The sequence below is a fragment of the Stenotrophomonas sp. NPDC077421 genome (assembly GCF_049545505.1).
Lineage (GTDB): Bacteria > Pseudomonadota > Gammaproteobacteria > Xanthomonadales > Xanthomonadaceae > Stenotrophomonas > Stenotrophomonas nematodicola.
In genome coordinates, this window is sequence record NZ_JBMWDP010000020.1 from 1 (window position 1) to 56,036 (window position 56,036).

At 66.7% G+C, this 56,036-nt stretch carries 49 protein-coding genes and 2 pseudogenes (1 of these 51 running past the window's edge); 31 read left to right on the plus strand and 20 right to left on the minus strand.

Features of this window, described 5'->3' with window-relative positions:
* The first annotated feature begins 281 nt into the window (after positions 1 to 281).
* From ACPEH1_RS12195 to ACPEH1_RS12210, 4 genes and pseudogenes are all read left to right on the plus strand, one after another.
* The gene (locus tag ACPEH1_RS12195; RefSeq protein WP_153165499.1) at positions 282 to 605 is read left to right on the plus strand and encodes a DUF4279 domain-containing protein; all 324 of its coding nucleotides are present in this window, start codon (positions 282 to 284) and stop codon (positions 603 to 605) included.
* An 80-nt stretch (positions 606 to 685) separates the two neighbouring features.
* Positions 686 to 856, plus strand: a pseudogene (locus tag ACPEH1_RS12200) (PA0069 family radical SAM protein); the annotation flags it as partial.
* 77 nt (positions 857 to 933) lie between these two features.
* Positions 934 to 1,821: an RHS repeat-associated core domain-containing protein gene (locus tag ACPEH1_RS12205; protein WP_423715842.1), complete on the plus strand. Its 888-nt coding sequence runs from the start codon at positions 934 to 936 to the stop codon at positions 1,819 to 1,821.
* Positions 1,818 to 2,252 carry a hypothetical protein gene (locus ACPEH1_RS12210; RefSeq protein WP_153165498.1) on the plus strand — a complete coding sequence of 145 codons (435 nt, stop codon included), beginning with the start codon at positions 1,818 to 1,820 and terminating at the stop codon, positions 2,250 to 2,252. Before ACPEH1_RS12205 ends, ACPEH1_RS12210 begins: the two co-directional genes overlap by 4 nt.
* Before the next feature lie 33 nt (positions 2,253 to 2,285).
* On the opposite strand, the gene ACPEH1_RS12215 is transcribed toward ACPEH1_RS12210, so the two are convergent.
* Entirely contained in the window at positions 2,286 to 2,549 is a 264-nt protein-coding gene (locus ACPEH1_RS12215; protein WP_423715843.1) for a hypothetical protein, read from the minus strand.
* A 179-nt stretch (positions 2,550 to 2,728) separates the two neighbouring features.
* Between ACPEH1_RS12215 and ACPEH1_RS12220 the strand changes: the two genes are divergently transcribed.
* Positions 2,729 to 3,091 carry a hypothetical protein gene (locus ACPEH1_RS12220; RefSeq protein WP_423715844.1) on the plus strand — a complete coding sequence of 121 codons (363 nt, stop codon included), beginning with the start codon at positions 2,729 to 2,731 and terminating at the stop codon, positions 3,089 to 3,091.
* A 760-nt stretch (positions 3,092 to 3,851) separates the two neighbouring features.
* Here the strand turns inward: ACPEH1_RS12220 and ACPEH1_RS12225 are convergent.
* Both ACPEH1_RS12225 and ACPEH1_RS12230 read right to left on the minus strand, forming a co-directional pair.
* Positions 3,852 to 4,172 (minus strand): SymE family type I addiction module toxin, encoded by a 321-nt coding sequence (locus ACPEH1_RS12225; protein WP_136005779.1) that lies wholly within the window; start codon positions 4,170 to 4,172, stop codon positions 3,852 to 3,854.
* Between the two features lie 315 nt (positions 4,173 to 4,487).
* Positions 4,488 to 4,672 (minus strand): annotated as a pseudogene (locus tag ACPEH1_RS12230) (2OG-Fe(II) oxygenase); the annotation flags it as partial.
* 46 nt (positions 4,673 to 4,718) lie between these two features.
* Between ACPEH1_RS12230 and ACPEH1_RS12235 the strand changes: the two are divergent.
* The 7 genes from ACPEH1_RS12235 (at position 4,719) to ACPEH1_RS12265 (ending at position 9,737) form a co-directional block, all read left to right on the plus strand.
* Positions 4,719 to 4,937 carry an RHS domain-containing protein gene (locus ACPEH1_RS12235; protein ID WP_312709424.1) on the plus strand — a complete coding sequence of 73 codons (219 nt, stop codon included), beginning with the start codon at positions 4,719 to 4,721 and terminating at the stop codon, positions 4,935 to 4,937.
* Between the two features lie 257 nt (positions 4,938 to 5,194).
* Positions 5,195 to 5,413 carry a hypothetical protein gene (locus tag ACPEH1_RS12240; protein WP_312709422.1) on the plus strand — a complete coding sequence of 73 codons (219 nt, stop codon included), beginning with the start codon at positions 5,195 to 5,197 and terminating at the stop codon, positions 5,411 to 5,413.
* Between the two features lie 5 nt (positions 5,414 to 5,418).
* Positions 5,419 to 5,838, plus strand: a complete 420-nt coding sequence (locus ACPEH1_RS12245) for a DUF4279 domain-containing protein (protein ID WP_166472395.1) — start codon at positions 5,419 to 5,421, stop codon at positions 5,836 to 5,838.
* Between the two features lie 1,343 nt (positions 5,839 to 7,181).
* A complete protein-coding gene (locus ACPEH1_RS12250; protein ID WP_423715845.1) occupies positions 7,182 to 7,418 on the plus strand; it encodes a hypothetical protein in 237 nt (78 codons plus the stop codon).
* Positions 7,419 to 7,424: 6 nt separating this feature from the next.
* Positions 7,425 to 8,162 (plus strand): hypothetical protein, encoded by a 738-nt coding sequence (locus tag ACPEH1_RS12255; RefSeq protein WP_423715846.1) that lies wholly within the window; start codon positions 7,425 to 7,427, stop codon positions 8,160 to 8,162.
* Positions 8,162 to 8,569: an FtsX-like permease family protein gene (locus ACPEH1_RS12260; protein WP_312709416.1), complete on the plus strand. Its 408-nt coding sequence runs from the start codon at positions 8,162 to 8,164 to the stop codon at positions 8,567 to 8,569. The genes ACPEH1_RS12255 and ACPEH1_RS12260 overlap by 1 nt, the downstream gene beginning before the upstream one ends.
* A gap of 10 nt (positions 8,570 to 8,579) precedes the next feature.
* A complete protein-coding gene (locus ACPEH1_RS12265) occupies positions 8,580 to 9,737 on the plus strand; it encodes an FtsX-like permease family protein (protein WP_312709414.1) in 1,158 nt (385 codons plus the stop codon).
* Between the two features lie 22 nt (positions 9,738 to 9,759).
* On the opposite strand, the gene ACPEH1_RS12270 is transcribed toward ACPEH1_RS12265, so the two are convergent.
* From ACPEH1_RS12270 to ACPEH1_RS12280, 3 genes are all read right to left on the minus strand, one after another.
* Positions 9,760 to 10,470, minus strand: a complete 711-nt coding sequence (locus tag ACPEH1_RS12270; protein ID WP_423715847.1) for a 2OG-Fe(II) oxygenase — start codon at positions 10,468 to 10,470, stop codon at positions 9,760 to 9,762.
* 121 nt (positions 10,471 to 10,591) lie between these two features.
* Positions 10,592 to 11,608, minus strand: coding sequence for a class 1 fructose-bisphosphatase (locus ACPEH1_RS12275; RefSeq protein ID WP_423715848.1), 1,017 nt, complete (start codon positions 11,606 to 11,608; stop codon positions 10,592 to 10,594).
* Positions 11,609 to 11,767: 159 nt separating this feature from the next.
* Positions 11,768 to 12,970 carry an aromatic amino acid transaminase gene (locus tag ACPEH1_RS12280; protein WP_136005770.1) on the minus strand — a complete coding sequence of 401 codons (1,203 nt, stop codon included), beginning with the start codon at positions 12,968 to 12,970 and terminating at the stop codon, positions 11,768 to 11,770.
* A 175-nt stretch (positions 12,971 to 13,145) separates the two neighbouring features.
* Between ACPEH1_RS12280 and ACPEH1_RS12285 the strand changes: the two genes are divergently transcribed.
* On the plus strand, positions 13,146 to 15,260 hold the full coding sequence (locus ACPEH1_RS12285; RefSeq protein ID WP_423715849.1) for a TonB-dependent receptor family protein: 2,115 nt from the start codon (positions 13,146 to 13,148) through the stop codon (positions 15,258 to 15,260).
* 7 nt (positions 15,261 to 15,267) lie between these two features.
* Here the strand turns inward: ACPEH1_RS12285 and ACPEH1_RS12290 are convergent, their stop codons facing one another.
* Positions 15,268 to 15,471, minus strand: coding sequence for a hypothetical protein (locus ACPEH1_RS12290; protein ID WP_312709682.1), 204 nt, complete (start codon positions 15,469 to 15,471; stop codon positions 15,268 to 15,270).
* Between the two features lie 284 nt (positions 15,472 to 15,755).
* Between ACPEH1_RS12290 and ACPEH1_RS12295 the strand changes: the two genes are divergently transcribed.
* The 3 genes from ACPEH1_RS12295 to ligD all read left to right on the plus strand — a co-directional run bounded on the left by ACPEH1_RS12295 (position 15,756) and on the right by ligD (position 19,662).
* Positions 15,756 to 16,154: a hypothetical protein gene (locus ACPEH1_RS12295; RefSeq protein ID WP_136005764.1), complete on the plus strand. Its 399-nt coding sequence runs from the start codon at positions 15,756 to 15,758 to the stop codon at positions 16,152 to 16,154.
* A gap of 97 nt (positions 16,155 to 16,251) precedes the next feature.
* Positions 16,252 to 17,205 (plus strand): Ku protein, encoded by a 954-nt coding sequence (locus ACPEH1_RS12300; protein WP_017356801.1) that lies wholly within the window; start codon positions 16,252 to 16,254, stop codon positions 17,203 to 17,205.
* A 6-nt stretch (positions 17,206 to 17,211) separates the two neighbouring features.
* On the plus strand, positions 17,212 to 19,662 hold the full coding sequence (ligD, locus tag ACPEH1_RS12305; RefSeq protein ID WP_423715850.1) for a DNA ligase D: 2,451 nt from the start codon (positions 17,212 to 17,214) through the stop codon (positions 19,660 to 19,662).
* A 16-nt stretch (positions 19,663 to 19,678) separates the two neighbouring features.
* Here the strand turns inward: ligD and ACPEH1_RS12310 are convergent, their stop codons facing one another.
* The 4 genes from ACPEH1_RS12310 to adh form a co-directional block, all read right to left on the minus strand.
* Positions 19,679 to 20,065: a hypothetical protein gene (locus ACPEH1_RS12310; RefSeq protein ID WP_017356803.1), complete on the minus strand. Its 387-nt coding sequence runs from the start codon at positions 20,063 to 20,065 to the stop codon at positions 19,679 to 19,681.
* 50 nt (positions 20,066 to 20,115) lie between these two features.
* Complete coding sequence (locus ACPEH1_RS12315; RefSeq protein WP_017356804.1) at positions 20,116 to 20,493, minus strand: DUF779 domain-containing protein; 378 nt, start codon at positions 20,491 to 20,493, stop codon at positions 20,116 to 20,118.
* A 111-nt stretch (positions 20,494 to 20,604) separates the two neighbouring features.
* On the minus strand, positions 20,605 to 21,633 hold the full coding sequence (gene adhP / locus ACPEH1_RS12320) for an alcohol dehydrogenase AdhP (RefSeq protein ID WP_017356805.1): 1,029 nt from the start codon (positions 21,631 to 21,633) through the stop codon (positions 20,605 to 20,607).
* An 85-nt stretch (positions 21,634 to 21,718) separates the two neighbouring features.
* Positions 21,719 to 23,248, minus strand: a complete 1,530-nt coding sequence (gene adh, locus ACPEH1_RS12325) for an aldehyde dehydrogenase (RefSeq protein WP_026070887.1) — start codon at positions 23,246 to 23,248, stop codon at positions 21,719 to 21,721.
* A gap of 240 nt (positions 23,249 to 23,488) precedes the next feature.
* Between adh and ACPEH1_RS12330 the strand changes: the two genes are divergently transcribed.
* Positions 23,489 to 25,384 carry a sigma-54-dependent Fis family transcriptional regulator gene (locus ACPEH1_RS12330; RefSeq protein WP_423715851.1) on the plus strand — a complete coding sequence of 632 codons (1,896 nt, stop codon included), beginning with the start codon at positions 23,489 to 23,491 and terminating at the stop codon, positions 25,382 to 25,384.
* Positions 25,385 to 25,399: 15 nt separating this feature from the next.
* Here ACPEH1_RS12330 and eda read toward each other — a convergent pair whose 3' ends face one another.
* Both eda and ACPEH1_RS12340 read right to left on the minus strand, forming a co-directional pair.
* Positions 25,400 to 26,038 carry a bifunctional 4-hydroxy-2-oxoglutarate aldolase/2-dehydro-3-deoxy-phosphogluconate aldolase gene (gene eda, locus ACPEH1_RS12335; RefSeq protein WP_017355564.1) on the minus strand — a complete coding sequence of 213 codons (639 nt, stop codon included), beginning with the start codon at positions 26,036 to 26,038 and terminating at the stop codon, positions 25,400 to 25,402.
* Positions 26,025 to 27,041 (minus strand): sugar kinase, encoded by a 1,017-nt coding sequence (locus ACPEH1_RS12340; RefSeq protein WP_262071543.1) that lies wholly within the window; start codon positions 27,039 to 27,041, stop codon positions 26,025 to 26,027. The genes eda and ACPEH1_RS12340 overlap by 14 nt, the downstream gene beginning before the upstream one ends.
* Before the next feature lie 272 nt (positions 27,042 to 27,313).
* Here ACPEH1_RS12340 and ACPEH1_RS12345 point away from each other — a divergent pair, with 272 nt between their 5' ends.
* The 3 genes from ACPEH1_RS12345 (at position 27,314) to ACPEH1_RS12355 (ending at position 37,410) form a co-directional block, all read left to right on the plus strand.
* Positions 27,314 to 30,046, plus strand: coding sequence for a TonB-dependent receptor (locus tag ACPEH1_RS12345; RefSeq protein ID WP_026070694.1), 2,733 nt, complete (start codon positions 27,314 to 27,316; stop codon positions 30,044 to 30,046).
* A gap of 228 nt (positions 30,047 to 30,274) precedes the next feature.
* Positions 30,275 to 33,445, plus strand: coding sequence for a TonB-dependent receptor (locus ACPEH1_RS12350; protein ID WP_423715852.1), 3,171 nt, complete (start codon positions 30,275 to 30,277; stop codon positions 33,443 to 33,445).
* Between the two features lie 152 nt (positions 33,446 to 33,597).
* Positions 33,598 to 37,410, plus strand: a complete 3,813-nt coding sequence (locus tag ACPEH1_RS12355) for a LamG-like jellyroll fold domain-containing protein (protein WP_423715853.1) — start codon at positions 33,598 to 33,600, stop codon at positions 37,408 to 37,410.
* 32 nt (positions 37,411 to 37,442) lie between these two features.
* Here ACPEH1_RS12355 and ACPEH1_RS12360 read toward each other — a convergent pair whose 3' ends face one another.
* The 5 genes from ACPEH1_RS12360 to ACPEH1_RS12380 form a co-directional block, all read right to left on the minus strand.
* Positions 37,443 to 38,282 carry a PhzF family phenazine biosynthesis protein gene (locus ACPEH1_RS12360; RefSeq protein ID WP_153165486.1) on the minus strand — a complete coding sequence of 280 codons (840 nt, stop codon included), beginning with the start codon at positions 38,280 to 38,282 and terminating at the stop codon, positions 37,443 to 37,445.
* Positions 38,283 to 38,499: 217 nt separating this feature from the next.
* Entirely contained in the window at positions 38,500 to 39,093 is a 594-nt protein-coding gene (locus ACPEH1_RS12365) for a cysteine dioxygenase family protein (protein ID WP_136005747.1), read from the minus strand.
* A 115-nt stretch (positions 39,094 to 39,208) separates the two neighbouring features.
* Positions 39,209 to 40,072, minus strand: a complete 864-nt coding sequence (locus tag ACPEH1_RS12370; RefSeq protein ID WP_423715854.1) for a rhamnogalacturonan acetylesterase — start codon at positions 40,070 to 40,072, stop codon at positions 39,209 to 39,211.
* Positions 40,072 to 41,694, minus strand: a complete 1,623-nt coding sequence (locus tag ACPEH1_RS12375; protein WP_423715855.1) for a carboxylesterase/lipase family protein — start codon at positions 41,692 to 41,694, stop codon at positions 40,072 to 40,074. The genes ACPEH1_RS12370 and ACPEH1_RS12375 overlap by 1 nt, the downstream gene beginning before the upstream one ends.
* A complete protein-coding gene (locus tag ACPEH1_RS12380) occupies positions 41,687 to 42,640 on the minus strand; it encodes an alpha/beta hydrolase (protein WP_423715868.1) in 954 nt (317 codons plus the stop codon). Before ACPEH1_RS12380 ends, ACPEH1_RS12375 begins: the two co-directional genes overlap by 8 nt.
* Before the next feature lie 198 nt (positions 42,641 to 42,838).
* Between ACPEH1_RS12380 and ACPEH1_RS12385 the strand changes: the two genes are divergently transcribed.
* The 10 genes from ACPEH1_RS12385 to ACPEH1_RS12430 all read left to right on the plus strand — a co-directional run bounded on the left by ACPEH1_RS12385 (position 42,839) and on the right by ACPEH1_RS12430 (position 53,517).
* Positions 42,839 to 43,660: a 2-keto-4-pentenoate hydratase gene (locus ACPEH1_RS12385; RefSeq protein ID WP_206147398.1), complete on the plus strand. Its 822-nt coding sequence runs from the start codon at positions 42,839 to 42,841 to the stop codon at positions 43,658 to 43,660.
* A 37-nt stretch (positions 43,661 to 43,697) separates the two neighbouring features.
* The gene (locus ACPEH1_RS12390) at positions 43,698 to 44,702 is read left to right on the plus strand and encodes a TRAP transporter substrate-binding protein (RefSeq protein WP_026070685.1); all 1,005 of its coding nucleotides are present in this window, start codon (positions 43,698 to 43,700) and stop codon (positions 44,700 to 44,702) included.
* A gap of 12 nt (positions 44,703 to 44,714) precedes the next feature.
* Positions 44,715 to 45,248: a TRAP transporter small permease gene (locus tag ACPEH1_RS12395; RefSeq protein ID WP_423715856.1), complete on the plus strand. Its 534-nt coding sequence runs from the start codon at positions 44,715 to 44,717 to the stop codon at positions 45,246 to 45,248.
* A gap of 3 nt (positions 45,249 to 45,251) precedes the next feature.
* Positions 45,252 to 46,535, plus strand: a complete 1,284-nt coding sequence (locus ACPEH1_RS12400; protein ID WP_017355513.1) for a TRAP transporter large permease — start codon at positions 45,252 to 45,254, stop codon at positions 46,533 to 46,535.
* A complete protein-coding gene (gene pelA / locus ACPEH1_RS12405; protein WP_312711327.1) occupies positions 46,508 to 47,668 on the plus strand; it encodes a pectate lyase in 1,161 nt (386 codons plus the stop codon). The genes ACPEH1_RS12400 and pelA overlap by 28 nt, the downstream gene beginning before the upstream one ends.
* Before the next feature lie 38 nt (positions 47,669 to 47,706).
* Positions 47,707 to 49,287, plus strand: coding sequence for a family 43 glycosylhydrolase (locus ACPEH1_RS12410; protein WP_423715857.1), 1,581 nt, complete (start codon positions 47,707 to 47,709; stop codon positions 49,285 to 49,287).
* Between the two features lie 43 nt (positions 49,288 to 49,330).
* Positions 49,331 to 50,389 (plus strand): LacI family DNA-binding transcriptional regulator, encoded by a 1,059-nt coding sequence (locus ACPEH1_RS12415; protein ID WP_017355510.1) that lies wholly within the window; start codon positions 49,331 to 49,333, stop codon positions 50,387 to 50,389.
* A gap of 216 nt (positions 50,390 to 50,605) precedes the next feature.
* A complete protein-coding gene (gene kduI / locus ACPEH1_RS12420) occupies positions 50,606 to 51,454 on the plus strand; it encodes a 5-dehydro-4-deoxy-D-glucuronate isomerase (RefSeq protein ID WP_423715858.1) in 849 nt (282 codons plus the stop codon).
* A gap of 67 nt (positions 51,455 to 51,521) precedes the next feature.
* Positions 51,522 to 52,277, plus strand: coding sequence for a 2-dehydro-3-deoxy-D-gluconate 5-dehydrogenase KduD (kduD, locus tag ACPEH1_RS12425; RefSeq protein WP_423715859.1), 756 nt, complete (start codon positions 51,522 to 51,524; stop codon positions 52,275 to 52,277).
* 133 nt (positions 52,278 to 52,410) lie between these two features.
* Complete coding sequence (locus tag ACPEH1_RS12430) at positions 52,411 to 53,517, plus strand: GDSL-type esterase/lipase family protein (RefSeq protein WP_312709702.1); 1,107 nt, start codon at positions 52,411 to 52,413, stop codon at positions 53,515 to 53,517.
* Between the two features lie 104 nt (positions 53,518 to 53,621).
* On the opposite strand, the gene phhA is transcribed toward ACPEH1_RS12430, so the two are convergent.
* Positions 53,622 to 54,518: a phenylalanine 4-monooxygenase gene (gene phhA, locus ACPEH1_RS12435; protein ID WP_026070682.1), complete on the minus strand. Its 897-nt coding sequence runs from the start codon at positions 54,516 to 54,518 to the stop codon at positions 53,622 to 53,624.
* 127 nt (positions 54,519 to 54,645) lie between these two features.
* Here phhA and ACPEH1_RS12440 point away from each other — a divergent pair, with 127 nt between their 5' ends.
* A complete protein-coding gene (locus ACPEH1_RS12440) occupies positions 54,646 to 55,128 on the plus strand; it encodes an Lrp/AsnC family transcriptional regulator (RefSeq protein ID WP_017355505.1) in 483 nt (160 codons plus the stop codon).
* A 47-nt stretch (positions 55,129 to 55,175) separates the two neighbouring features.
* Here the strand turns inward: ACPEH1_RS12440 and ACPEH1_RS12445 are convergent, their stop codons facing one another.
* Positions 55,176 to 56,036: the 3' portion of a patatin-like phospholipase family protein gene (locus ACPEH1_RS12445; protein ID WP_423715860.1), read on the minus strand. 135 nt of this gene lie beyond the right edge of the window; the window shows 861 of its 996 coding nt (coding positions 136–996); the start codon falls outside the window, past its right edge; the stop codon is at positions 55,176 to 55,178.

A 56,036-nucleotide genomic window follows, 5' to 3' on the forward strand; every position in this document is an offset into this window, starting at 1 on the left:
GATCCTTGATCGGCATGCCGGCCTCCGCCTCGCGCAGGAAGCCGATGATCTGTTCTTCGGAAAAGCGCTTCTTCACGTCCAATCTCCTTGTCGTTTAGGATTGGACTCCAAACCATCGTGCTACTCAATCCCGGGGGGACGTCGGGCGGTTCGGGTGAAAATCATGGCCATTACGGCCCCTTTCTACCAGGTGGTGTACCGTGACTGAAGAGTGCTTTTCTGTGTCTCTCCGCATATGGCATCCGACGCTATCGACTGATGATGTGGTCAAGCAAATCTGCATGAAACCTGAGGTCGCTCATAGTGTGGGAGAGCAGAGGACCAGTCCTTCTGGGGAGATCCTTGAGGGGCTATATCGACGTACCTACTGCTGCTTTGAATTAACTCGCAAAGCTGCCGGTGTATTTACGGATGCTCTTCCTTCGCTCCTGCAGACCATCAAAAAGCATAAGAACTTCTTGGAAACTCTAGTGCTTGATGGAGGTCGTTCAGAGCTCTTCGTTGGCGTCTTCGCCGAGGGTGCTACCGGTTTCACGCTGGAGCCGCCCGTCATGATGGAACTCTCTGAACTTTCGTTGGAGCTGTCAGTAGATATATACAACTAACCCCAGCAATGGAATTCCGTCCAGCTGATTGATCCGCTCGCATTGCAGCTGACAGAAGTTGCGCGCGAGCGCGCGTCAAGCGCATACGCGGCGAAGGTGTGTACGTCAACCTGCTCTCCAACCGCTTCAAGCTCGCGCGCCGACGCCTGGGCTTCGACGCCCAGAACAGCCACTGGCCACGCCTGGACTGCAGCCGCTTCCAGCGCCCCTTGCCCCCGCGCGAGGATTCGCCGCAGGGATCGCTGTTCTAGCTCGGCGGCTGGACACCCGGCCGGACCTGCGCCAACAATCCGCTGTCGCCCATGAGGGGCGTTCCAGGGGAAAGGACATGAACATCGGTGCCACTACGGCGGTTACCACCGCCGTCAACGCCACCAGCCGCTACTACTATGCCGGCCAGAACCAGTTGATGTCCGAGCTGACCGACAGCACCTGGACCAACTACCTTTGGTTCGATGGCGAGCTGGTGGGCCTGGCGCGAAACGGGCAGTTGAACTTCGTCCATACCGACCACCTTGGCCGGCCGGACTTCGTGACCAACGCAGGGCGGCAGACGGTCTGGAAGGCATACAACTACGCATATGGGCGAAGTGTTCAGCAGGATGACATCGGCGGACTGAATATCGGCTTCCCCGGGCAGTACTACGATACAGAGTCGGGGCATTGGTATAACGGCTTCCGCGATTATGATGCGAGCATTGCGCGGTATGTGCAGAGTGATCCGATTGGGTTGGCTGGTGGATTGAACACCTATGCCTATGTCGGGGGGAATCCGGTTAATGCGATCGATCCGTTGGGGTTGTTTGACGTTCGCGCTTATGGATTGCCCAATGGCCGCGGCTATCAGTACACGGTGACTTTTTATTCCGCCAGGTTTGGCGAGATACAACGGACATGGGGGCCTGCTGCAGCTGGTGGTGTTAGCAGTATCGGCAAATGGATCGGCAGAGCATCCAAGTTGTTCCCTGATCCTGCAGGTGTGTCGCGCATACCAGACAAGGACAAGAGGAAGCAATGCGACAACATGGATGCGGAGGCAGAACGTATCTTCAATGAGCAGGTCAACGAGACCTACTCCTATCAAAATCAGGCAGCAATGGAGAGTTTCCTAAATGCGTTCTTCGCTGCTCATCCAGAAATGGCATCGGTTTATCGCGGCGGAACACAAGGCATCTTGGAGGATGCGCAAAGTAGAGCGCTAGGATGGGGGCAATGAACTTTCGTGCTGCGGCTCTGTGCTTAGTACCGGCGGCCGTCATTAGCGGCTTGTTCTCGATTTCGTTGCACGGGTGCGGGTGGTCGTCAAATGAGATGTTTGCGGCAGCAGTTTTTTTTGCTGTTGCAATAGGCGTCTCTATTCTGACCTTTGCACTAGCGAAAAAATGGTGGGTTGTGTTGTTTGGAGTTCTTATAGCGCCCCTTTTAGCCGCTTGGCTGTACTCACTCTTGATGCTGTTTTCTCCGGGGAACCTAAGTGCAGGCCCTTGTGTTGAGCGATCAACTTGGACTGCATTTTCAGCACTCTACTTGGCAGCAAGTAGCTCTGCGCTTTTGAATCGAAGCCTTTGGCAAAAGCGCGCTGTTGCCGCAGTAGTAGCGGTTATTGCAATTGCAGCGGCGGTGCTACTACTACGAAACGTCTTTTAAGAAGAAGCCCCGCCAAGCGCGGGGCTTCGTCGTTTAGCGGCCCGTGGTCTGCTGTTGCAGGACGGTATCGATCATCTGCATGACGAAGCGCTGCTGTGCCTTGGGCAGTCGGGTGATGCGTTCGAGCTGCTGTTGCAGCTTCGGTGCCGGCCCGCGCTTGGCGGGCGTGGCGGGTTCGCCGATCAGTTCTTCGACCGACACGCCCAGCGCCCGCGCGATGGTCGGCAGCGCCGAGACCTGGATGCGCAGTCGGCCGACCTCGTAGGCGGTGATGGAGGCTTGCCTTGTTGGTTTCACGCCCTCGAACTATCCGGGAGGCACGGTGAAGGGCGGCGGCGCCGAGTACATTGTCAAGAAGTGTTCGCACAAATTTGAGCGCATGCGTCCTTACATGTAGGGTCTGACCTATGCCTATGCCAGGGGGAAGCGGAAAACTGGCTCCCTGGGAATCTGCTACGCCAGCCAAGGACGCAACCGTGAGCGCATCGTTTTTCACTTCTCTGATTTACTTGTTTGGCTTCGTTGGCCTTGCTTCGATCGGCTTACTTCCGTTCCGGGCTTGGAAAACGTTGAGGAGCCTATCCAAAAGCAAGTCGTCTCCCATCTCAAGAGCGGCATCGTTGGTCTTCATCGCATTGATAGCAGCAGTAGCACTCTGGGCTGACGTGCAAGTCACTGCACGAATTTTCAAGTGCCTAACTGGACGTTACTGTGGTCCAACCATTGCAGGCGGCTGGATTTATCTGGCAATGCTTGGCGTGGTTTACTTTGCTTTTGAGACCGCAGTTCTTGTGGTGCAGAAGATCAGTCGAGACAAAGCAATCAATCCCGCCGCATAGATGAGGCGCACGACCACAATGGCTACTTGGTAGCAGGGCGAGCTGCCGTGGGGGGGCGCGGTGGCTAAGGGCGTTGGCCCAGCGGTGGGTTTGAGAACCGAAGTATCTGCAAAGCATGGATCAGCATTCAAGGCAACTTGCAATAATTGCGGGGCACTGGCCGTGTGGCTACCATAACCGGGGAAGCGATATGCAACTGACGTCGCCCTTTAGGTTCTCTTGTCCATACTGTCATGCGGAGGGACAAGGATTCTCGATTTTTCGATCACTCGAAAAGACACCGCGAACGTCGTGTTCGATCTGTGGCGTAGCGCTTGAGTCTAGCTTTGGCGGACTCAAGTATGTGCTTTTTCTGTTTTATACCCAGATTGTGGCCGCACCGGTAGGAATATTCCTGATAGCGGGAGCACTGACCGGGCGTTGGCTATGGGTGGGCGGGGCGTTGCTTGCCAGCATCCTGTTGGTGTGGGTTCCCCCAATGTTTCTGCACTCACGAAACGTGGCCGTGAAAACGGCTGCGGAGAGACCCCTACGATACGGGCGCAAACCACGACCGGAACAGTGAGGAAGAAGCCGCTCACTCCCTTCTGCGCGCAAAGCTACTGAAAGCGCTTCAGGCAGTTGCTGTTCTGAGTCCCAAATGCGTACATCATTGATGCAGAGCCAATGGCGTTCAAGGGCGATGGTGCCACATGCTCAACACCGGGGTTGCGTTGAGGCAACCCTCCGCGTTGAGTGCTTTCAGCGCATCCGGCCTGCGCTACCGATCTCCCACTTCCGCGTAGCGCAAGGTGGGCTTCGCAGGCGCGGGAGCGGCAGCGTCGGGCGGTGGGGTCTGCCACAGCGATGTGACGGTGAGCTGGCCGGGGATGGCTTCGATCCTTACCTGCACGCCTACGTCGAACCCCAGTGCGCGCAGCCAGGCGCCACGCAGCATGACGAAGGGAATGGGACCGACGGCATCGCGGTCCTCGGGCCCCACCTGCGGCAGTGCGCGCACGTTATGGATGCTGCGGGGCGCGTGGGGCTGCCTGCGCGAGGGGGATGCGCCTTCGGGCGGTTTGATCGGGTTGGTTGTCATGATGGCCTCCAATGCGGAAGGGCCCTCGCCGGTGAGGGCGAGGGCGTCGGGAGGTCAAAAACCGCAAAAGCCAGACGGCGGGCGTATTCCCCCATGAGGGTGTTGTATTAGCCACCCTCCCGACATGGGGCATCCAGTATTTTGGCTTTTTGGAGTTTTTGAGCTCCGTTGACCACCATGCCGAGTGGTGCAGAAGAAACGAAGTCGATTGTTTCTGTTGAACTTTCAGCTTGAGTAGGCGGCGCCTACCGTGTGTCGTCATCGGCTCGGTCCCGCCCCGCATTTCGGGCGTTTATGGGAACTGGCCCGCAGATCTCACCCGCCGCCGTACAGCTTCTCCGCGCTCTGGAACAGGATCCAGCGGGTGGCGATGAACGTGTCGCCGCCCTGCGGCCGGTTGCCGCGATGGGTGTGGGTGAACGCTGTCGGTGCGATCAGCAGGCTGCCGGTGCGCGGCGCGATCTGAACAGGAACTCGGTTTCGCCCTGCTCGACGTTGTCGTAATGGTTCGATGGCGAGCTGGTGGGCCTGGCGCGAAACGGGCAGTTGAACTTCGTCCACACCGATCACCTTGGCCGGCCGGACTTCGTGACCAACGCGGGGCGGCAGACGGTCTGGAAGGCATACAACTACGCATACGGACGCAGTGTTCAGCAGGACGATATCGGCGTACTTAACATCGGCTTCCCCGTGCAGTACTACGATGCAGGATCAGGGCTTTGGTACAACGGCTTCCGCGACTATGATGCGAGCATTGCGCGGTAGGTGCAAAGTGATCCCATTGGGTTGGCTGAGGGAATCAGCACCTATGCCTATGTGGGGGGAATCCGATCAGCTTCGTTGATCGGCTTGGATTACAAGCGACAACGGTTGATGCCTGTTGCGCTCGTTACGGAGCCGCTGCGTGTGCAGAAGTGGTTTCTGGAGGGGGAGCTGCCAACCTGGCACCGAAGGCGTTAGGCACCGGCTTTGCCGCTTGGGCATGGTGCAGGATGACTGGCTGCACTATCCCGAATGCGCAGATGTCGAAAGCGAAGCCTTCCAGAGAACAGAAGCCTGATAACTGCCCAGCCGGTAAAAAACCAGTCGATCAGTGGCCGGGCCTTAGCAGAGACGATATTCATGGAGTCAAGGCAGGGATAAATGCCGGGGCCAAAGACTGGTTTGGAATTAGTCCTGATGGAAACGTATGGATCAATGAAGATGGTGTGGGAAGTGATCAAGGACATTTTGGTGATTAACTGCTATGAGTAATTCGATCCGATACAGAATCTCGCTTCGAATTACACATCCAAGTATCGCAAGTGATGAAATAAGCGCTGAACTTGGACTCAATCCCAGGATCTCTTGCACGGCTGGCGATAAGAAGCTGACGCCAAAAGGGAAAGAGGTTCCTGGCACCAGAAAAGAAACTTTCTGGTGCTATGAGCTGCCCACAGGCGATGAGCCATTCGAACTTGTGATATCGCGCTTCAGCAAGGAATTGGCTGAAAAAAAGTCATTTTTGGATCGTCTGTCTTCCACCGGAGGGCACGTGGAGCACTTCATTGGGTGGTTCTCTCCCGAAAACTCAGGGTTCGTCTTGGAAAATGGCCTTTTGAAGCTGCTCGCGGAGCTGAAGATCACCTTGGCGTTCGACATATATAACGATCCTCAGTCAGCGTAGCCCGGATGGAGCGCCACGCAATCCGGGATTGAAATGATCGAATGGCGCGTACCATGTCTACCCGAGTACCAGGCAAGCCCTCAATCCGGAACTCTTCACGGAAGGGGGAGACAATGGGGGAGATTACGGGACTGCGGTATTGGATGCCGCAACGGCAGCTCGTTTTGGCAATCCCTACTTCTCTTATCCAGCGACACCAAGTGGGGTCATCAAAAGATCTGATCCGAGGACTGGAAACGTCAGGAACATTGACTATCCGAAGCCGGGCGATGGATGTGGATGCAAATAGCCGGGAGGACACGGTGATGCATAACGTTCACTGTCTTGGTTTCGCTGCGCTTCTCATGGGGGTTATCCCATTTGCCAGTGCTGAAAAGGGATGTGCTGGAGGAGATGGTGCGGACGCTTCTTCAGCACTTGGGGTCGCCTACGAGCACTTCGATCAGGATCTGTCGAAGACGTGGTGCAGAAGAAACGAGGTCGATTGTTTCTGTTGAACTTTGAGCTTGAGTAGGCGGCGCCTACTGCATGTCGCTATCAGCCCAAGCTGCTCCAGAAACGTGGACTGATTCGCAGATACTCATCGCCCACGGCCTTCGTACGCATGCAACGGCATGCCACGGAGGGTGATAGGCCAAGCACGCGCCATCCCGCAGCAGAACGCAGGCATTGCCGACAGTGCAGCGCGTTCTTCCGTCTCTGTATCGATGACTGACTGCACAGAAGCAGCGCGACGGCCAGTGAAGCTTCTGATGGAAGCCCATCCAACTACCGCATCAGCTCAATGCACGTCGCGGGTTTCCTTGGCTGTACGCGCACCCATGCCAGCGCAGTGCACGCCACGCATTCTTCTTCAGACACGCTGAAAATGGCTGAATTTCTGCACTATGCGCAGCGCAAGCGGAAAACTGCATGCAGCCACAGTCAACGGATGACTAGCACACCGTCCGCAACTTGACCTAGATGGAGATCACGACGGGAGCCCGATGTTGCATTGAGCCGGATGCGTCAGGGTGGATTGACGCACCGTGCGAGGGGGAGGGAAATGCCATCGTCTGGTGCGGCAGTTTCCATCAAGGCTTGAATCGAAAAAGCGCGCCGGGCGATAGACAGTCTTGTATCCATTCAACACGGAGTACGAATGAGATGAAACAGTCGAAGGTGTTTCTTGCAGGTCTGCTCAGAGTGCCGCATCGCCACGCGTAGAACAGGCGCTGCGATGCCGCGCCAACAGCGATGGCACTTGGTACTGCGAGTACGTCATCAAGTGGTGACGCCATAGGTCCATCCACACGCATCTGGCGTCCGCGGCGCTGGGTGCCCAGCGCGCGAGGAACACGTTCATGAACACAGGAACATGCCGGTACCTGCTACTCCCCCTGGTGGTGCTGCTCTGTTCCTGCAGCACCTACTCCCTGGACAACGCCGCAGAGGATGCGGCGTTCCTGCGCGGATGGGACAGGGAGTGCACACCCGCAGCAGGTGCAAAGCCGCAGGTCTGCTCGGAGACGTACTGGTCCACCACACCGCGCACCAAGCGCGAGCAGGGTGCGCCCTTCCAGCTACGCAAACCGGACTAGATCAGCGTGTACGCATCCGTTGAGATCGCACTGCTCTGGTTACGCGGCCATCCGTCCAGGCTCATCCACCTTGTTGCATCACTCGCCATAGCGACGTGCTCATGGCTGGTCCTCTCGACCATCGCCTCGACCATCTCCGAGCGTGCCGCCCACGGTCAGAGCGAGGCCATCGTGGTGATGGCAGAGCGCAAGGGCCGACCGTTGCCATTGGGCCATATCGCCACGATGGAGGCGCTGCACGGCGTGGCCGACGTTGCGTACATGACCTTCCTGCCGGTGATGTGTCGGGAGCCATCCACGATTGCCACGCTCAACGCCTGGCACATTCCAACAGACAGGCTGCGCGCGGTGCTGGGCGAGAACACCCCGGTAGATGCCATCCGCTCCTGGCAGGCAGCAGATGGAAACCTGCTGGTTGGATCGCGGCTTGCGCGAGAGTGCGGATGGACGGCCGGTGTGACCATCGAGCCGATCAACGCCTTCAACGGCAGCCGCGTGCGCGTGACGATCACCAGCGTCCTTCCGCCTGGCCTTGGCGGCAGCGGCGATCAGATCGCCTACGCGCACTACCGCTACATCGATCGCATGAGTCCGCCGCAGGACGGCGGAACCTTTCGGGTCGCGCGCGTGTATCCCCGCAAGGGCGTGAGCGCTGCCGCGCTGGCCGCCACGGTGGAGAGACCGCGTTGGCGCACGGGACCGAGCCCGTGGAGGCCACGCCGTCTGCCGAGGCCGAGAGCCTGATGGCCCGCTTCGAGAGCGTGGGCGTGCTCCTGTGGGGCGTTGCGGCCGCGATGGGCACATCCACCCTGCTCCTTTTCGCCAGCGCTTTCGCCCATGCGGCGGCCAAGCGCAGGGCATCCATCGCGGTGCTGCTCGCGCTGGGATTCAGGCACAGGCAGATCCGCTATGGGAGTGCCCTGGAGATTGCGGCCGTCGTCGTGGCAGGAACGGCCGTTGGCGCTGCCGCCGGATACGCCGTGCTGCACGCCATCGCGCCGCTTACCTCGCTCCACCTGGGGGGAACCCGCATCACCGCAGGCCCCTGTATCGCCATCGCGGCGGGAGGCGGGGTGTTGTGGTTGCTGTCGGCGCTTGCCCCCCTCCTGGCGGTAGGCGGCGTCCAGCCAACAGACATGAACGCCGCGTAGGGGACGACGCATGCGCATCCTTCATCTTCTGGCCTTGGCGGCGCGCATGCATTGGGCGAGCCCTCGCGACGTTTTGATGGCGGTCGCGGGATTCGCCCTGGCGTCGTCGGTGCTGACGCTGCTTCTGGCCATACCGTCCGGTCTGGAAAAAGCCGCGGCCTCCACCGGCAGGCCGGACGTGGCGTTGGCACTGAGTGCGGGCGCGTTCGATGAGGCGACCAGCACGCTGAGCGCGCAGCACCTTCAGCTGCTTGGCAGCCTGCCCGCTGTGGCACGCGATGAGCACGGAGCGCCGCTCATCGCGCCACACCTGATCGGGCGGACGACGATAACGGTGAACGGCCGAAACCGGCCCATCCAGGTGCGCGGTGTGGACCCCATGACCTGGAAGGTGATGGAACTCGAGGGTGAGCGCCTCGCCCGGCTGGTGACGGGCTCGCGAGGGCTTCTGATCGGATCATGGGCGGTGACTCCACCGTCGAGCCACCCCGTACGGGTGCGCGCGGGCCAATGGCACGTAGCAGGCCGTGCCGACCACGGCGGGAGCCTTTGGGACTCGGAGTATTGGGCAGATCTGTCCACGCTTCAGGCGGACTACCAGTCACCGTCGCAGTTCTCGGTCGCGTTGATCAGACTCAACGCGGCTGCCGATCTGCCGGCGCTGCGGGAGGCGGTGCGTGAGGATCCCCGTCTGAGCGGTATCAGGATAGTGCGGCAATCGGACTACTATCAGCTCCACACGCAGTGGTTGGCAGAGCTGATCCGCAGCGTGTCGCTGGTGATCGCGGCCACTCTGGGCGCTGCGGCCGCGCTGACCATCGGCAATGCACTGAGCACGTCGTTCCTGGGCCGCCGCAGGTACGCGGCAACATTGCGCGCGATGGGGTTCAGCAGCCGCACCCTTGCCCTGGCAGCGTGGATGGAAGTGCAGATCATCGGTGCGCTTACATGCTGCGCTGTTCTTCTGCTGGTGCGGGTGACGCTGGATGGCCATACCTTCGCTGCCGCAAGCGAGGGTCATCAGGTGCTCGCACAGCTGGATGTTGGCGTTGGGGCCGCGGCGGTGTCGCTGGTCTACACCCTGCTGCTGGCAACGGCGGCGTCGGTAGTGCCGATCTGGACGCTGTCTTTCGGCATCCTCGTGGACGCACTTGGCGCTGACCGATGATGGATCACGGCAGGGTGCGCCCTCACGCGCCGCCGTACAGCGTCTCCGCGCTCTGGAAGAGGATCCAGCTGGTGGCGATGAACTTGTCGCCCCCCTGCGGGCGGTTGCCGCGATGGGTGTGGGTGAATGCCGTCGGCGCGATCAGCAGGCTGCCGGTGCGCGGCGCGATCTTGCGGCCCTGGAACAGGAACTCGGTTTCGCCCTGCTCGAAGTCGTCGTTGAGATACAGCGTCCACAGCAGGTGCCGGTGGAGTGTTTCGGCGGCCGGGTCGCGCGGGTACAGCTCGCAGTGCCAATAGGGGTAGCCGCCCTCGCCCGCCGCATACCATTGCAGGTTGATGGCACCGGGGCGCAGGCAGGTGCGGGCCAGGTTGGCCAGCGTGTCGGCGTCCATCGTGGCGAAATCCTCGGCGGCCAGACGGCGCGGCTGGCCGGCGCTGTCGTGGACCTGCAACATCAGCGGCGAGATCAGGGCCTGTGGATAACGGCGTAGATAACTCATCACGCCGACAAAAACGGCTTGTTGCAGCTGCATTTCAACCTGCGCCCACGCCGGATCGCCGCTGATCCGAAGATCCTTGCTGTGCTTGAGTTCCGGGTAGATTCCGCTGCCCACTTCACCGGGCTTCAACTGCGCACTGGTTCGCATACGGGCCAGGATTGCCGCGCAGGATTCGGCGGGGATGGCGTTGTGGATTACTTCGATGAAGTCCAGCGACGGATCGGCGGTCATGGGGTCTTCCGTGGGCGCGATGCCCCGATGGTGACCGCTGCGATGGCCGATGTCACGCCGTTGCCACGTTGGTTTTCTGCTGTGCCACGGGACCGGCAATGCACCGGTCCCGGGTGACGGCTCAGCCTTGCGCGGCGTCGTGCTCGTGGTGGTAACGGGTGGCTTCGGCCACTTCGTTGCGCGAGCCGAGGAACACCGGCACGCGCTGGTGCAGCTGGTCGGGCTGGATGTCGAGGATGCGCTCGCGGCCGGTGGTGGCGGCGCCGCCGGCCTGTTCAACCAGCAGGCCCATCGGGTTGGCTTCGTACATCAGGCGCAGCTTGCCGGCCTTGGTGGGGTCCTTGCGGTCCCACGGGTAGATGAAGATGCCGCCGCGGGTCAGGATGCGGTGGACGTCGGCGACCATGCTGGCGATCCAGCGCATGTTGAAGTTCTTGCCGCGCGCGCCTTCCTTGCCCGCCAGCAGGTCCTGCACGTAGCCCTGCATCGGGGTTTCCCAATGGCGCTGGTTGGACATGTTGATGGCGAACTCCTGGGTCTCCGCCGGGATCTGCATGTCCGGCGTGGTCAGCACGAACTCGCCCTTCTCGCGGTCCAGGGTGAAGGCATGCGTGCCGTGGCCGACGGTGAGCACCATCTGCGTGCTCGGCCCGTAGATGCAGTAGCCGGCCGCGACCTGCGCGGTGCCCGGCTGCAGGAAGCTGGCATCGTCGGGCTGCTCGGTGCCCGGCGGGCAGCGCAGCACCGAGAAGATGGTGCCGACCGACACGTTGACGTCGATGTTGGAGCTGCCATCGAGGGGATCGAACAGCAGCAGGAAGTCGCCGCGCGGGTAGGTATCCGGCACCGGCTGGCAGTGGTCCATTTCCTCGGACGCGCATGCGGCGAGGTGGCCGCCCCAGGCGTTGGCTTCGAGCAGGATCTCGTTGCTGATCACGTCCAGTTTCTTCTGCGCTTCGCCCTGCACGTTGCCGGTGCCGGCTTCGCCAAGCACGCCGCCCAGGGCGCCCTTGCTGACCGCGATGGAGATGCTGGTGCAGGCGCGGGCGACGACGGCGATCAGCTGGCGCAGGTCGGCGTTGATGCGGCCGGCATGCTGCTCTTCGATCAGGTACCGGGTAAGCGACGTACGGGACATGGAATGGCTGCCACAGACATTTGGGGGCCATATTGTGGCCCGTTGGTGGCGGCATTACGAGGTTGGGAAGAACGTAAGCGGTTACATGTCGTGCCGGCCGGTGCCACCAAAAACAACGGCCGCACTGGGCGGCCGTTGTTTCATGCACGGCGGGTTGCTTCAGCCCTTGGCGACGGTCGCCACGGCTTTGGCCACGTACGCCAGGTTGCCCTGGTTCAGCGCGGCCACGCAGATGCGGCCGGTGCCGACGGCGTAGATGCCGAACTCGTCGCGCAGGCGGTCCACCTGCGGGCGGCTCAGACCGGAGTAGGAGAACATGCCGGCCTGGTCGTTGATGAAGGCGAACTCCGGCGCACCAGCGGCCACCAGGTGTTCCACCAGGCCGTGGCGCAGGGCGTGGATACGCTCGCGCATCTCGGTCAGTTCCGCTTCCCACACCTGGCGCAGTTCGACGCTGTTGAGCACGCCGGACACCAGGGCCGCGCCGTGGTTGGACGGGCTGGAGTAGATGGTGCGGATGATGCGCTTGACCTGCGACTGCACGGCCTTGGCGGCGTTGGCATCCGGTGCCACCACCGACAGCGCGCCGATGCGCTCGCCGTACAGCGAGAACGACTTGGAGTACGAGTTGGCGACCACGAAGCTGTCGATGCCGGCCTCGGCGATGATGCGCACGGCGGCGCCGTCGTCGCTGATGCCCTTGTCGAAGCCCTGGTAGGCCATGTCGATGAACGGGAACAGCTGGCGGTCCTTCAGCAGCTCGGCCACCTGCTTCCACTGCGCGACGGTGAGGTCGGCGCCGGTGGGGTTGTGGCAGCAGGCATGCAGCAGCACCACGGTGCCCGGCTGCAGCTTGGCCAGGTCGGCCAGCATGGCGTCGAAGTCCACGCCGTGGGTAGCCGGGTCGAAGTAGCTGTATTCCACGACCTCGAAGCCAGCCGCGCCGAACACCGCGCGGTGGTTTTCCCAGCTCGGGTTGCTGATGGCGATGGTGGCGTGCGGCAGCAGGCGGTGCAGCAGGTCGGCGCCGACGCGCAGCGCACCGCTGCCGCCGATGGTCTGCGAGGTGGCCACGCGGCCGGCGGCCAGCAGCGGCGAATCCTTGCCGAACACCAGTTCGCGGGTGGCCTGGTTGTAGGCGGGCAGACCATCGATGGGCAGGTAGCCGCGCGGTTTGGCCTCGGCGGCGAGCTGCTGCTCGATCTGCTTGACGGCGCGGAGCAGCGGAATGCGGCCGCTCTCGTCGTAGTAGATGCCCACACCCAGGTTGACCTTGGTTGGGCGGCTGTCGGCGTTGTACGCCTCGGTCAGGCCCAGGATCGGGTCGCCTGGGACCAGTTCCACATTTGCAAAGAAGGACACGGCGGTACTCATTCGGATGACGGAAGGGGGGAGGATGGCGCGACGCAGGTTGCGGCAGAATCAGCCAAAACCGACCCATCGTAACAAAGCCGCGCCGAGGGCGCGGCGGCCGCCGTCACGTTCGTTTCCGTACCATTGCGTGTGGCACGCCCGAATCCCGAGGACACCTACCCGCATGCGTCGTTTCACCCCGTCTGCCCGCCGGTTGGCGCTGTTTTCGGCCGCGCTGCTGCCGAACCTGGCACAGGCCCAGAACACCTCGCCGGACCCGGTCCCGGCGCAACGGTTGCCCGCGGTGCAGGTGCAGGCCGCGCGGGTGCAGCAGGTGGCCGATGTGGACCTGCCGGCGTCGATCACCACGGTGTGGATCGACGACGCGGCGGCCGGCCCGCAGGTGCAGATCGCCGATGCGCTGGGTGGTATTCCCGGCGTGGTGGCCCGCGACCGCCAGAACTACGCGCAGGACACCCAGCTGTCGATCCGCGGCTTCGGCGCGCGCTCCACCTTCGGCGTGCGCGGGGTACGGGTGCTGGTGGACGGCGTGCCGGCCACCATGCCCGATGGCCAGGGCCAGCTCTCGCACGCCAGCCTGCTGGGCGCGCAGCGGGTGGAGGTGCTGCGCGGGCCGTTCTCGGCGCTGTACGGCAACTCGTCCGGCGGCGTGGTGCAGGTGTGGAGTGCCGATGGCGCGCCCGGCGATCCCTGGCGTCTGCGCCTGGATACCGGCAGCGATGCCATTCTGAGTATCGGCGCGCAGTTGCGCGGGCAGCAGGGGCCGGTCCGCTACAACGTGGCGGCCAACCACTTCCGCACCGACGGCTGGCGCGACCACAGCCGCGCCCGCCGCGACTCGGTGAACGCCCGCCTGGGCACCGGGCTGGGCGGCGGCGAACTGGCCCTGGTGCTGAACTACCTTGATGCGCCCGACGCGCAGGACCCGCTTGGCCTGACCCGCGCCCAGGTGCGCGCGGACCCGCGCCAGGCCACGGCGGTGGCCACCCAGTACAACACCCGCAAATCGGTGCGGCAGGCGCAGGCCGGGCTGGTGTTCAGCCGCACGGCGGGCGCCCACACCTGGCGGGCGATGGGCTATGCCGGGCAGCGCAGCGTGGCGCAGTACCTGGCCATTCCGCCGGGGCCGCAGGCCAACCCGCTGCATGCGGGCGGGGTGATCGATCTGGACGGCGGCTACGGCGGCGTGGACGCGCGCTGGGCCTGGCACGGCGACTGGGCCGGACGGCCGCTGGATGTGGTGATCGGCGCCAATGCCGACCGTCAGCGCCAGAATCGGCGCGGTTACGAGAATTTCGTCGGCGATACGCTGGGCATCAAGGGCCGCCTGCGGCGCGACCAGGCCGACCGGGTGGAGAACGTGGACCAGTTCGCCCAGGCCTGGTGGCAGTGGGCGCCGCGCTGGTCGCTGCTGCTGGGCGTGCGGCACAGCACGGTGCGGTTCCGCTCCAACGACCACTACATCACCGCCGCCAACCCCGACGACAGCGGATCGCGCCGCTACGCGGCCACTACCCCGGTGGCCGGCGTGGTGTTCCGCGCCAGCGAGGCATGGCGGCTGTATGCCTCGGCCGGGCGCGGTTTTGAAACCCCGACGTTCAACGAGCTGGGCTATCGCGCCGACGGCCAGGCCGGGCTGGCGCTGGATCTGTCGGCGGCGCGCAGCCGGAATCTGGAGGTAGGCGCCAAGTGGCACCCGCAGGGTGGCGCGCAGCTGGAAACGGCGCTGTTCCGCGCCGACACCGACGACGAGCTGGCGGTGGCCACCAACACCGGCGGACGGGCCACCTACCGCAACATCGGGCGCACCCGCCGCCAGGGGCTGGAAGCCAGCTATCTGCAGCCGCTGGGGGCTCGGGCCGACCTGGCGCTGGCCTACACCTGGATCGATGCGACCGTGCGCGATCCCTACGCGTTGGCTGCCGGCACCGTGGCGGCGGGTTCGCGCCTGCCCGGCGTGCCGCAGCAGCAGTGGAACGCGCGCCTGCAGTACCGTCCTGGCCCGTGGCAGTGGGCGGCCGAGGTGGTGGCCTCCAGCGATACCGTGGTCAACGACCTGGCCACCGAGCGCGCGCCCGGCCATGCCCTGCTCAACCTGGAGGCGTCGCGCCGCTGGCAGCGCGCGCAGGGCACGCTGCGCGCCTTCGCGCGGATCGACAACGTGCTGGACCAGCGCTACATCGGCTCGGTGATCGTCAACGACGGCAACCAGCGCTTCTTCGAGCCCGGGCCGGACCGCCGCTACAGCGTGGGGCTGCAGTGGCAGTGGGCGCCGTGAGCGGCGCCTAGCGCGGCACCTTGGCCGGCACGAACGGCGAGGTCGGGTCGCTGGCCGGGAATGTCTCTTCCAGCGCCTCGTCCTGGTTGTCGCTGGCATGTTCCTTGCGCTCGCGGCGCTGGTCCTCGTTCTCGCGGCGGCCCGGCGCCGGTGCGCCGGTGGGGTCCTTGCGGTCGCGGTAGGCGTGGGATGAGCTGGCCGGGACCGGCAGGTGGTCCGGTTCCTCGTTGGGGGTGGACATGCCGGCGCCGCGGTCTTCGGCGTCCTGCAGGTCGTGCTTGGCGCGCTGTTCGCCGGGGACCGGGGGGGCGGCGTCGCGCAGGGGATCGCGTGGCATGGGATGTCTCCAGGGAGAGGTGCCTGCAGCGTACGCACCTGTGGTGGGTACCTGCCGTGAAGCCGGCGCTGAATGGCCGACCCGCAACGGATCTGTCACGGCTGGATAACGGCGGCGGGGCTATTCCTGCCTCCCCCTGCCGCTGCCGGAGTCGTGCCATGCCCCGCCTGGACCGTCGAGCCGTCCCCGCGCTGTACAACGCCTATCTGCAGCCCGAACGCAGCGGGCGCCGCAGCCGGCGCGAACGCATGGAGGAGCCGCAGGCCGTCGCGCAGGATTACCTGCAGTACATGCGCAACGACTACGAACAGCGCCGTGCACAGGGCCGCCGCAGTTGGCGCGATCTGTACCCGGCCTATGCCTTCGCGTTGACCACGCACTACGCCGACTGGCCGCGTGGCGACGACGACGACACCGATGGCGAGCTTGCCGAGCACTGGGAACAGATGCGCGGGCAATCGCGGCTGGGCTGGCCGCAGGCGCGCGCGATCGTCGAGGACGCCTGGCTGGCGCTGGACCACATGCCGGCGGCGGCCGTGCACGGCCTGCTGCAGTAGCGCGGCTGCGTACAGGCGGCCTGCACGGCGCGGACACAGGCGTTTCACGTCGCGCGCGGTACAGCTGCCCTCCCCCTACCGCTGGAGTGGCGCCGTCATGGCCCGACCGATCTGGACCGGCACGCTGTCATTCGGATTGCTCAACGTCCCGGTGTCGCTGATGTCCGGCGAGCGCAAGGTCGACCTGCAGTTCCGCATGCTGGATTCGCGCGACCGCAAGCCGATCCGCTTCGAGCGCGTGAATGCCGATACCGGCGAGGAAGTGCCGTGGAAGGACATCGTCAAGGCTTACGAGTACGACAAGGGCAGCTATGTGGTGCTCGAAGAGGACGACATCCGCTCGGCCGCGCCGGAGAGCCACGAGGCCGTTGAAGTGGAGACCTTCGTCGATGCGGCCAGCATCGATCCGCGCTTCTACGAGAAGCCCTATCTGCTGGTGCCGGCCAAGAAAGCTGAAAAAGGCTACGTGCTGCTGCGCGAGACCCTGCGCAGCACCGGCAAGGTGGGCATCGCGCGGGTGGTGGTACGCACCCGCGAATACCTGTGCGCGGTGATGCCGCATGGCGATGCGCTGGTGCTGATGATCCTGCGCTACCCGCAGGAGCTGGTGGACCCGGAGGACTACACGCTGCCGACGGGCAGCCTGGCCGACTACCGCATCAACAGCAAGGAAACCGCGATGGCCGAGCAGCTCATCGCCTCGATGTCCGGCGACTGGCAGCCGGAGGAGTACCACGATGAATTCCGCGAGCGCCTGCACACGCTGCTGAAGAAGCGCATCAAGGCCAAGGGCGGCACCACCCGCGTGGAAGAGGAACCGGCGCCGCGCGAGGACGATGCGACCAATGTGGTGGACTTCATGTCGCTGCTGCAGAAAAGCCTGGATGCGAAAAAACGAACACCGGCAAAGAAGAGCGCAGCCGTATCGAAGGTGGTGAAAAAGAGCGGAAAACCCGCCAAGAAGGCGGCCAAGGCAGCCAAGGCGACGACCAGGACAGCCAAGGCCACCAGCAAAACCGCCAAGCGCACCACGACACGCAAGGCCGGGTAAGCGGCCATGTCGCTGCAGGAATACCGGCGCAAACGCCGCTTCGGCCAAACCCCCGAGCCCGATGACACGCGGCACGGTGCGGCGGCGCGGCGGCCGATCTTCGTGGTGCAGCTGCATCACGCCAGTTCGCGCCACTACGATTTCCGCCTGGAGGCCGATGGTGTGCTCAAGAGCTGGGCCGTGCCCAAAGGCCCCTCGCTGCGCGTGGGCGAGAAGCGCTTGGCCGTGGAGGTCGAAGACCACCCGCTGTCGTATGCCACGTTCGAAGGCGATATTCCCGAGGGGCATTACGGCGCGGGCCATGTGGACGTATACGACCACGGCACCTGGGCCTGCGATGGCGATCCGCTGGAAGCGATCGCCGCCGGCAAGGTGGACTTCGTGCTGCACGGCGAACGGCTCAAAGGCGGCTGGAAACTGGTGCGGACCGCGATGAAAGGCAAGCAGCACCAGTGGCTGTTGATCAAGCGCGATGACGACGAGGCGCGCGACATGGAGGCCGACGACATGCTCGGAAACGCAACCCCACCGCGTGGGCCGGGCAAACGCCCGGCCTCCACGAAGGCAGCCAGGGCTCCGGCCGCGCGCAAGGCGGATGCGCGCTGGCATCGCCGGGCGCTGGCGTTGTCCGGTGCACGGGATAGCCCCTATCCCGCAGGGTTCAAGCCGCAGTTGACCGACCATCGTGCCACTGCGCCCGACGGCGACGGTTGGCTGCATGAGATCAAATGGGATGGTTACCGGTTGCTGGCCGACGTGCGCGACGGCGTAGTGACGCTGCGTTCGCGCGGCGGCCTGAACTGGACCGATGATTTTCCCGAGGTGGTGCAGGCGATCCAACGGCTGCCGGTGCGCGACCTGCGCCTGGACGGCGAGCTGGTGGTGCTGGACGCGCAGGGGCGCAGCGATTTCACCGCGCTGCAGAAGGTCATCGACGGCACCGCAAAGCAGCCGCTGCGCTACGTGCTGTTCGATATGCCCGGCGTGGCTGGCGCGGACATCAGCCGTGCGCCGCTGCTCGCGCGCAAGGCGCTGCTGAAGGACCTGATCGGTGAGACGCCCGGTACCCTGGCCTACAGCGACCATGTGCGCGACCACGGCCCGGCGGTGTTCGAGGCCAGCGGTGAGGCCGGCTTCGAGGGCATCGTCAGCAAACGTGTGGATGCGCCCTACGTCAACGCGCGTTCGCCCAGCTGGGTGAAGGTGAAGCACGAGAACACCGACGAGTTCCTGGTGGTGGGCTACACCGACCCGAAGGGCGCGCGCAGTGGCTTCGGCTCGCTGTTGATGGCAACGCCTGACAAGGGCGGGCTGCGTTATGTGGGGCGTGTGGGAACAGGCTTTGACGATGCCGGGTTGGCCGCGCTGCATCGACAGCTCAAGGCGTTGGTCACCGATGCCGCCGCGGTCGAACTGCCGTCGCATGTGCCGTTCACGGCGCGCAGCGTGCACTGGGTCAAGCCGACGCTGGTGGCGGAAGTGGCGTTCCGCGGTTGGGCAAAGGAAGGTCTGCTGCGGCAGGCCAGCTTCAAGCGGCTGCGCGAGGACAAGCCGGCCACTGACCTGCGCGTGAAGGAGACGGCCGTGACCGCCGACGATACCGACGTCACCATCAGCCATCCCGAGCGGGTGGTGTTTGCCAAGGCGAAGCTCACCAAGGGCGATGTGGCCGACTACTACCGGCAGATGGCGCGCTGGATCCTGCCGGAGGTCGCGCGCCGGCCGCTGTCGCTGCTGCGCTGTCCGGACGGCGTGGACAAACCGTGCTTCTTCCAGAAGCACCACGGCACCGGCCTGGGCGATGCGGTGAAGGCGATCCCGCTGGAGCAGAAGAGCGGACGCGAGGACTACCTGTACATCGACGACGTGCAGGGGCTGCTGCAGCTGGTGCAGATGAACACCCTGGAGCTGCACCCGTGGGGCGCCACGGTGGCCGACCCGGAACACCCGGACCGGCTGGTGTTCGACCTGGACCCGGGCGAGGGCGTGGGCTGGCCGCAGGTGAAGGCGGCCGCGCGCGAGGTGCGCGACCGGCTGCAGGAAACCGGCCTGCAGAGCTTCGTGCGGCTGTCCGGTGGCAAAGGGGTGCACGTCGTGGTGCCGCTGCAGCCCACCGCGGACTGGGCGCAGGCCAAGGACTTCTGCGAGGCGTTCGCGCAGGCGATGGCCGAGCACGCGCCGGCGCGCTACGTGGCCACCATGAGCAAGGCCAAGCGCGGCGGGGTGATTTTCATCGACTGGCTGCGCAACGCGCGCGGTGCCACCAGCGTGTGCTCGTGGTCGCTGCGGGCGCGGCCCGGCGCAGGCGTGGCAGTGCCGCTGCGCTGGGAGGAGCTGGGGCGCGTCAGCGCGCCGGATGCCTTCCCGCTGGCCAAGGCCCTGCAGCGCGCACAGCGCTTGAAGCAGGACCCGTGGGAAGGGATCGACAAGGTCAAGCAGGTGCTGCCCGGCACGTGAGCCGGACCGGCGCGGCTCAACGCGGGCGGCAGCGCGCGCCCAGCCAGACGCCGATGGCCTGGAACGGCAGCGAGACCAGCAGCGTCAGCACGAACCAGAAGGGATAGTCGCTGCCCAGGCTCCAGACGGCGTAGACCGAGGCGGCTGCGATCACCGCCCACACTACCCCGCCATGCACGCAGGGCCAGGCCGGCGCATAGCGGCTGGCGAAGGCGGTGGCCGCCACGCCGCCGAGAACGGTCCAGCCCAGATCCCAGCCCAGACGCAGCGACCCACCGTCGGACAGGCCGAGCCACGGCGCCACCCAGCCGCCGGCACCGGCGACCATGCCCAGCACGAACAGCGCCACCACCACCGACAGTACGGACAACACCCCGGTTTTGGCGAGCGACAGCGCAGACATGGGCATTCAACGGCAGAGAAGGATGGGCCATTATGGCCCGCGCGGCGGGCTCAGGCCTTGCCGGCGGCCTGCAGCAGGGCGAACTCGGCATCGCTGAACAGCCGCGAGCGCACCAGGAAGCGCACGCCCTCGCCGTTCTCCAGCGAGAACATGCCACCGCGACCGGGCACCACGTCAATGATCAGCTGGGTGTGCTTCCAGTACGCGAACTGCGACGGACTGATGTAGAACGGCGCGCCGCCGATCTCGCCCAGCTGCACATCGCGGTCGCCGACGATGAAGTCGCCCTGGGCGAAACACATCGGCGAGGAACCGTCGCAGCAGCCGCCGGATTGATGGAACAGCAGTTCGCCGTGGCGCGCGCGCAATGTGTCGATCAGCTGCAGGGCCGGGAGGGTGGCGATGACCTGGAGCGGGAGGTCGGGCATGGAGGGGTCCTGGGAGCCGGCCAGTGGCCGGCACTACGCGAACACAGGCGCTGCCGCGCCATCGCCGTCGGGAGAGGAAAACGGTCGATGGAACGGCAGCGCGCCGTCCGGTTACGCGCTCATGTCCAGCACCACGCGGCCTTCGATCTTGCCGGCGTGCATGCGCGCGAAGATGTCGTTGATGTTCTCCAGCGAATCGCTGGTGACCGTGGCGGCCACCTTGCCCTGCTCGGCGAACTCCAGCGATTCCTGCAGGTCCAGGCGGGTGCCCACGATCGAGCCGCGCACGGTGATGCCGTTGAGCACCATGCCGAAGATGTCCAGCGGGAAGTTGCCCGGCGGCAGGCCGTTGAGCGACACCGTGCCGCCGCGGCGGACCATGCCCAGCGCCTGCTCGAACGCGATCGGCGATACGGCGGTGACCAAGGCACCATGCGCGCCACCGATTTCCTTCTTCAGGAACGCGGCCGGATCGGTGGTGCGCGCGTTGACCGTGATCGTCGCGCCCAGGCGTTCGGCCAAGGCAAGCTTGTCATCGTCGATATCCACGGCGGCCACGTTCAACCCCATCGCCTTGGCGTACTGCACGGCCATGTGGCCCAGCCCGCCCACACCCGAGATCACCACCCACTGCCCCGGCTTGGTGTCGGTGACTTTCAAGCCCTTGTAGACGGTGACGCCGGCGCACAGGATCGGCGCCACCTCGATGAAGCCGACGTTCTTCGGCAGATGGCCGACATAGCCGGCGTTGGCCAGCGCGTACTCGGCGAACCCGCCGTTGACCGAATAGCCGGTGTTCTGCTGGCTTTCGCACAGGGTTTCCCACCCGCCCAGGCAGTGCTCGCAGTAGCCGCATGCCGAGTACAGCCAGGGGATGCCGACGCGATCGCCTTCCTTGACGTGGCTGACGCCGGCACCGACGGCGACCACGTGGCCCACGCCCTCATGGCCGGGAATGAACGGCGGATTGGGCTTCACCGGCCAGTCGCCATCCACCGCGTGCAGGTCGGTATGGCAGACGCCACACGCCTCGATCTTCACCAGGATGTCGCCCGCGCCGGGACGCGGTACCTGGACCTCCTCGATGCGCAACGGTTTGCCGAACTCGCGGACGACCGCGGCCTTCATGGTCTTGTTCATGGGTGGATCTCCGTGGATTGCCAGGAACTGCACTGTGGCGCCGGCCTCGTGCCGGCGCCTTGATCGGGATCAAGCCTGCGCAGGCTCAGAAGAAGCCGAGCTTCTTCGGCGAGTAGCTGACCAGCAGGTTCTTGGTCTGCTGGTAGTGGTCGAGCATCATCTTGTGGTTCTCGCGGCCGATGCCCGACTGCTTGTAACCCCCAAACGCGGCGTGTGCCGGATAGGCGTGGTAGCAGTTGGTCCACACCCGGCCTGCCTGGATGCCGCGCCCCATCCGGTACAGACGCGACGCATCGCGGCTCCACACGCCGGCACCGAGGCCGTACAGGGTGTCGTTGGCGATCTCCAGCGCTTCTTCCTCGGTCTTGAAGGTGGTCACCGACACCACCGGTCCGAAGATCTCCTCCTGGAACACGCGCATCCTGTTGTGGCCCTTGAACACGGTGGGCGTCACATAGAAGCCGCCGGCGAGATCGCCGTCGAGGTGCGCCTGTTCGCCGCCGATCAGCACCTCGGCGCCCTCCTGGCGGCCGATGTCGAAGTAGGACAGGATCTTCTCCAATTGCTCTGACGACGCCTGCGCGCCGACCATCGTGTTGGGGTCCAGCGGGTTGCCCTGTTTGATCGCGGCCACGCGCTTGAGGGCGCGCGCCATGAACTCCTCGTAGATCGATTCCTGGATCAGCGCGCGCGACGGACAGGTACACACCTCGCCCTGATTGAAGGCGAACAGCACGAAGCCTTCGACCGCCTTGTCGAGGAAGTCGTCGTCCTCGGCCATCACGTCGGCGAAGAAGATATTGGGCGATTTGCCACCCAGCTCCAGCGTCACCGGAATCAGGTTCTGGCTGGCGTACTGCATGATCAGCCGGCCGGTGGTGGTTTCACCGGTGAAGGCGATCTTGGCGATGCGCGGGTTGGACGCCAGCGGCTTGCCGGCTTCCACACCGAAGCCGTTGACCACGTTGAGCACGCCCTTGGGCAGCAGGTCGCCGATCACCTCCATCAGGACCAGGATCGACGCCGGGGTCTGCTCGGCGGGCTTGAGCACCACGCAGTTGCCGGCCGCCAGGGCCGGGGCCAGCTTCCAGGCGGCCATCAGCATCGGGAAGTTCCACGGGATGATCTGCCCGACCACGCCCAGCGGCTCGTGGAAGTGGTAGGCGATGGTGTCCTTGTCGATCTCCGACAGGCTGCCTTCCTGTGCACGCACCGCGCCGGCGAAGTAGCGGAAGTGGTCGGCCATCAGCGGGATGTCCGCGTTGAGGGTTTCGCGGATCGGCTTGCCGTTGTCCCAGGTCTCGGCGTGGGCAAGCAGCTCCAGGTTCTCCTCGATGCGGTCGGCGATTCTGTTGAGGATGTTGGCGCGCGCGGTGGTGGAGGTTTCGGCCCAGGCGCGTTTGGCGGCATGGGCGGCGTCGAGGGCGGCCTCGATGTCCTCGGCATTGGAGCGGGCCACTTCGGTGAATACCTTGCCGGTGACCGGGGTCGTGTTCTCGAAGTACTGGCCGCTGCGCGGAGCGACCCATTCCCCGCCGATGTAGTTGCCGTAGCGCGGCTTGAAGATGGACTGCGGGTCGGTGGCGTGCGGCTTGGCGGACGTGACGGCATTCATCGGGTGGATCTCCGGGTGCAGGTGGGAACGGCCCATTCGGGTCCTTTCCCTGCCGCAAGGACGATGCCAGGTTCGGGGTGGTGCGCTGCCGCACGGGTGCGGGCCGCGCCGATGCTGGTGCGCGGCAGCCGCTATGTTGCGCCGCACCACGACTGGTCATTGCACGGTAACGCCGGCTGTGGTGTTTATCGGTACAGGCCCCGCTACAACTGTCGCAGATTGCGACACTGGAGAATCCAGGTGTCCCAGCTTCCGCTCCAGCACCGCGTCGGCAATGCGCGGCGTTCGTTCTTTGAACGGGGTGCCGCGCCCATCGGGATCGTGCCCGATACCATCCTGCAGTCCTGGCAGCGCTGCCTGCGCGGCGGCCTGTCGGTGCATGCGCAGCCGGATGTGGCACCGCTGCCCGATGCGCGTCTGCGCGAGCTGCGGCAGCGCCAGGAGACGCTGTGGCGGCTGGCCCGCCCGGAACTGGACGGCCTGGCGGCCGACATCGCGGTGGCCGGCAGCATCGTGCTGCTCACCGACGAGGCCGGCTGGATCCTCGACGCCGAAGGCAGCCCGGACTTCCTCGACAAGGCCGGCCGTGTGGCACTGATGCCCGGCGTGCGCTGGGACGAGACCTCGGTGGGTACCAACGCCATCGGCACCGCGATCGTCGAAGGGCGGTCGGTGGAAGTCCGCGGTGGCGAACACTACTTCGCTCCGCACGGCATCCTGACCTGCTCGGCCACGCCGATCTTCGACCCATACGGCCAGCGCGTGGGCGTGCTCGACATCTCCGGCGATGCACGCCTGCAACATCTGCACGCCCGGGTGCTGGCGCGCCAGGCGGTGGCACATATCGAACACCGTTACTTCGATGCCGGACTGGGCGACTGCGAGGTGGTCCGCCTGCATCACGATGCCGCGCTGCTGGGCACCGCCCGCGAAGGGGTGCTCGGCTTCCGCGGCGGGCGGCTGGTGGCGGCCAACCGCGCCGGGCTGGCGCTGTTCGGCCTGGAACACGGCGACCTCGGGCGTGCGTCCTATGAGGCGCTGTTCGATGTGCCCCTGTCGCGCCTGCACGATGACGGCGCGCTGATCGACCGCCAGGGCCGCGCGCTGTATGGCCACCTTGGCCAGCCCCCGGCACGGCGCTCGCCGACGGCGGCGACGCGCATGCCCGTGGCGGCCCCCGCGCGGGTCAGCGCATCGGCACCCCGCCTGGACCCCTCACCGCTGTTCGATGCCGCCCAGCAGCAGGCGCTGGCGCGTGCATGCCGGGTGCTCGATGCGCAGTTGCCGGTGCTGCTGCAGGGCGAGACCGGCACCGGCAAGGAGGTGTTCGCGCGCGCGCTGCATCGGCGCAGTACACGCGCCGACAAGCCGTTCGTGGCGGTGAACTGCGCGGCGCTGCCGGAAGGACTGATCGAAGCGGAGCTGTTCGGCTATGAAGAAGGCGCGTTCACCGGCGCGCGCAAGACCGGCAACACCGGTCTGCTGCGGCAGGCGCAGGGCGGTGTGCTGTTCCTGGACGAGATTGGCGACATGCCCCTTGCCCTGCAGCCGCGACTGCTGCGGGTGCTGCAGGAGCGCACGCTGTCGCCACTGGGCGGCGGCAAGCCGGTGCAGCTGGATTTCGCGCTGATCTGCGCCACGCATCGTGACCTCGACGAGGCGATGGCGGCCGGCACCTTCCGCAGCGACCTGTACTACCGCATCGCCGACCACTGCGTGGCCCTGCCGCCGCTGCGTGCGCATCCCGACCGCGCCGCGCTGGTACGGGGCCTGTGGGAGCGACTGGGAGAGGGACGCCAGCTGGAAGCGGTCGCCTTCGACGCGCTGGCAGCCTATGCCTGGCCGGGCAACGTGCGCCAGCTGAGCGCCTGCCTGCGCACGCTGGTGGCGCTCAGCGATCCCGGCCAGGTCCTTGGCCATGACGACCTGCCCAGCTACCTGCGCGATGCCCCGCGCGAGCTGCGGGCAGAGCAGGCCGGCGCGTCCGACAGGGGCCTGGACGCGATTGAAACCGACGCCATGCGCGACGCACTGGCGCGGTGCGGGGGCAACGTGGCCCAGGCGGCGCGTCTGCTTGGCATCAGCCGCAGCACGCTGTACCGCCGGGTCGGCAACAGCGCCCGCCGCCGTCACTGACGGCGGGCGTGGCGGTCAGCCAACCAGTGCGGCCGATTCGCGCGCCAACTGCTCGATGCCGGCCCAGTCGCGCGCCTGCAGCAGCGTACGGGTGGTCAACCAGGAGCCGCCCACGCACAGCACGTTGGGCAGGTGCAGGAACTCGCGCGCGGTCTGCGCGCTGATCCCGCCGGTGGGGCAGAACCGCACATCGCCGAACGGGCCGTTCCAGGCCGACAGCATCGCTGCGCCGCCGGCCTGGACGGCCGGGAAGAACTTGAACGTATCCAGCCCGTTCTCCAGGCCGCGCATCAGCTCGGAGGAGGTCGCCACGCCGGGCAGGAACGGCAGATCGGTATCGCGCGCGGCGGCATACAGCCGGTCTGTGGCACCAGGCGAGACCGCAAAGCGGCCGCCGACGGCCTTGACCCGCTCCATCTGCGCGGCGGTCAGCACAGTACCGGCGCCGACCACGGCATCGGGCACCGCCTCCACCATCGCCTGGATGGCGTCCATCGCCACCGGGGTGCGCAGCGTGACTTCGATCACCGGCAGGCCGCCATTGAACAGCGCGCGGGCCACCTCGACCGCGTCCTCGACGCTCTCGGGGGTGAACACCGGAATCACCGGGGCCAGCTTCAGGACTGCGCGTACGCGCGGATCAGCGCCGGACATCGAATCGCTCCTCGCCCGTCAGGGCCATGATGTCAGCCTCGCTGACAGGGTTGAAGTCGCCGGGAATCGAATGCTTGAGACATCCGGCGGCCAGGCCGAAGCGCACGATCGCCTCCGGCGCGAAGCCGCGCATCATGCCATGCAGGATGCCGGCGGCGAAGGCATCGCCGCCGCCGATGCGGTCGACGATCCCGACCATCTCGCGGGTGGGCGCCACCGCGCGGGTGCCGTCGCGACCGAGCAGCATGGCGCCAAGCGCATGGTTGTCCACGCTGTGCGGCGTGCGCTGCGTGCAGGCCATCCACTGCAGCCGGGGGAACGCGGCAAAGGCCATCGCCGCCGCCGCGTCCACGCGCTCCTGCGGCTGCGCCTGTGCGAACTCGCCGCCGAGCACCACGCCGATATCGCGGTAATCGGCGAACAGCACCTGCGCACAGGCGAACAGCTCACGCAGGATGCCTGCCGCATCGCCCTGCCAGCGCGCCCACAGCGAGGGCCGGAAGTTGCCATCGAAGGACACCGCCACGCCGCGCTCGCACGCCGCACGCGCCGCGGCCAGGGTGGCCTGGGCCATCGTCGGGTTGAGCGCCGGGCTCACCCCGGACAGGTGCAGCCACTGCGCACCGTCCAGCGCGGCATCCCAGTCGTAATCGGTGGCACGGCTGAGCGCGAAGGCCGAGTCGGCGCGGTCATAGACCACTTCGCTGGCGCGCTGCACCGCGCCGGTGGTGAGGAAATACAGGCCCATGCGGCCATCGCGCACCTGCACCGCGCGGGTATCCACCCCGTGCCGGCGCAGTTCGCCGAGCGCGAAGTCACCCAGCGGATTGGCGGCCACGGTGCCGACCATTGCCACGTCATGCCCGAGGTGGGCCAGGCTGACGCCCACGTTGGCTTCGGCGCCCCCGGCGTGCACCACCAAGTGCGGGGTCTGCAGCAGCAGCTCCCGGCCGGGTGCGCTCATGCGCAGCAACAACTCTCCAAAACAGACGACACGACTCATGGTTACCGGGTCCTTGTGAAGGCCGCGCCGGCCGGAACGGCAGGTGCGGCAATGGCTAGCGGTGTCATTCTAGCGGTGCGACGCCCCTCGTCCACCTGTCCTGAATGTCGGAAGCATTGTCCCGCAAGCCTCTGCGGGACATCAAAAGTCTGTTGCGCTGCAAGATGCCCTGTCCGGAACGGACTGTTAACGTCCGCCCTGACCAGCGGTGTCATTGCACTGACATGTCGCCGGATAGCTGTTTCATGTAGCACCTTTGGGAGAGGGAAGGCATGCAATCTCGAAACACTGAAAAAAAGACACCGGTTACCTTGCTCGCGCTGTCGATCGGACTGGCGCTGAGCGGCGGTGCATGGGCCCAGGAGGCCGGCACCACCAACCCGACCGATCTGGACACCGTCACCGTCACCGGCTATCGCGCCAGCGTCGAAAAAGCGCTGGACATCAAGCGCGGTGAGTCGGGCATGGTCGACGCGATCGTCGCCGAAGATATCGGCAAGTTCCCCGATCTGAACCTGGCCGAGTCGCTCCAGCGCATCCCCGGCGTGGTCATCACCCGCGATGCCGGCGAAGGCCGCAACATCTCCGTGCGTGGCCTCGGCCCGGACTTCACCCGCGTGCGCATCAACGGCATGGAAGCGCTGACCACCGTCGGCAGCGGCGACCAGTCCGGCGGCACCAACCGTGGCCGTGGCTTCGACTTCAATGTGTTCGCCTCGGACCTGTTCTCGCAGCTGATCGTGCGCAAGACCGCTCAGGCCGACGTCGAGGAAGGCTCGCTGGGCGCCACGGTGGATCTCAATACCGCCAAGCCGTTCGACTACGACGGCTTCACCTTTGCCGCCAGCGGCCAGGCCAGCTACAACGACATGGCCCAGAAGGCCGATCCGCGCATGGCCGCGTTGATCTCCAACACCTTCGCCGACGGCACCTTCGGCGCGCTGCTGTCGGTGGCCTATTCCGAGCGCCAACTGCTCGAAGAAGGCTCCAACACCGGCCGCTGGGCAGGTGGGACCAGCAATGGCGGGTTCAACCCGGCCTCGACCTACAAGCCGGCGCTGGCCGCCAACGTCAACCACCCGCGCTTCCCGCGCTATGTGCAGATGGAGCACCAGCAGAAGCGCCTGGGCGTGACCGGGTCGCTGCAGTGGAAGCCGACCGACCGCACCGAGCTGTCGCTCGATGCGCTGTACTCCAAGATCGACGCCACGCGCGATGAGCATTACATCGAAGCGATCTCGTTCAGCCGCGGCGCCTCGCAGCAGGGCAAGCCGGAAACCATCGTGCGCGATGGCGAGATCCGCGACAACGCACTGGTCTACGGTGTATTCGACAACGTCGATGTGCGCTCGGAAAACCGCCATGACGAGTGGAACACGGTGTTCAAGCAGCTCGCGTTGAATGCGCAGCACCAGTTCACCGACGACTTCAAGGTCAGCGGCAAGATCGGCACTTCGCGCTCGGAGCACGAGAACCCGATCCAGACCACGGTCATCATGGACAAGCTCAACGTCAAGGGCTACAGCTACGACTACCGCGGCAACAGCCGCTTCCCGGTGCTGAACTACGGCATCGATCCCACCGATCCGAACGGCTGGACCCTGGCTGAAATCCGCCTGCGTCCGCAGTGGGTGAAGAACGACTTCGATACTGCCCAGGTCGACTTCAACTGGAACATCAGCCCCGGCTTCCGCCTGAAGGGTGGCTTCCTCGGCAAGGACTACAGCTTCGCCACGCGTGAATGGCGGCGCGGCTCTGAAACCGCCGTCCCCAACTTCGCCACCGGCAACAAGCGGGTACCGGCGGACATGACCGAACAGGCCGGCCTGGGCGGCATCACCGGGTCGCCGTCGAACTGGGTGGTGCCCAGCATCGACGCCTTCAACCAGCTGTTTGACATCTACAGCAACACCGGCACGTTTGCCCTCACCGAGCGCGTGGTCAACGCACGCAGCGTGGAAGAGAAGGATCGTGGCGGCTACCTGATGGGCGAGTTCTCCACCGAGCTGGGCTCGATCCCGCTCTCGGGCAACTTCGGCGTGCGCTACGTCAAGACCAAGCAGAGCTCCACCGGCTATGCCACCGTCAGCGGCGCACCGGTGCAGAGCACCGTGGACCGCGAGTACAGCGACACCCTGCCCTCGCTGAACCTGGTGGCCGAACTGACCCCGGACTTCCTGGTGCGCTTCGGCGCGGCCAAGGTGATGGCGCGCCCGGGCCTGGGCAGCCTGACTCCCGGCGTGACCGTCAACGTCAGCGGTGGTGCGCGTACCGTCAGCGGCGGCAATCCGAACCTCGATCCGATCCGCGCCAACACCGCCGACCTCGGCGTCGAGTGGTACTTCAGCGAAGGCGCGATGCTGGGCCTGGCGCTGTTCTACAAGGACATCGAAAGCGCCGTGCAGACCGCGCGCGAAGTGCGTCCGTACTCGTCCAGCGGCCTGCCGCTGAGCCTGCTGGAGGGCACCGGTGCCGGCCCGGACGACGACTTCGTGTTCAGCGTTCCGCTCAACACTCCCGGCGGCAAGCTCAAGGGCCTGGAAGCGAACTACATCCAGCCCTTCACCTTCCTGCCCGGACGCTGGTCCAACCTCGGCCTGCAGTTGAACTACACCTACGTCGATTCGCAGATCCAGTACCTCACCGCGACCGGCGCCAACTCGCTCAACACCGACCTGACCGGCCTGTCCAAGAACTCGTGGAACGCCACGCTGTTCTACGAAGGCCCGGTGTTCGCCGCGCGCGTGTCGGCCACCAACCGCGACGACTACCTGACCCAGGTGCCCGCCACCGAAGCCGGATTCGACGTGCATGGCATGACCGGTACCACGGTCATCGACGCCTCGGTGCGCTACAAGATCAGCGACCAGCTCGAACTGAGCCTGGAAGCGGTCAATCTGACCAACGAAGCCTCCGACGAATGGGTGGGCTCGCAGTGGAAGCTGCCGCTGCAGTACACCGAAACCGGCCGCCAGTACCTGCTCGGCCTGCGCTACAAATTCTGATTCAACCGCGAAGCATCCGGCGGCGTGAGCGATCACGCCGCCGGCCGCGCGCGTGCCGGCTTCCACCGTTCGTCCTACCCACGCCATCGCGATCACGCTGCTGCGGCGCAAGATGCCCGCGCGTGAAGGGTTTGTTACGTTTCGGCTGACCATCGGTGTCAGACGCGGCCCGTGCGCACCACATCATTCACGCTCGCATGGCGGCGCACCCTGGGAGGGGAACAGACGATGGAACGACAGTACCCACGGAAAAAGACACCGGTTACCTATCTCGCGGTCTCGATCGCGCTGGCCCTGCAGGGCATGGCCGGCATCGCCTCGGCGCAGCAGGCACCGGCGGTGGATGCAGTGGACCTGGACAAGGTCGAGGTCAAGGCGACGTACCGCGAAAGCCTGCAGCAGTCGCTGGATGAAAAGCGCTTCAGCGTCGAGCAGGTCGATGCGATCTACGCCGAAGACATCGGCAAGTTCCCCGATCTCAACCTGGCCGAGTCGATGCAGCGCATCGCCGGCGTCTCCATCGACCGCGAGGGCGGCGAGGGCCAGCAGATCTCGGTGCGTGGACTGGGCTCGGACTTCACCCGCGTGCGCATCAACGGCCTGGAAGCGCTGTCCACGGCGGGCAGCGGCACCACCGGCGTCAACCGCAGCCGCGGCTTCGACTTCAACACCTTCGCTTCCGAGCTGTTCAGCCGGGTCAAGATCAACAAGACCCAGTCGGCACAGACCGACGAGGGCTCGCTGGGCGCCACCGTCGATCTGCGTGGCTCGCGCCCGTTCGATTTCGAGGGCTTCCAGGCGTCGCTGGGCGGCCAGTACGGTTTCAACGAACTGTCGCGCAACAAAGACCCGCGCATCTCCGGCCTGATCAGCAACACCTGGGCCGATGGCCGGGTCGGCGCTCTGATGTCGGTGGCCTACAGCAAGCGCACCATCTACGAGGAAGGCTACAACCCGGTCCGCTGGGAGCACGGCAACTACCGCAACTCCAACCAGAGCACGGCCACCAACAACGGCACCTACGGCTTCTGCAGCCCGGCCGGCTACGACCCGCAGACCCCGCGCAACCCACTGGCCAATGAAACCGCCGCCGGTGTGGGCAGCGCTGCCAATCAGGGACGCAACAACGGCTGGGGCAGCTACGGCATCGACGCCACCCACTGCGGTACCGGCCTGGATCGCCCGGCGGCGACGGCCGAGAACATCGCCGCATATGAGACCGCCACCAACGCCTGGATTCCGCGCTACCCGCGCTACGTGCGCACCGACCACGAGATCGAGCGCCTGGGCATCACCGGCGCGTTGCAGTTCAAGCTCGGCGACGACACCCAGCTTAACCTGGACATGCTGTACTCCAAGCTCGACAAGAACGTGCGCGAAGATTCCATCGGCGCCAACCTGCACCGCACCGCGCAGTACGGCGGCAAGACCCAGATCGTGGTGCGCGAGGCGCAGGCCGACGAACAGAACAGGCTGGTGTATGGCGTGTTCGACAACGTGGACTTCCGCACCGAGTCCACCGCGATCGAGGAAAGCACCGAGTTCAAGCAGTTCAGCCTGAACCTGGAACACCGCTTCAACGATGCGGTGCGCCTGGATGCCCTGGTCGGCCATTCCGAATCGAACTACGAACGCCCCATCTTCTCGATGGTCAGCTTCGACAACAGCAACCTCGACGGCTTCGTGCTGGACATGCGCAATGGCGGCAAAGTGCCGACCATGACCTTCCCGTTCGACCTCGGCAGCGCGAACAACTGGCAGTGGCTCGGTTACGGCAGCACGCCGGTGAACGCCAACGGCACCGCACGCGGCGGCAACATCAGCGAAGTGCGGCTCAACCCGCAGTATGTGGACAACAGCTTCGATACCGCCAAGGTCGACCTGACCTTCGCCATCAACCCCACCTTCACCCTGCGCGGCGGCCTTGCCTACAAGGACTACGACATGCGCACCCAGGAGTTCCGCAACATCAGCTACGGCCGCCTGTCGCAGGCGCTGCCGGGCGGTGTGGGCGTGGGCGACCTGAGCACCACCCTGGACGGGTTCGGCAAGGGCCTGGACGGCAACCTCCCCAATGGCTGGCTGGTGCCGGACTTCAACAAGATCGCCAAGCTGCTGGACATCTACTGCAACTGCAACACCGGCACGCTCGGCGGCGACTACCGGCTGGCCAGCGTCGGCCACTTCGGCGCGTCCAACAACAACTTCGACGTCAACGAAAAGAGCTACGGCAGCTACCTGCAGCTGGACTTCAACACCGACCTGCTCGGCCGCGCGTTCCGCGGCAATGTCGGCGTGCGCTACGTGCGCACCGATATCACCGCGTCCGGCTATGCACCCTGCACGGCAGCCAATGCCAACGATCTGTCCGCCGCGTGCGAACCGTTCCTGGGCGTGGCCAGCGCCACCGCCGACGCCGGCGAACGCCTGCTGGTAGGCACCCAGGTCGGCCATTCGTACGACGACTGGCTGCCCTCGCTGAACCTGGCGTGGGACCTCACCGACACCGTGGTGCTGCGCTTCGGCGCGGCCAAGACGATGGCCCGCCCGACCCTGTCCAACCTGTCGCCCAGCGTCAGCGGCGGCCCGACCGCGTACTTCGACGACGACCGCAGCTACTCGATCAACCTGGGCAACCCGAAGCTGGACCCGTTCCGCTCCACCAACTACGACCTGAGCGCGGAGTGGTACTTCCAGGAGGGCGCGCTGCTCTCGGCCGCGGTGTTCTACAAGGACATCGAAAGCTACGTGCAGCGCACGCGCCTGCTGACCACCTGGGAAGACATGGGCTACTCGCTGGACCTGCTGCCCGCCGGCTTCAGCCCAAGCACGGTGTTCAACGTGCAGAGCTACTTCAACACCCCGGGCGGCCCGCTCAAGGGCTACGAGCTGACCTACCAGCAGCCCTTCAGCTTCCTGCCCGGCTTCTGGCGCAACTTCGGCGTGCAGCTCAACTACACCCACGTCGATTCGAAGATCAAGTACATCTTCAGCTCCGGCACCGGCAACACCATCGTCACCACGTACACCGAGAACGACCTGCTCAACCTGTCGCCGAACTCGTACAACGCCACCCTGTACTACGACGATGGCCGTTTCAGCGCCCGCGTCTCCACCAGTTACCGCGACGCCTACATCAGCACCATCCTGTCGCAGGAGAATGTCTGGGACCTGGACAACAACCAGTACGCCACCGCCGATGTGCAGGGCAAGTACAGCGTGGAGAACGTGGACTTCAACATGTCCTGGAAGGTCAACAAGAAGCTCTCGCTGACCTTCGAGGCGATCAACCTGCTCGACACCGCCGACGAGCGCTACGTCGATTCGGCGCTGTCGCTGCCCGATCGTTACACCCACACCGGCCGCCAGTACTACGTCGGCCTGCGTTACAAGTTCTGACCCGTGCTTCGGCGTCCGCCCCGGGTATCGCGTCCGCTCCCGTCCGTCGCTCCGGGCTGGCGGGCGCGCTGCCGCGGCGGACGACCGCCCTGACGGGGTGACGGCCCCGCCTGGTTCCGCTGTACCGTCACCGTTGTCGAAAGGAAGGCCCCATGCACCGCGTTGCTCCTGCCCTGCTCCGTCCGTCCCGCCTCTCCGCCAGCCTGCTGGCGCTGCTGCTTGCCAGTGGCCCCGCCTGGGCGCAGACCGCGCCGACGCTGCTGTTCCACGTGTCGGCCGAGCATGGCCTGGACGCGGACACGGCCGCCGGCGATCCGGTGCCGAACTTCCAGGACAAGGTGACGCCGGTGGCCGATGGCGCGCACGGCCGCGCCATCCAGTGGGCCGATGATGGTGTGCTGTCGTGGAACGCGCCTGGCAACATCCAGGCCCAGCGCGGCACGCTGGGCTTCTTCTGGCGCCCGCGCTACGCAGTGGGGGAGGCGCCGTTCGTCATCTTCCGGGTCGGCTACGCCGACCACAGCAGCTGGGACATGGCCTGGCTGCGTATCGACTGGAACGGCCACGGGTTCGATGCCTTTGTCACCGACGCCAACCTGGCGCGTACCCGCGTCTCCTTCCGGCTGGACCGGATGCCATCGCCGCAGCAGTGGCAGCACATTGCCTTCGGCTGGGATGAAAACCACGGCGTGCGCCTGTACGTGGACGGCAGGGAGGTCGCCCGCCAGGACACCACCGCCGACTACGACGCGGCGCTGGACCAGCTCGGCCTGGCCGGCCGGGTGATGGCGCCCTACCAGGTGCAGAGCCGCTACAACTTCCTGCGTGGCAGCGACCTCGACGAGATCCGCGTCTACGACCGCCTGCTCGATCCAGCCGGCATGGCCGCGCTGGCCCGCAATGCCGCGCCTGCCACGGCCGTTGCGCCGGTCGATCCGATGCGCGCCTGGAACCACCGGCATGGCTGGGACGGCGCGCCCCCGCCCGCACTGGCCAGCGCGACCACGACGATCCGCAAGGTCGAGTTCGCCGATGCCAAGGACCACAAGCAGTGGATGTGGAAAGCCACCGACGGCATCGCCGAAACCACCTGGCCGGGCGTGTACAACCGCTCGCGTCTGCCCGGCCGCAACGACTATTTCCAGCTGCCGGACTGGAACACCTACGTCGAGGGCGGCCAGCAGCTCGACCTGACCCTGCCGGCCGGTGAAACCGTCAACCGCATCGAAATGCGCGGCGCCGCCTTCGGCGAGCTCGGCCACAGTGCGGGCGACCCACCGGCCCAGCCGCTGTTCCAGCGGCCGCAGGGCGTGGTGCGCAGCGTCAACGACATTCCCGCGCAGACCGGCGGCGTGCTGCACTTCCGCAACACCGAACAGGAAACGCCGATCCAGGAGATCTGGGCCTACCAGGTCAGCGATGCCGCCGAACCGGACGGCACGGTCAAGCAGCGCTACCTGATCGACAGCCAGGCGCTGCCGGACTACACCAACATCGCCGACCTGCGCGCCTACATCGACGGCCGCTACCCGCCCGCCGAGCGCAGCACGGTGATGGCCCTGCCCAAGGGCGCCGGCTCGCGCCGGCGCGGCGCCGACACGTTGCCCGCGCAGCCGCTGCCGATCGTGCACGTGCTGATTCCTTCCGGGGTCAGCGATGCGCCGGCCGCGCAGCCGTTGATCCGCAGTTGGGCGCACAGCTGGGAGAACATGCACGACGGCCTGGACGGGGTTGCCATCGACCTGCCGGCGCTCGACCTGCAGGCCACGCGCGACGGGCTGATTCCGCTCAACATCCGCATCAAGGATCCGATCTGGCCGGCGCGCGACATGATCGACGTATCGGTGTCGGTGAAGCCGGGTCAGAAGCGCACGCTGTGGCTGGACCTGCGCGACCGCATCCTCACCGCCGACAGCCTGTGGATCTCGATCGCCTCGGCCGCCCCTGGCTTCAACGCCGGCGCGCTCGACGGTGCCGAGATCCGCATGGTCTACAAGGACCGCGAGGAGGCGAAGAAGGAGCACCTCGCCGACCGCTTCAATCAGGTCCGCGACAACTGGGGCTTCCTGGTCGAAGAACACACCACCTCCAAGCGCCAGCGCCTGTACGCGCGCGTCTACGCCGATCTGAGCGACCTGCTGCGGGTCGACCCGGACCATGCGCTCGGCCGCCTGTACTGGAACTACATCAGCTACAACAGCCAGGGCAAACCGCCGTTCGTCCAGCCCGAGGCGCCCAAGGGCGTGCCGCTGTGGGCGTTCCGGCAGACCGAAGACCTGCGCTACGTGCGCCGCTTCATCGACTGGTGGATCGACCATCGCCAGATCGCCTACGGCGACTTCGGCGGTGGCATTTCCGACGATTCCGACCTGACCCAGCAGTGGCCGGGCCTGGCGCTGATGGGCGTGCAGCCGGACAGGCTCAACGCCTCGCTCACCGCGTTGTCCGATGCGGTGTACCGCAACGGGATGTTCAGCAACGGCCTGAGCACCATCGAGACCGATGAGCTGCACGCCTACGAAGAGGGCATCAACACCAACAGCGCCATGCTGTACCTCAACTGGGGCGATCCGCTCACCGTGGAGCGCCTGATGGAGACGGTGAAGGCCTTCGACGAGCGCATCATCCTGCCCAATCCGCAGGGCCAACGGCTGTTCTCCAGCAACTGGTTCGGCGGCAACAAGGTGTACCGCGACCCGAACTGGCAGTGGCAGAAGCCCTACTCGTTCCCGGTGCTGCATCCGGCGTTCCTGATCGGCCAGTACAACGCCGATCCAACCAGCCGCACGCTGGTCACCGGGCTGGCCGACAGCTACCTGGCGCATGCCTACACCGACGACAAGGGCCGCTGGGCGCTGCCCAACGAGATCCACTGGGCCACCGGCAAGACCCGCGGCGGCGAGCTCAACAACGGCTCCGGCGGCGGCGATGTCATGCACACCTTCTGGGCGGCATGGCGCTGGAGCGGCGACGACAAGTACCTCAAGGCGCTGGACTACCGCGTGGAGCGCGGCGGTCCGGGGGCCCTCTCCAACCTGGGCGAGAACTACGTCGAGGTGCTGGGGCGCGGCGCGCAGTGGAATCCGCGCTTCATCGCCGACGCCGACGGTGGCAGCACCGGCTTCTCCAGCCTGATGGCCTGGCAGGCCACCGGCGACAAGAGGTACCTGGAGGCCCTGCACGCCGATGGCATCCAGGCCAAGGCGCAGCGCGAGTACATGAACACCGAGGGCCACTGGTGGTCCGACCGCGTCGAAGCGCCCAGCGAGTTCCTGCAGCGCGCGCGCCTGGGCGGCATCGCGCTCAAGCGCAACCAGAGCTGGCCGGGGCATACCGTCAGCTGGCGCTTTGCCCAGCCGGATGCGGCCGAGCAGGTGGCGCTGCTGGTGCACGCGCCGTCACCGGACCGGTTCAAGGTGATTGCCTACAACCTGGGCAAGCGGGCCGTGGAGGCGGACATGACCACCTGGAACGTCACCGCCGGGCAATGGCGGATGACCAGCGGCGTGGATCGCGATGGCGACGACCGGATTGACGGCAAGGCAACGGTCCGCGAGCTCACCCTGGAGCGCAGTGCCTCGACCACGCTGCGCTTCGCACCCGGCCAGAGCCAGGTGTTCGAGTTCGCGCTGGTGCAGGCCGGTACGCCGGTCGAGCAGCGCCCCGACCTCGGCGTCGGTCGTGGCGACGTGCGCGTGGACGGGGGCCAGGTGCACGTCACCGTGCACAGCCTGGGCCACGTGGCAACGCCGGCGGGAACGGCGGTCCTTGAAGACGCGAACGGGCGTGAAGTGGCCCGCGTCGGGATCCCGGCGATGGACGCCCCCCTCGACCTGGTGCCCAAGACCACCACCGTGGCGCTGCCCTTGCCAGCCGCCAAGCGCGCGGGCCTGCGGGTGCGGGTGATGCTGCCCGATGGCGGGGCTGAAGTCACACAGCTCAACAACGTGGTACCGGTGGAGTAACCGCGAGCGGCATGGTCTCAACCCCATGCCGCCTACAACGTCACCGACCCTTCAATGCAGGTCACGCACGCACCGCCGATCCATACGGTTTCCCCCACCCGCTCCACCTGTACCCGCCCGGCCCGGCCCAGTACCGTGCCCTGGCTGATCACATACCGGTCGGGTGAGCTGCCTTCCCGCAGCAGCCACCGTGCAATCCCCGCATTGAGGCTGCCGGTCACCGGGTCCTCCGGCGCGGCCTCACCGGCAATGAAGGCGCGCGACTCGAACTGCGCGTCCACACCGTCGTTTGCATCGCACGCCGCGAACACGCCCACCATCAGTCCCTCCAGCGCGACGTAGTCGGGCCGCACGGCCAGCACTGCCGCACGACTGCGCAGACGCACCGCCAACCAGGGAGGGCCGTTGTCGACCCATTGCGCATCCATCAGGTCATCGGCGGCAACGCCCAGTCCTGCCCGCACGCGCGCGTGCAGCGCGGGCTCCAGGGGCCCCTCGCGTCGCAACGGGGGCGCTTCAAACGCCACCCCGGACGCATCCCGGCGAATCCGCACCAACCCGATCCCGCACTCCTGCACGATCTCCCCCCCGTGCGGCACGCCGCCATTGGCCAGCCACGCATGGCAGCTGCCCAGGGTGGGATGCCCGGCGAACGGCAGTTCACCCAGGGTGGTGAAGATGCGCACCCGGTAGTCGGCGCGTGGGTCGGTTGGCGTCGAGACGAAGGTGGTCTCGCTCAGGTTGGTCCAGCGCGCAAAGGCCGCCATGCGCGCCTCACTCAGCCCATCGGCCTGCAGCACCACAGCCAACGGGTTGCCCAGCAGCGGGTCGGTACTGAAGACGTTGATCTGCAAGAAGGGGTGGATGGACATGGGACGCTCCTGCGCGTGGGGTGGGTCATTCTCGCCTGGCCGCGCGGTGGAAGGCATCGACGGTGGGTCGGCTGCTCCTGGCTCCGGCATCGGACTGCTGCGCGCTGCGCGAAGCCGACCAGAGGTCGGCTCTACGAGGGGGGCGACCAGAGTCGGCTTTGCGGGGGGGCGACCAGAGTCGGCTTTGCGAGGCCAGCAATGCGCGCGGTGCGTGCGCCTAGGCGGCGTCGGTTTCCATGACCTGCAACCGCCGCTGGTACCAGCCCTGCGTGCCATCGGGTTCGAAGACCGCGCTGCGGGTCATCTCGCCCTCGTAGACATGCACCGAGATGGCCAGCTCGTCGTCGCTGGTGTTGCGGATGGTGTGGTACTCGTGCGGCGGAATCAGGCTGCCGGCGCTGCCGCAGTCGCCAAGGATCGCGGGCTCGGCGCGGAACCGGAAGCGCTCGCCCTCGCGTTCCAGCAGCTGGTACTGGGTGATCTCCAGCTGCCCCAGCCACACGCCTTCCACGCACCACAGACCGCTGTGGTCGTGCAGCGGCGTGCCCTGGCCCGGCCCCCAGCTCATCGCCACGATGCTGTAGCCGTGCGCACTGCTGCGGTACAGCTCGCGCCGCGCGTAGTGGTCGGCGATCGGGCGATGTACACACGCAGGCAACTGGATGCGGCTGTCGGCGATGGCATCACGCAACGCGCCACGCAGGGTGGCGGCGATCCGATGGGCATCGTCGTGCTGCACCGCGTGGTCGATGGCCGCGATCAGTCGATCACGACCATGAAACGGCGGAAACGGATTGAGATGCTCTTGCATATCCCCAGTCTAGGCGATCCGCGTCAACGGCGTGTTTGACCCAAATCACGGCCATTGCGCTACGTTGCGCGAACTAGCGATCAATTCGCCGATTTTGGTTTAGCGCACCTATCGATCAGGGAATCAGCATGGAGCGCAGCGCCGGCACTTCGCGCGCCAGTTCGGTGGTGACCAGCGTGGCGAACACCGCCGCACCGTCCGGCCCGAGGTGGGTGTAGTCGAAGGCCACCTTGGCCTGGCCCATCGGCTCGGCCACGGCGTTGTTCTGCACCGCCGGCGCACCCGCGACGGGCGCGGCGCCGACAGTGGTGCCGCCCAGCGCGGCGCTGACCTGTTCCGCGCTGGGGGCGGCCTGTGCCAGCGGCATCGCACCGACCGGGCCAAGCGCCTGCACCACCGCGCGGCTGCGCGCGTGCAGGTCGACCAGCGGCACGTCCAGCTCGCGTGCCACCGCACGCACGACGTCGGCCCACGGCGCCAGATCGTCAATCAACACGCCCTGGGCGAACTGCCGGCGGGTCAACGGCGTCAGCAGCACCGGCTGTGCGCCTGCCGCGCGGATCTCGCGCACGTAGCGGCGCAGGTTGTCCGGGAACTCGCGCTGCAGGTCGGTCGAGCGGCCCGGCTTGCCCGGCTGGTCATTGTGGCCGAACTGCACCAGCACCCAGGTGGTCGCATAGCCCGGCGTGCGCATTTCCGCCTCGGCCAGCGCCCACGAGCCCTCGGCGCGGTAGTTGTAGGTGCTGCGGCCACCGCGCGCCAGGTTGGTGCAGGTCAGGAACGAAGTGACATGGCGGGCGCAGAACGCCGGCCCCCAGCCGCCCTGCACCGCCGTGGTGGAATCGCCGACGAGCACGATCTTGCCGGCACGGATCGGGGTCGGGGCCGGGCGGTCGCCGATCGCCGGATCGGTGGCGGCGTGGGCCGCGCCCGTCGTGAGCCACAGCAGGCTGCCCAGCAGCCAGGATGCATGCCGCATCAGAACGTACCTCGTTGGATGAAGGGAACCTGCTGGTAGAGGCGGCGCTCGCCGCCGCGCGGATCGTCGGCCTGCTGCGAGGTGGCGTCGAACAGCATGGTCTGGCGGCGCTCGAGCGAATAGGTCTGCCACTGCGGCAACGCGGCATGGTTGGGGTCGCCGTGGCGGGCAAAGGCGATCAGCGCCGAGCTCATTGTGGCCGCCACGCGCGTGGCCTCTTCGCCATCGCCGGTGCGGGAGCCGGGCTGGCCGGTGGTGTCGAACACCAGCGGGATGTCGAGCGTGTGGAAGGCGCCGAGCCTGCCGCCGTCCACCGGTGAACCCCAGTCCAGCTGGTAGGCCCAGGTGGGTGCGCCCTGCCGGGCCCGTGCCTCCAGCTCCTCCACCGCGCCGCGCCACGAGCGCCCGGCGGTCGTGGCGGCGAAAAACACGTCCGAGGGCGTGTAGTGCGGATACAGGCGGCGATACTCGGCAATCACCACCGCCGGCAGCAGATCAACGTACTGCTCCTTCTCCAACCTGGCCGGCAAGGTGTCCCAGGTGAGCGCGAAGTTGGCCGGGTCATTGCCGAGGAAGGCGCGGGTTTCATCGTGGGTGTTGCCGATCACCATCGGAATGCCGGCCGACTGCGCCGGCGCGTCCGGCCAGAACGGATGCGCCGGCAGCACGTGTCCGTCCAGTACGGGCCCCACATAGAGGCTGCTGTTCTCCACCCGCGACGGATCGCGCACGCGGGTGGCGGCCAGCAGCGCCTCCATCGGCATCATGCGCAGCGCATCGGTATCGGCCGCGCCCACCGCCTGCATCGCGATCTGCGCGCGCTGGGTGGCTGCGCGCGGGCCTGCCGCAGTGACCTGCTGGCCACTCATGGTCCACGCGCGCTGGAACAGCCCGCGCGCGGCCGGCATCGCCATCAGCGTGGCGATCTTGGCGCCGCCGCCGGACTGGCCGAACACGGTGATGTTGTCTGCGTCGCCACCAAACTCCGCCGCGTGCTGGCGCACCCACTGCAGCGCCTGCACCAGGTCGAGCTGCCCGACGTTGCCCGACGCGGCCAAGCGCGCATCGCCCAGCTGCGCCAGGTACAGGTAGCCGAATACGTTGAGACGGTGGTTGACGGTGACCACCACCACGTCGCCGCGCCGGCACAGCGCGCGGCCGTCATACAGCGGATCGCTGCCCGAGCCGTTGTTGTAGGCCCCGCCGTGGATGTAGAACAGGATCGGCCGCTTGCCGCCATCGCGCAGGGCCGGTGTCCACACGTTGAGGAACAGACAGTCTTCGCTGCCCGGTCCTTCGCTGCCACCCTGCGGCGCCGCATTGCCGTAGGCGAGCGCGTCGCGCACGCCGCGCCACGCCGCCTCCTGCACCGCCGGCTGGAAACGCCTGGACGCGGTATCGGCGCCGTAGGGAATGCCGCGGAACACGTTCACGCCCTGCTCCAGCTGCCCCCGCAGGCGGCCACCGCGCACGCGTGCCAGCGGTGCGGCATCGTGGCGCGGGCCCGGCACGCCGGCGAAGGCCGGCAGCAGCGGCAGACTGGTGGCGCCCAGCATCAGTGTGTAGCGCGCGCTGTCGCGCAGGAAACGGCGCCGGTGCAGATCGGTGGGGGACTCAGTCATGGCGCGTGGGCTCCGGGGGGCGCGAAGATATCCAGCGCAGGGCCAGGTCGGGCCACTGCGCAACGGTGGAGCCGGCAGGAATGCGCACGCCGAAGCCGTGGCCGCCGGACGGGAACAGATGCATCTCGGTGGACACGCCGGCGCGCAGCAGCGCCTGGTAATAGACCAGGCTGTTGTGCACGGACACCACGGTGTCGTCCTGCGCGTGCACCAGGAAAGTGGGCGGGGTGTCCGCGCGCACCTGCTCCTGCATCGAGAACCGGGCGTCCAGCGCGGCATCGGGGTGCGGCCCGAGCAGACGTGTCCGTGAGCCGGTGTGTGCGTGCGGACCCATGTCGATCACCGGGTAGATCAGCAGTGCGACATCGGGCCGCGCGCTGACCGCATCGATGGCATCGCGATGGGGATAGACCGGCGCGTCGAAGCCGGTGCTCAGCCGTGCGGCGACATGGCCACCGGCAGAAAAGCCCATGACGCCGAGGCGTGCCGGATCGAGCTGCCAGCGCGCTGCCCCGGCCCGGATCACCCGCATCGCGCGCTGCGCGTCGGCCAGCGCCGCCTGCCGATCGCTGCGCCCGGCCGGCAGCCGGTAGCGCAGCACGAACAGCGTGACCCCGCCCTGCGCGACGAACGGCGGCACCAGTGCGGTGCCTTCCTTGTCCAGCACGATGCGCTGGTAGCCGCCGCCGGGAATGACCAGCAGGCCGGTGCCGTTGGGGCGTGCGGGCCGGTACACGACCAGGTAGGGCGCATCGACATTGTCGATGTAGCGGTCGGGAAACGCCGGATCGGTGCTGCGCTCGACCACGTTGGGCACGCGCGGCGGACCCTGCTCGCCGGGCACCTGGCCGGTCGGCCACAGCGCGAGGCGGTCCGGGGTGCCCGGGGCCGGCTCGGTACCGGCCGCGCGCCCGGCGGCGTGGAGGGGAAAGCACAGCCCGGCCATCAGCAACCAGCCGGCCAGCAACGGCATCACTACAGCGCGTGGCATCCGCAAACGTCCTTCTGCAGGGGGTAGGGAACGGTCATGGTGACTGCCGGCGCGATTCTGACGCGCTGCACATTGCCAATGACACCGGTTTACCATATACAGCACATCCAAGCGCTGTCGATTGGCAGTGCAACAAATCATCGGGAGACCCGCTTGAGCAACGACCAGGGCAAACAGGACCTGCCAGACCAGGGGTTGGGCGAGATCGCCCGCGCGTTCGTCAGTGCCCGCCAGCAAGGGCAGGCATTGGCTGATTTTCCGGGTGATATTCCCGACGATCTGCTCACGGCCTACCGTGTGCAGGATCTGGCCATCGATCTCTGGGATGACCGCGTGGTGGGCTGGAAGGTGGGTTACATCGCCGCCGAGCGTCGCGACGGGTCCGGCGACGACCGGCTGCTGGGCCCGATTTTCTCGCGTCGGCTCTGGAATGCTACCGGTGGAACAGTGGACATTCCGGTGTTCGTCGGCGGCTTTGGCGCGGTCGAAGCCGAGTTCGTGATCCAGCTTGAGCAGGATGCCCCGGCCGACAAACTGCACTGGACGCCCGAGGAAGCCGAGGCGCTGCCGTCCCGGCTGTTCATCGGCGTGGAAGTGGCCAGCAGCCCGCTCGCCACCATCAACAAACTCGGCCCGCGCGTAGTGGTGTCCGACTTCGGCAACAACAACGGCCTGGTGCTGGGCGCGGAGATCCCGGACTGGACCGCGCTGGACGACGCCGACCTGCGGGCGGAAACCCGTATCGAGGGCGAGGTGGTCGGCACCGGCGGTGCGACCCTGCTGCCAGGCGGCCTGCGCACCGCCTACGCGTTCGCGCTGGCGCGCTCGGCCCAACGCGGCCGCCCGCTCAAGGCCGGCGACCTGATCGCCAGCGGCAATGCCACCGGCATCCATGACATTGCGGTGGGCCAACAGGCATTGATCCGTTTCGCCGGCTACGGCGACATTACCTGCAAGGCCATCGCCGCCGGGTAACCGCGCGGACATGGCGAGCACGCTTGGGAGGGCGCAGATGTTCACTCGCAGAAGTTTCATGGCCACCGGTCTGGGCGCGCTTGCCGTGCCCGCGCTGACGGCCTGCTCACGGTCGTCCAATGCCGCACCGGCCGGCGCGCAGCTGTTGACCGCCACCGACGTCCACGTCGCCGATTACCCGACCGTGACCGCGGTGAAGTGGATCGGCAGGACGCTCGAGGAAAAGACCGGCGGCCGGCTGCGCCTGCGCCAGTACCACTCCGGCCAGCTCGGCCGCGAATCCGAAGCGATCGACATGGCCCGCTTTGGTGTCATCGACATCACCCGCGTTTACTCCGGGGCGCTGAACAACGCCTTCCCGCTGACCCAGGGGCTGTGCCTGCCCTACGTGTTCGAGTCGGTGGCGCACATGCGCCGCGCGCTCGACGGCGGCGTGGCCGACACGGTGCTGCAGGGCTTCGAGCACCGCGATCTGGTCGGTCTGGCGATCTACGATTCCGGCGCGCGCTGCTTCTACAACACCAAGCATCCGATCGTGGAACCGAAGGATCTGCACGGCCTCAAGCTGCGCGTGGCGTCCTCGGACATCTTCATCCAGCTGATGCGCCTGCTCGGTGCCAACCCGACGCCGATGTCGCTGGGCGACACCTTCTCCGGCATGGAAACGCACATGATCGACGGTGCGGAAAACAACATGCGCAGCTTCCACTCCAGCCGCCATTTCGAGGCCGCGCACTACTGGTCGCAGAGCGACCACTCGTATGCGCCGGACGTGCTGCTGATGTCGCGGCAGAGCTTCGATGCGCTGAGCCCGGCCGACCGTACCCTGGTGATCGAGACCGCGCGCGAGTCGGTGCAGGTGATGCGCGAACAGTGGGACGCCTCGGAAAACACCGCCCGCCAGGCCGTTGCCGATTTCGGCATCCGCTTCAACGAGGTCGACATGCCGGCCTTCCGCAAGGCCGCCGACCCGTTGCTGCAGCAGTACCTGCAGCAGCCGGAGCTGGCCGCCCTCACCCGTCGCATCCGCGACTTCGCCTGAGGCCCTGCCGCGATGTCCGACCCGATTTCCGAAACCTCTGCCGACCTGCGTTCGGCACCGCAGCGCGTGCTGGACCGCATTGCCGACGTGGCCATCCACATCGCCGTCATCGCCCTGCTCGGGCTGGTAGTGGTGCAGGGCTGGCAGGTGTTCGCCCGCTACGTGATCAACGATTCGCCGAGCTGGACCGAGCCGGTGACCCTGCTGCTGCTGGCCACGGCCATGAGCCTGGGCGCGGCCACCGGCGTGCACACGCGCCGCCACTTCGGCTTCTTCCTGCTCGCCGCGCACATGCGCCCCGGCCTGCGCCGCGCGGTGGACATGTTCGCCGCGCTGGTGGTGGTGGTGCTGGGCGCGGTGATCGCCTGGTGGGCGGCCGTGCTGCTGCTTGACGGGCTGGACATCAAGACCGCCGGCGCCAACCTGCCACAGAGCATCAACTACCTGCCGCTGTCGATCGGCGGCGCGCTGATGGCGGTGTTCGCGCTCAACCAGATGGTGCAGGCCGCGCAACCGCCGGTTGCCGACGCAGAAGGAGACCGCTGAGTCATGGGTATTACGATTCTCTTCACCGTTTTTGCGGTGCTGCTGCTGCTCGGTGTGCCGGTGGCGTATGCGCTGGCCGCCGCCGCGCTGGCAACGCTGTGGTACCTGGACCTGCCCACGCTGGTGCTGGTCCAGCAGATCTCCGCCGGCACCGGGTCGGCCTCGCTGATCGCCATTCCGCTGTTCATTTTCGCCGGTGAAATCATGATGCGCGGCGGCATTTCCGAGCGCCTGATCTCGCTGGCCTCCTCGCTGGTCGGGCGCCTGCGCGGTGGCCTGGGCCAGGTGTCGATCCTCTCCTCGCTGTTCTTCGGTGGCGTGTCCGGTTCGGCCATCGCCGACGTGTCGGCCGTCGGCGGCACGATGATCCCGCAGATGGTCAAGCGCGGCTACGACCGCGACTTCGCCGTCAACGTGAGCATCACCGCCGCGCTGGTGGCGCTGCTGGTGCCGCCGTCGCACAACCTCATCCTGTTCTCGGCCGCGGCCGGTGGCGGGCTGTCGATTGCCGATCTGTTCGCGGCCGGTATCGCCCCGGCGCTGCTGATGACCGTGGCCCTGATGGTCACCGGGTATGTGGTTGCGCGGCGTCGCGGCTATGGCGTGGAAGTGTTCCCCGGCTGGCGTGCTGTCACACTGCGGCTGGTCTCCGCCCTGCCCGGGCTGGGCCTGGTCGCGCTGATCTTCGTCGGTATCCGTGCGGGCATCTTCACCGCAGTGGAGAGCGCGGCCATTGCGGTGGTATACGCGCTGCTGGTCACCACGGTGCTGTACCGCCAGCTCAACTGGCGCGAGTTCCTTGGCACGGTCACCCATGCCGCGCGCAGCACCGGCGTGATCCTGTTCGTGATTGCCACCGCCGCGGTGTTCGGCTGGCTGCTGGCCTACCTGGAAGTGCCGGCGGCGGCGGTGGAGTTCCTGCAGTCCTTCGCGCACAGCAAGTTCATGGTGCTGCTGATGATCGTGGTGATGCTGCTGCTGCTGGGCACCTTCATGGATCTGGCGCCGATGATCCTGATCTGCACGCCGATCTTCCTGCCGGTGGCCAAGGCCTACGGCATCGATCCGATCCACTTCGGCCTGGTGCTGGTGCTGACCGGCGGGCTGGGGCTGGTGACGCCGCCGGTGGGGTCGGTGCTGTTCATCGGCACCTCGATCGGCAAGATCACCGTCGGCGAGAGCATGCGCTCGATCTGGCCGTTCTGGTTCGCCGCGTTGGGCGTGCTGCTGGTCGTGGCCTTCTTCCCGGAGTTGTCGCTGTGGCTGCCGACCCTGCTGCGCGCCTGACCATGCGGCGCCTTGCCGCCCTGCTGCTGATCGCCCTGCCCTGCGCCGCATCTGCGGCGCAGGCGCAGGACATTCCGCTGCGCGCCTTCCAGGACGCGATCAACCACTGGCAGAGCGGGCACGGCACGGACTACCCGCGCTACCGCCCCGACCAGTACCGGGAGATCGCCGACAACCTGGTGCTGCTGCAGCACCGTGGGGGCGGCTGGGCGGTCAACCAGGATCCGCAGCGGATCCTCGATGACCGCGCGCGTGCCGAGGTGGTGGCCGCGCAGGCCACCGCCGGCGGCAGCTTCGACAACCGCAACATCCATACGCAGGTGGCCTACCTGGCGCAGGCCTTCGATCGCAGTGGCGATCCGCGCTATCGCCAGGCCGCCGTCCGCGGGCTGGATTTCATCCTCGCCGAGCAGATACCGGCGTGCGGCGGCTGGCCGCACTCGGTGCCGTCGCGTACCGCGTACCACGGCCACGTCACCTTCGCCGACGATGTCACCAGCGGCGTGCTGACCACGCTGAGGCGGGTGCAGCAGGACCCGGTCTTCGCCTTCATCGACGCCGACCAGCGCGCCCGCGTCGACCGCGCCGTGCGCCAGGGCGATGCCTGCGTGCTGCGCCTGCAGGTGCGCCAGGGCGACGCGTTGACGATCTGGGCCGGGCAGTACGACCCGGCCACGCTGCAGCCCGCGCAGGGACGCCGCTTCGAGCTGCCGGCGCTGGTCGTCGACGAAAGCGTGGGCGTGGTGCGCTACCTGATGTCCATTCCCGACCCGTCGCCCGAGGTGATCGCGGCGGTGGACGGGGCGATGGCCTGGTTCCAGGCCCATGCGCTGCAGGGCGTGCGCCTGGAGACCTTCGACGCCGAGCCGGCGCAGTTCCAGCATCACCGCAGCACCATCGACCGCCGCCTGGTGGACGATCCCGGCGCACCGCCGCTGTGGGGCCGCTTCCACGACCTGCGCGACAGCAGCGTGGTGCTGGCCAACCGCGAGGGGGAACGCGTGGCGCGCTTCGACCAGGTGCCGCGCGAGCGCCGCACCGGTTACCACTGGTACGGCACCTGGCCACAGGCGCTGATCACCACCGATTACCCGCGCTGGCAGCAGCGCCTTGCCCGGACCGGTACGCGCTGAGCGCGGCCGGACCACGATCCACCATCAGGAGAGAACGGATGCATCTGCGCAAGACCCTGGCGAGCTTCGCCACCGCCTGCCTGCTGCTGGCCGGGGCCGGCCATGCCGCCGAGCCGTCCACCGCCTGGACGCGCGGCATCGAGAACCAGCGTCAGGCCGACCTGGGCAACGGCACGTTCCTCAACCCGGTGTTCGCCGGCGACCGCCCCGACCCGTCGGTGCTCAAGGACGGCGAGGACTACTACCTGACCCTGTCCTCCTTCGACGCCTATCCCGGGTTGCCGATCTGGCACTCGCGCGACCTGGTCAACTGGCAGCCGCTGGGCCACGCCATCACAAAGAACGTGGGCGCGATCTGGGCGCCGGACATCGTCAAGCACGGCAGCCGCTACTACATCTATTTCCCCGCCCGCACCGGCGAGCACCGCAGCAACTTCGTGGTCTGGGCCGACAGTATCAAGGGCCCGTGGAGCGAGCCGATCGACATCGGCCTGGGCGGCTACATCGATCCGGGCCATGCCGTGGGTGAAGACGGCAAACGCTATCTGTTCCTGAGTGGCGGCGACTACGTGCAGCTGGCCGACGACGGCCTCAGCGTGGCCGGCACGCCCAGACACGTCTACGACGGCTGGAAATACCCGGAAAGCTGGGATGTGGAGGCCTACGCGCAGGAAGGGCCGAAGATCAATTTCCGCGATGGCTGGTACTACATGACCACCGCCGTGGGCGGCACCGCCGGCCCGCCGACCGGCCACATGGTGATCACCGCGCGCTCGCGCTCGATCCACGGGCCGTGGGTGAACGCGCCAAACAACCCGATCATGCGCACCCGCTCGGCCGCCGAGCCGTGGTGGTCGCGTGGCCATGCCACCGTGATCGAGGGCACCGACGGGCGCTGGTGGATGATGTACCACGGCTACGAGAACGGGTACTGGACGCTGGGCCGCCAGGCGCTGCTGGAGCCGATCGAGTGGACCGCCGATGGCTGGTTCGTGGCCAAGGGCGGCGACCTCGGCCAGCCGCTGGCCAAGCCCTCCGGAACCTCGGTGGGCGCGCATGGCATGGCGCTGTCGGACACCTTCGCCGGCCCGGCGCTGGGCGCGCAGTGGTCCTTCTTCAACCCGGCGCAGGACGAATACCGCCGCCTGGACTTCAGTGGCGAGGGCCTGCTGCTGCAGGGCAAGGGCCAAACCCCGCGCGACAGCTCGCCGCTGACCGCCATTGCCGGCGACAAGGCCTACCAGTTCGAGGTGGAGATGGAGATCGCCCCCGGCGCGGTCGGCGGCGCCCTGCTCTTCTACAGCGACCGCCTGTACGTGGGCGTGGGCAGCAACGGCGAGAAGTTCATCATGCACCGCTACGGCGAGGAGCGCCCCACCCGCCTGGCCCCCAGCGCCACCGGCGGCCGGCTGTGGCTGCGGGTGACCAACAACCGCCATATCGTCACCATCCACTCCAGCACCGACGGCAAAACCTGGCAGAAGTACCCGGTTCAGATGGAAGTCTCCGGCTACCATCACAATGTGGCCGGGAAGTTCCTGGCCCTGAAACCGGCGCTGTACGCCGCCGGCGACGGCAAGGTCCGCTTCCGCAACTTCCGCTACCGCGCCCTCGATTGAGAGGGCCGCTAGAATCCCCTGACTCATCCCGGTTCGAAACGACATGTCATTGCGCAGCAAAACCGATCCGTCCCCGCACGGATTGACCAAGGGCAAGGCCGCCACGATCAACGACATCGCGCGTCTGTCCGGGGTATCCAAGAAGACCGTCTCGCGCATCATCAACAACTCCCCGCTGGTGCGTAAGGACACGCGCGAGAAGGTCGAGGCGCTGATGCGCGAAGTCGGCTACGCGCCCGATCCCCTGGCGCGCGGGCTGGCGTTCCGCCGTTCGTTCCTGATCGGCATGGTGTACGACAACCCCACCGCCCAGTACATCGTGGACATGCAGTACGGCGCGCTCGACGCGCTGCGCGGCTCCAGCTTCGAGCTGGTGGTGCACCCGTGCGACTCGCGCAGCCCCGGCTACATCGAGGGTGTGCGCCGCTTCGTGCAGCAGCAGAAGCTGCACGGCGTGATCCTGGTGCCGCGTGCGTCGGAAGACCAGGCGCTGGTGGACATGCTCGACGAGATCGGCTGCCGCTTCACGCGCATCGCCTCGCTGCCGCTGGACGACACCTCGCAGATGGTGGTCACCCACGACCGCGACGGTGCGGCCGAAGCGGCCGATTACCTGCTGTCGCTGGGCCATCGCGACATCGCGCTGGTGACCGGCCCGAGCGCCTACCGTTCGGCGCACGAGCGCACCGCCGGGTTCATCGATGCCCTCGCCCAGCGCGGTATCGAACTGCCGCCGGCGCGCATCGTGGAGGCCGGTTATACCTTCGAATCCGGTGTGGCCGCCGCCGAGAAGCTGCTGCTCGGCAAGCAGCGCCCGACCGCGATCTTCACCGGCAACGATGAAATGGCGGCCGGTGTGTACAAGGTCGCCCTGCGCGCGGGGATCAACATCCCGCGCCAGCTCTCGATCATCGGCTACGACGACAGCCCGCTGGCCTCGCGCCTGTGGCCGTCGCTGACCTCGGTGCGCCGCCACACCCGTGACACCGGGCGTACCGCCGCGGCGATGCTGATCCAGCCCGATGGCCAGGCCGCGCTGCAGATCGCCAGCGTGCGCCCGCACCTGATCGTCCGCGATTCCTGCCAACCGCCGGAGGATTGACCCGCGCCGCGATGGCAACGACGCGTCGTCATCATCAACGCGTCGCCACACGCCGGGTCAACCGGTTGCCGATCGCACCGCCTTTCCCACCTGTGCATGGGGCGGCCCGCCCGCCCCACCTTGCACCGCAAAATGACACCGGTTTCCTATCTGGCTAGAATGATCGGAAACCGCGCCGGGGCCGACCCGTCGGCCCACCCCTGCTCTGGAGACGCCATGTACTGCAAGACCCACTACGCCACCCATCCCGACGCCATCAAGGGCGCCAGCAACGACGACCTGCGCGAGCTGTACCTGCTCGACGGCCTGTTCAATGCCGATGCGGTGACGCTGAAGTACACCCACTACGAGCGCTTCGTGCTCGGCGGTGCCGCCCCGGTCACCGGCCCGGTCTCGCTGCCGCGGCAGACCGAACCGGCCTCGGCCGCAGGCCATGCCTTCCTGGAGCGCCGCGAGCTGGGCGTGATCAACGTCGGCAGCGGCAGCGGCACCGTCACCGTGGACGGTACCGTCTACACCCTCGGGCCGAAGGACGGCCTGTACGTGGCGATGGGCAGCGAAGAGGTGGTGTTCGCGTCCGACGATGCCGCCAACCCGGCGCAGTTCTACCTGGCCTCGACCCCGGCGCATGCGCGCTTCGAGACCAAGGCGCTGTCGATCAAGGACGCGGTGGCCCTGGACCGCGGTGCGCTGGAAACCAGCAACGAACGCACCATTTACCAGTACATCGTGCCGGCCACCTGCCAGTCCTCGCAGCTGCTGCTGGGCCTGACCGTGCTCAAGCCGGGCAGCGTCTGGAACACGATGCCGCCGCATCTGCACGACCGCCGCAGCGAAGTGTATTTCTACTTCGATCTGGGCCAGAACGACCGCGTGTACCACTTCATGGGCGAGCCGGACGCGCAGCGCCACATCGTCATCCAGAACAACGAAGCGGTGGTGTCCCCGCCGTGGTCGATCCACATGGGCGCCGGCACCAGCAACTACGCCTTCATCTGGGCGATGGGCGGCGAAAACCTGGACTACGCCGACATGCACGTGCTGGACATCTGCCAGCTCAAGTGACCCCTCGCGCGCCGCCCCGCAGCGCGCGGGCGGCGCCTGTTACGCATTGAAAAGGACCGCATACGCAATGGCTAATCCGTTCAGTCTGGAAGGCAAGGTCGCTCTGGTCACCGGTGGCAATACCGGCCTGGGGCAGGGCATCGCGGTGGCATTGGCGCAGGCCGGTGCCGACGTCGCCGTGGCCGGCATCGCGCCGCCCACCGAGACCATCGCCAAAATCACCGCGCTGGGCCGCCGCTGCCTGGCGATCGAAGCCAACCTGATCAGCATCGAACCGGTCGAGCGCGTCATCCGCGAAACCGTCGAGGGCGTGGGTGGCCTGGACATCCTGGTCAACAACGCCGGCCTGATCCGTCGCGCCGATGCCGTGGACTTCAGCGAGAAGGACTGGGACGACGTGATGAACGTCAACATCAAGTCCGCGTTCTTCATCTCGCAGGCGGCTGGCCGGCACTTCATCGCGCAGGGCCGCGGCAAGATCATCAACATCGCCTCGATGCTGTCCTTCCAGGGCGGCATCCGCGTGCCGTCGTACACCGCCAGCAAGAGCGGCATCGCCGGCATCACCCGTCTGCTGGCCAACGAATGGGCCGGCAAGGGCATCAACGTCAACGCGATCGCGCCCGGCTACATGGCCACCGACAACACCGCCGCGCTGCGCGCCGACGAGGACCGCAACAAGTCCATCCTCGACCGCATCCCGGCCGGCCGCTGGGGCACCCCGGAAGACCTGGGGGGCACGGCGGTGTTCCTGGCCTCCAGCGCCTCGGACTACGTCAACGGTGCGGTGCTGCCGGTCGACGGCGGCTGGCTGGCCCGGTAAGCCCCACGCTCGAACGATGCGCCCACGCGGGCAGACGATGGGCGCCCTCGGGCGCCCATCTGTCATCCGGGTTTTTCCCTTTGCCCGGCAGTGCCGGCCGATGGCCGGCAACTCTCCCTCCAGGAGCATGACCATGCTGCGTTTGCTGCTGTCCCTGTCGCTGCTGCTCGCAGCCTCCAGCGCGCTGTGCGCCCCGCACCGCGTCTTCATTGCCGGTGACTCCACCGCCGCCGCGTACGGCCCGGAGCGCGCGCCACAGGCCGGCTGGGGCCAGGCCCTGCAGAGCTATCTCGATCCGGCGGGGTGGGAGGTGCGCAACCACGCCAAGGGCGGCCGCAGCTCGCGCAGTTTCATCGATGAGAAACGCCTGGAGGCGATCGCCGCCGAGCTGCAGCGCGGCGATGTGCTGCTGATCCAGTTCGGCCACAACGATGCGAAGGTGGAAGACCCCACCCGCTACACCGATCCGGCCGGCGCGTATCCGCAGTACCTGATGCGCTACGTGCAGCTGGCGCGCGACAAGGGCGCCACGCCGGTGCTGATCACCCCGGTGGCGCGGCTGCTGTACGACTTCGGGTCGCTGCTGGATACGCATGGGCTGTACACCCAGGCGATGAAGCAGCTGGCCGTGCGCGAACAGGTGGCGCTGATCGACCTCAACGCCCGTTCCACGCACTGGATCCGTGCGCTGGGCGAGCAGGGCGCAAAACCGTACTTCATGTTCGTGCCCGAACAGAACAAGGCCGACGGCACGCACTTCAGCCAGGCCGGTGCGACGGCAGTGGCGTGCCTGGTGATGCGCGACTGGGTGGCGTTGCAGCCGGAGTTGACGCCTGCGTTGAAGCGCGACATCGACTGCGACGTGAGCCAGCCCGCAGGGCAGGGCGCCGATCCGGGAAAGCCTTCGCGGGTGGTGCACGAGCGCGACATCGCCATCGCCCAGCCCGGCCCGCATGGTGGTGCCGGCCCCACGACCGCCTACCCGTTCTTTGCCGACGACACGGACCTGCCGTTCGTGCTGCGCAAGCGCGTGCTGCACAAGGGCGCCGGCATTGGCCTGCACCCCCAGCACAAGGACGAGATCTATTACATCGTCAGTGGGCAGGGCAGCTATGTGCTGGACGGCAGGCAGTACGACGTGGCAGCAGGCGACGCGTTGCTGACCCGGGTGGGCAGCCTGCATGCGCTGCAGCAGCGTGGGGAGCAGGATCTGGTGGTACTGCTGGCGTATCCGCGCTAGCGCGGCGCAGCCGGGCAGAGCCCGGCTCTACGGTGCGGGGCAGCCGGGCAGGGCCCGGCTCTACGGTGCGGCGCAGCCGGGCAGAGCCCGGCTCTACGCGGCGGTCATACGTCGCCGCCGTCCGCCCAGCCTTCGCCGGTGCCGGCATGGAAGACCGTGTCGCCGTCCTGTACGTCACCGGCCGGCAGATGCGGCTGCGCTTCCAGCGCGGCATAGATCGGGGTGAAGTCCGGTGCCGTGGCCTGCATCAGCTGTTCGAAGCTGTCGATGACGAAGTAGGTCTTCTGGAAGGTGTCGATGCGGTAGCGGGTGCGCATGATCCGCTCCAGGTCGAAACCGATGCGGTTGGGCGCGTCCGATTCCAGCGAGTACAGCGACTCGCCCTTGGACGAGACGATGCCGGCGCCGTAGATGCGCAGCCCTTCGGGCGTGTTGATCAGGCCGAATTCCACCGTGTACCAGTACAGGCGGGTGAGGTGCTGCAGCGCTTCCGGGCCGATCGCGTGCGCCTTGACGCCGCCGCGCCCGTAGGCCGCCATGTAGTCGGCGAACACCGGGTTCATCAGCAGCGGTACGTGCCCGAACAGGTCGTGGAACATGTCCGGCTCGGCGATGTAGTCGATCTGGTCGGGGCGGCGGATCCACCAGGTGACCGGGAAGCGGCGGTTGGCCAGGTGGTCGAAGAAGTCCAGTTCGGGCAGCAGCCCCTCCACACCGACCAGGGTCCAGCCGGTGGCTGCGCCGAGTACCTCGTTGAGCTGGTCGAAGCGCGGGATCATGTGCGCGCTCATGCCCATCTCGTCCTGCGCCTGCAGGAACTCCCGGCTGGCACGGCCTTCCAGCAGCTCACGCTGGCGCTGGTACAGCGTGCTCCAGGTGGCGTGGTCGTCGGCGGTGTAGCTGTCCCAGGGCTGTTCCACGATGGCGGTGGTATAGACCGGCACGTAGCCCTTGTCGGTCTGCTGGTGTTCGACGCGGCGCGGGGCGGTGGCGGTGTCCATCGTGGTGGTCTCCTGCGAAGTCATCTGTCGATGCTAGGGCAGGGTGCGCGCAAGAGGATTGCAAAGTTGCACAGATATGACGGGTTGGCGCAATATCATTGCGTCCATTCAATGTTGCGGAGCAGCAATGTCCGGGGATGCCCAGTTCGACCGCACGGATCTGCGTCTCCTGGCGGAGATCCAGCAACATGGCCGCGCCACCAACGCCGAACTGGCGGCGCGCGTGAACCTGTCCCCGTCTGCCTGCCTGCGCCGCGTGCAGCGCCTGGAGAGCGAGGGTGTGATTGCCGGCTACGGTGCGCGCCTGGAGCCGCGCCGGATCGGCCTGGGCCTGCAGGCGTTCGTGCGCGTGCAGCTGGAGAAGCACGACCAGCATGCCATCGGCGTGTTCGCCGACAGCGTGGTGGAGTGGGATGAAGTGGTGGCCTGCCACGCACTGACCGGCGACATGGACTATCTGCTGCACATCTACGTGCGCGACCTGGAGCATTTCTCCAGTTTCCTGCTCGACAAGCTGCTCAACGCGGCCGGCGTGGCCGACGTGAATTCGAGCTTCGTGCTGCGTACCGTGAAGGACTTCCGGGCGCTGCCGCTCTCGCAGCTGGAATAAGGGCGAGCCCTTGTTCCAGCGGGTAGAGCCGACCGTTGGTCGGCGCCTCAGCCGTCGCACTTTTCCTTGCGGCCCATCAGCCTGCCCATGCGCGAAGGTTCATCGCACGTCGGCTTGGGCGGCGGGGCCAGGGCTGCGGCGCGCGCGCGCTGCAGCTGCTGCACCTTGGCGCGGATCTGCGGCATGACCGCCATCGCGGCCTTCTCGCCTTCGAGGATCGCGTTGTTGCGCTGGCTGAAATCGGCCGCGCCGATATCCAGCACCTTCGGGCGGATGATGATGTCCGCACGGGCCAGCTCCTGCTCGCCCAAACGCTGGCCCATGATCGAAATGGACTGGTTGACGATGCCGAGCATGCCGGTCGGCGACTTGCCGCTGGCCTTGCTGGAGATGTCCACGGCGATGACGATGTCCGCGCCAAGCTGGCGTGCCGCGTCCACCGGCACCGGACTGACCACACCGCCATCGACGAAGCTGTTTCTGCCGATCTTCACCGGTTCGAACACCCCGGGGATGCTGCTGGATGCGCGCACGGCCTGGCCGACGTTGCCGCGCACGAACAACGCGCGCTCGCCGGTATCCAGATTGGTGGCCACGGCAGCGAAGGGCTTTTTCAGCTTCTCCGCGGGACGGTTGTCGACCTGCGCGTTGACGTAGTCCTGCAGCTTCTGGCCTTGCACCAGACCACCGGAGAACAGGCGCACGTCGCGGATGCTGGCTTCATCCAGGGCCACCGCCTTGGACTGCATCTGGAAGGCGTCCATGCCGCTGGCATACAACGCACCGACCACGCTGCCGGCGCTGGTGCCCGATACCACCACCGGCTCGAAACCGTTGGCTTCGAGCATCTTGATCACGCCGATATGGGCAAAGCCCTTGGCCGCACCGCCACCGAGTGCCACGCCGAT

What these genes read in the sequence shown, in the direction of transcription:
- ACPEH1_RS12380 (WP_423715868.1), bottom strand. Translation starts at nt 42,640, where the DNA reads ATGGCCGGGCTGTGCTTTCCCCTCCACGCCGCCGGGCGCGCGGCCGGT.
- kduD (WP_423715859.1), top strand. Translation starts at nt 51,522, where the DNA reads ATGGCTAATCCGTTCAGTCTGGAAGGCAAGGTCGCTCTGGTCACCGGT.
- ACPEH1_RS12265 (WP_312709414.1), top strand. Translation starts at nt 8,580, where the DNA reads ATGCGCATCCTTCATCTTCTGGCCTTGGCGGCGCGCATGCATTGGGCG.
- ACPEH1_RS12260 (WP_312709416.1), top strand. Translation starts at nt 8,162, where the DNA reads ATGGCCCGCTTCGAGAGCGTGGGCGTGCTCCTGTGGGGCGTTGCGGCC.
- ACPEH1_RS12350 (WP_423715852.1), top strand. Translation starts at nt 30,275, where the DNA reads ATGGAACGACAGTACCCACGGAAAAAGACACCGGTTACCTATCTCGCG.
- adhP (WP_017356805.1), bottom strand. Translation starts at nt 21,633, where the DNA reads ATGAACAAGACCATGAAGGCCGCGGTCGTCCGCGAGTTCGGCAAACCG.
- eda (WP_017355564.1), bottom strand. Translation starts at nt 26,038, where the DNA reads ATGTCCGGCGCTGATCCGCGCGTACGCGCAGTCCTGAAGCTGGCCCCG.
- ACPEH1_RS12365 (WP_136005747.1), bottom strand. Translation starts at nt 39,093, where the DNA reads ATGCAAGAGCATCTCAATCCGTTTCCGCCGTTTCATGGTCGTGATCGA.
- ACPEH1_RS12410 (WP_423715857.1), top strand. Translation starts at nt 47,707, where the DNA reads ATGCATCTGCGCAAGACCCTGGCGAGCTTCGCCACCGCCTGCCTGCTG.
- phhA (WP_026070682.1), bottom strand. Translation starts at nt 54,518, where the DNA reads ATGGACACCGCCACCGCCCCGCGCCGCGTCGAACACCAGCAGACCGAC.
- ACPEH1_RS12225 (WP_136005779.1), bottom strand. Translation starts at nt 4,172, where the DNA reads ATGACAACCAACCCGATCAAACCGCCCGAAGGCGCATCCCCCTCGCGC.
- ACPEH1_RS12315 (WP_017356804.1), bottom strand. Translation starts at nt 20,493, where the DNA reads ATGCCCGACCTCCCGCTCCAGGTCATCGCCACCCTCCCGGCCCTGCAG.
- ACPEH1_RS12245 (WP_166472395.1), top strand. Translation starts at nt 5,419, where the DNA reads ATGAGTAATTCGATCCGATACAGAATCTCGCTTCGAATTACACATCCA.
- ACPEH1_RS12375 (WP_423715855.1), bottom strand. Translation starts at nt 41,694, where the DNA reads ATGACTGAGTCCCCCACCGATCTGCACCGGCGCCGTTTCCTGCGCGAC.
- ACPEH1_RS12210 (WP_153165498.1), top strand. Translation starts at nt 1,818, where the DNA reads ATGAACTTTCGTGCTGCGGCTCTGTGCTTAGTACCGGCGGCCGTCATT.
- ACPEH1_RS12390 (WP_026070685.1), top strand. Translation starts at nt 43,698, where the DNA reads ATGTTCACTCGCAGAAGTTTCATGGCCACCGGTCTGGGCGCGCTTGCC.
- ACPEH1_RS12300 (WP_017356801.1), top strand. Translation starts at nt 16,252, where the DNA reads ATGGCCCGACCGATCTGGACCGGCACGCTGTCATTCGGATTGCTCAAC.
- ACPEH1_RS12240 (WP_312709422.1), top strand. Translation starts at nt 5,195, where the DNA reads ATGTCGAAAGCGAAGCCTTCCAGAGAACAGAAGCCTGATAACTGCCCA.
- ACPEH1_RS12195 (WP_153165499.1), top strand. Translation starts at nt 282, where the DNA reads ATGAAACCTGAGGTCGCTCATAGTGTGGGAGAGCAGAGGACCAGTCCT.
- ACPEH1_RS12275 (WP_423715848.1), bottom strand. Translation starts at nt 11,608, where the DNA reads ATGTCCCGTACGTCGCTTACCCGGTACCTGATCGAAGAGCAGCATGCC.
- ACPEH1_RS12360 (WP_153165486.1), bottom strand. Translation starts at nt 38,282, where the DNA reads ATGTCCATCCACCCCTTCTTGCAGATCAACGTCTTCAGTACCGACCCG.
- ACPEH1_RS12355 (WP_423715853.1), top strand. Translation starts at nt 33,598, where the DNA reads ATGCACCGCGTTGCTCCTGCCCTGCTCCGTCCGTCCCGCCTCTCCGCC.
- kduI (WP_423715858.1), top strand. Translation starts at nt 50,606, where the DNA reads ATGTACTGCAAGACCCACTACGCCACCCATCCCGACGCCATCAAGGGC.
- ACPEH1_RS12430 (WP_312709702.1), top strand. Translation starts at nt 52,411, where the DNA reads ATGCTGCGTTTGCTGCTGTCCCTGTCGCTGCTGCTCGCAGCCTCCAGC.
- ACPEH1_RS12440 (WP_017355505.1), top strand. Translation starts at nt 54,646, where the DNA reads ATGTCCGGGGATGCCCAGTTCGACCGCACGGATCTGCGTCTCCTGGCG.
- adh (WP_026070887.1), bottom strand. Translation starts at nt 23,248, where the DNA reads ATGAATGCCGTCACGTCCGCCAAGCCGCACGCCACCGACCCGCAGTCC.
- ACPEH1_RS12415 (WP_017355510.1), top strand. Translation starts at nt 49,331, where the DNA reads ATGTCATTGCGCAGCAAAACCGATCCGTCCCCGCACGGATTGACCAAG.
- ACPEH1_RS12310 (WP_017356803.1), bottom strand. Translation starts at nt 20,065, where the DNA reads ATGTCTGCGCTGTCGCTCGCCAAAACCGGGGTGTTGTCCGTACTGTCG.
- ACPEH1_RS12285 (WP_423715849.1), top strand. Translation starts at nt 13,146, where the DNA reads ATGCGTCGTTTCACCCCGTCTGCCCGCCGGTTGGCGCTGTTTTCGGCC.
- ACPEH1_RS12295 (WP_136005764.1), top strand. Translation starts at nt 15,756, where the DNA reads ATGCCCCGCCTGGACCGTCGAGCCGTCCCCGCGCTGTACAACGCCTAT.
- ACPEH1_RS12400 (WP_017355513.1), top strand. Translation starts at nt 45,252, where the DNA reads ATGGGTATTACGATTCTCTTCACCGTTTTTGCGGTGCTGCTGCTGCTC.
- ACPEH1_RS12270 (WP_423715847.1), bottom strand. Translation starts at nt 10,470, where the DNA reads ATGACCGCCGATCCGTCGCTGGACTTCATCGAAGTAATCCACAACGCC.
- ACPEH1_RS12250 (WP_423715845.1), top strand. Translation starts at nt 7,182, where the DNA reads ATGAACACAGGAACATGCCGGTACCTGCTACTCCCCCTGGTGGTGCTG.
- ACPEH1_RS12345 (WP_026070694.1), top strand. Translation starts at nt 27,314, where the DNA reads ATGCAATCTCGAAACACTGAAAAAAAGACACCGGTTACCTTGCTCGCG.
- ligD (WP_423715850.1), top strand. Translation starts at nt 17,212, where the DNA reads ATGTCGCTGCAGGAATACCGGCGCAAACGCCGCTTCGGCCAAACCCCC.
- ACPEH1_RS12370 (WP_423715854.1), bottom strand. Translation starts at nt 40,072, where the DNA reads ATGCGGCATGCATCCTGGCTGCTGGGCAGCCTGCTGTGGCTCACGACG.
- ACPEH1_RS12205 (WP_423715842.1), top strand. Translation starts at nt 934, where the DNA reads ATGAACATCGGTGCCACTACGGCGGTTACCACCGCCGTCAACGCCACC.
- ACPEH1_RS12340 (WP_262071543.1), bottom strand. Translation starts at nt 27,041, where the DNA reads ATGAGTCGTGTCGTCTGTTTTGGAGAGTTGTTGCTGCGCATGAGCGCA.
- ACPEH1_RS12395 (WP_423715856.1), top strand. Translation starts at nt 44,715, where the DNA reads ATGTCCGACCCGATTTCCGAAACCTCTGCCGACCTGCGTTCGGCACCG.